This is a genomic window from Azospirillum sp. FG154 (assembly GCF_057809575.1).
The window spans coordinates 1-42181 of sequence record NZ_JBMDKF010000038.1; the positions used below are offsets into that span (position 1 = coordinate 1).

General features: G+C 65.7%; 28 protein-coding genes. 11 read left to right on the forward strand and 17 right to left on the reverse strand.

Going from position 1 to position 42181, the window contains the following annotated elements; all coding sequences use genetic code 11:
* Positions 1-173: 173 nt before the first annotated feature.
* Positions 174-449 (reverse strand): BufA1 family periplasmic bufferin-type metallophore, encoded by a 276-nt coding sequence (locus tag ACODS4_RS26395; RefSeq protein WP_488868645.1) that lies wholly within the window; start codon positions 447-449, stop codon positions 174-176.
* A 370-nt stretch (positions 450-819) separates the two neighbouring features.
* Between ACODS4_RS26395 and ACODS4_RS26400 the strand changes: the two genes are divergently transcribed.
* Genes ACODS4_RS26400 through ACODS4_RS26410 form a run of 3 tightly spaced genes read left to right on the forward strand, consistent with a single transcriptional unit; the run spans position 820 to position 5765 of the window.
* Complete coding sequence (locus ACODS4_RS26400; protein ID WP_488868646.1) at positions 820-1833, forward strand: HlyD family secretion protein; 1014 nt, start codon at positions 820-822, stop codon at positions 1831-1833.
* A complete protein-coding gene (gene rbbA / locus ACODS4_RS26405; RefSeq protein WP_488868647.1) occupies positions 1830-4607 on the forward strand; it encodes a ribosome-associated ATPase/putative transporter RbbA in 2778 nt (925 codons plus the stop codon). Before ACODS4_RS26400 ends, rbbA begins: the two co-directional genes overlap by 4 nt.
* A 3-nt stretch (positions 4608-4610) precedes the next feature.
* Positions 4611-5765, forward strand: coding sequence for an ABC transporter permease (locus ACODS4_RS26410; RefSeq protein WP_488868648.1), 1155 nt, complete (start codon positions 4611-4613; stop codon positions 5763-5765).
* Positions 5766-5786: 21 nt separating this feature from the next.
* Here the strand turns inward: ACODS4_RS26410 and ACODS4_RS26415 are convergent, their stop codons facing one another.
* Both ACODS4_RS26415 and ACODS4_RS26420 read right to left on the reverse strand, forming a co-directional pair.
* Positions 5787-6185, reverse strand: a complete 399-nt coding sequence (locus ACODS4_RS26415; protein WP_488868649.1) for a type II toxin-antitoxin system VapC family toxin — start codon at positions 6183-6185, stop codon at positions 5787-5789.
* On the reverse strand, positions 6185-6436 hold the full coding sequence (locus ACODS4_RS26420) for an antitoxin (protein ID WP_488868650.1): 252 nt from the start codon (positions 6434-6436) through the stop codon (positions 6185-6187). Before ACODS4_RS26420 ends, ACODS4_RS26415 begins: the two co-directional genes overlap by 1 nt.
* Positions 6437-6802: 366 nt before the next feature.
* Here ACODS4_RS26420 and ACODS4_RS26425 point away from each other — a divergent pair, with 366 nt between their 5' ends.
* The 4 genes from ACODS4_RS26425 to ACODS4_RS26440 all read left to right on the forward strand — a co-directional run bounded on the left by ACODS4_RS26425 (position 6803) and on the right by ACODS4_RS26440 (position 10702).
* The gene (locus tag ACODS4_RS26425; RefSeq protein ID WP_488868672.1) at positions 6803-7639 is read left to right on the forward strand and encodes an ABC transporter ATP-binding protein; all 837 of its coding nucleotides are present in this window, start codon (positions 6803-6805) and stop codon (positions 7637-7639) included.
* A complete protein-coding gene (locus tag ACODS4_RS26430; protein WP_488868651.1) occupies positions 7629-8516 on the forward strand; it encodes an ABC transporter permease in 888 nt (295 codons plus the stop codon). Before ACODS4_RS26425 ends, ACODS4_RS26430 begins: the two co-directional genes overlap by 11 nt.
* Positions 8513-9622: an ABC transporter permease gene (locus ACODS4_RS26435; protein ID WP_488868652.1), complete on the forward strand. Its 1110-nt coding sequence runs from the start codon at positions 8513-8515 to the stop codon at positions 9620-9622. The genes ACODS4_RS26430 and ACODS4_RS26435 overlap by 4 nt, the downstream gene beginning before the upstream one ends.
* Before the next feature lie 72 nt (positions 9623-9694).
* Entirely contained in the window at positions 9695-10702 is a 1008-nt protein-coding gene (locus ACODS4_RS26440) for an ABC transporter substrate-binding protein (protein WP_488868653.1), read from the forward strand.
* A 248-nt stretch (positions 10703-10950) separates the two neighbouring features.
* Here ACODS4_RS26440 and ACODS4_RS26445 read toward each other — a convergent pair whose 3' ends face one another.
* Positions 10951-12003, reverse strand: a complete 1053-nt coding sequence (locus tag ACODS4_RS26445; RefSeq protein ID WP_488868654.1) for a hypothetical protein — start codon at positions 12001-12003, stop codon at positions 10951-10953.
* Positions 12004-12173: 170 nt separating this feature from the next.
* Here ACODS4_RS26445 and ACODS4_RS26450 point away from each other — a divergent pair, with 170 nt between their 5' ends.
* A complete protein-coding gene (locus tag ACODS4_RS26450) occupies positions 12174-13064 on the forward strand; it encodes an AraC family transcriptional regulator (RefSeq protein WP_488868655.1) in 891 nt (296 codons plus the stop codon).
* 4 nt (positions 13065-13068) lie between these two features.
* Here ACODS4_RS26450 and ACODS4_RS26455 read toward each other — a convergent pair whose 3' ends face one another.
* The 8 genes from ACODS4_RS26455 to ACODS4_RS26490 all read right to left on the reverse strand — a co-directional run bounded on the left by ACODS4_RS26455 (position 13069) and on the right by ACODS4_RS26490 (position 26238).
* Positions 13069-14091 carry a hypothetical protein gene (locus ACODS4_RS26455; RefSeq protein WP_488868656.1) on the reverse strand — a complete coding sequence of 341 codons (1023 nt, stop codon included), beginning with the start codon at positions 14089-14091 and terminating at the stop codon, positions 13069-13071.
* A 266-nt stretch (positions 14092-14357) separates the two neighbouring features.
* Entirely contained in the window at positions 14358-14789 is a 432-nt protein-coding gene (locus tag ACODS4_RS26460) for a response regulator (protein WP_488868657.1), read from the reverse strand.
* 31 nt (positions 14790-14820) lie between these two features.
* Positions 14821-17637: a hybrid sensor histidine kinase/response regulator gene (locus ACODS4_RS26465; RefSeq protein WP_488868658.1), complete on the reverse strand. Its 2817-nt coding sequence runs from the start codon at positions 17635-17637 to the stop codon at positions 14821-14823.
* A 28-nt stretch (positions 17638-17665) separates the two neighbouring features.
* Complete coding sequence (locus tag ACODS4_RS26470) at positions 17666-18688, reverse strand: amino acid ABC transporter substrate-binding protein (protein ID WP_488868659.1); 1023 nt, start codon at positions 18686-18688, stop codon at positions 17666-17668.
* Between the two features lie 29 nt (positions 18689-18717).
* The gene (locus tag ACODS4_RS26475) at positions 18718-20235 is read right to left on the reverse strand and encodes a TolC family protein (protein WP_488868660.1); all 1518 of its coding nucleotides are present in this window, start codon (positions 20233-20235) and stop codon (positions 18718-18720) included.
* A 5-nt stretch (positions 20236-20240) separates the two neighbouring features.
* Positions 20241-21551, reverse strand: coding sequence for an HlyD family type I secretion periplasmic adaptor subunit (locus ACODS4_RS26480; RefSeq protein WP_488868661.1), 1311 nt, complete (start codon positions 21549-21551; stop codon positions 20241-20243).
* Positions 21548-23245, reverse strand: a complete 1698-nt coding sequence (locus ACODS4_RS26485) for an ATP-binding cassette domain-containing protein (RefSeq protein ID WP_488868662.1) — start codon at positions 23243-23245, stop codon at positions 21548-21550. Before ACODS4_RS26485 ends, ACODS4_RS26480 begins: the two co-directional genes overlap by 4 nt.
* Positions 23242-26238: an ABC transporter substrate-binding protein gene (locus ACODS4_RS26490; RefSeq protein WP_488868663.1), complete on the reverse strand. Its 2997-nt coding sequence runs from the start codon at positions 26236-26238 to the stop codon at positions 23242-23244. The genes ACODS4_RS26485 and ACODS4_RS26490 overlap by 4 nt, the downstream gene beginning before the upstream one ends.
* A 248-nt stretch (positions 26239-26486) precedes the next feature.
* On the opposite strand from ACODS4_RS26490, the gene ACODS4_RS26495 reads away from it, so the two are divergent.
* The gene (locus tag ACODS4_RS26495; RefSeq protein ID WP_488868664.1) at positions 26487-33704 is read left to right on the forward strand and encodes a cadherin-like domain-containing protein; all 7218 of its coding nucleotides are present in this window, start codon (positions 26487-26489) and stop codon (positions 33702-33704) included.
* Between the two features lie 76 nt (positions 33705-33780).
* Here ACODS4_RS26495 and ACODS4_RS26500 read toward each other — a convergent pair whose 3' ends face one another.
* From ACODS4_RS26500 to ACODS4_RS26515, 4 genes are all read right to left on the reverse strand, one after another.
* Positions 33781-34281, reverse strand: coding sequence for a hypothetical protein (locus ACODS4_RS26500; RefSeq protein WP_488868665.1), 501 nt, complete (start codon positions 34279-34281; stop codon positions 33781-33783).
* A gap of 53 nt (positions 34282-34334) precedes the next feature.
* On the reverse strand, positions 34335-35426 hold the full coding sequence (locus ACODS4_RS26505) for a tetratricopeptide repeat protein (RefSeq protein ID WP_488868666.1): 1092 nt from the start codon (positions 35424-35426) through the stop codon (positions 34335-34337).
* 16 nt (positions 35427-35442) lie between these two features.
* Entirely contained in the window at positions 35443-37089 is a 1647-nt protein-coding gene (locus ACODS4_RS26510; protein ID WP_488868667.1) for a peptide ABC transporter substrate-binding protein, read from the reverse strand.
* Positions 37090-37300: 211 nt separating this feature from the next.
* The gene (locus ACODS4_RS26515; protein WP_488868668.1) at positions 37301-38446 is read right to left on the reverse strand and encodes a tetratricopeptide repeat protein; all 1146 of its coding nucleotides are present in this window, start codon (positions 38444-38446) and stop codon (positions 37301-37303) included.
* Between the two features lie 738 nt (positions 38447-39184).
* Here ACODS4_RS26515 and ACODS4_RS26520 point away from each other — a divergent pair.
* Together ACODS4_RS26520 and ACODS4_RS26525 are read left to right on the forward strand one after the other, a co-directional pair.
* On the forward strand, positions 39185-40216 hold the full coding sequence (locus ACODS4_RS26520) for a transglycosylase SLT domain-containing protein (protein WP_488868669.1): 1032 nt from the start codon (positions 39185-39187) through the stop codon (positions 40214-40216).
* 41 nt (positions 40217-40257) lie between these two features.
* Positions 40258-40890, forward strand: coding sequence for a 3'-5' exonuclease (locus tag ACODS4_RS26525; RefSeq protein WP_488868670.1), 633 nt, complete (start codon positions 40258-40260; stop codon positions 40888-40890).
* Positions 40891-41105: 215 nt separating this feature from the next.
* Here ACODS4_RS26525 and ACODS4_RS26530 read toward each other — a convergent pair.
* Positions 41106-42181 (reverse strand): thioesterase domain-containing protein (locus ACODS4_RS26530; RefSeq protein WP_488868671.1); only part of this gene is annotated, 1076 nt, incomplete at its 5' end.

The following is a 42181-nucleotide window of genomic DNA, read 5'->3' on the forward strand; positions in this document are numbered from 1 at the left end:
TCCATTTCATTTCAATTGATTGCAGCAAGAAAAAGATGTGTGAATGCCGTAGCCCCCTGCGGGAGAGGGGTTGGGGTGAGGGGGAAAGCAAGCTTTCCGGTCTGTCCGACCGGACCGCACCCCTCATCCCAACCCTTCTCCCGCAAGGGGAGAAGGGCTTCTTCTTTGGGTGGTCAGCCCGCCTTCGGGGTCAGGCTGGCGCCGACCAGCTTGCCGCAGGTGCCCTTGGGAACGACGAGGAAGGCGTGGCCTTCGCCGTCCTTCTTCGAGGTGCCGGCGCAGGACGAGGTCGGGGTCTGGCAATCATTCATCCCGGCCTTCGAGATGCCGTAGCACTTTTCCTTTTCGTCGGCGGCCTGGGCCGTGCCCATGGTGACGCCCGCCAGAGCGGCGGTGATGGCGGTGGCGGCGATCAGGCTGGCGAGCTTGGTCTTGGTCTGGGTGGTCATGGTGGCGTTCCTCGGTGGGCTGTTTCGATGGACGGACTGTCGCAGCTTCCAGCGCTCTTGTGAAATGCAGGGGGGCTATGAATTTGATAGCCGCTGGGAATGGCGATCACGATTCGATCACGTGCGCGTGATCGGCGCATGACGGGTGTGCCGTCTCTTCCACGCTTCTCCCGGCAATGATACGGATCAATCGGGACGCGGGGTGGTTGTCATGGCAGCCGCGCGCCATCCGCGCCGCTGCGCGCCCGGCGTCGGCGTAGACTGGCGCGGTGAAGCGTCCGCGTCGCCGGGCCGGGTCGCGGTCCAAAACGCGTAAGAAAAGCGCCGACGTCGCGCGTTCGCAAGGCGTTGGGGGCAAGGAGTTTGGGGCATGAACCTGAAACGCGTCGTCCTTTTGGCGGGGGCGCTGGCGCTGCTCGCCGCCGCCGGTCTTTACGGCTATCGGGCCATGCAGGGGCAACGGCTGCCCGATGGTTTCGCCTCCGGCAATGGCCGGATCGAGGCGAGCGAGATTGACGTCGCCACCAAATACGCCGCCCGCGTCCTGACCATCCCGGTGGAGGAGGGCGACCTGATCGAGGCCGGGACCGTCGTCGCCACCCTCGACACCCGCGATTTGGAGGCGCAACTCCGCGCCGCCGAGGCGCTGAAACGCCAGTCGCAGCAGGCCCGCGACGAGGCTGTCGCGTTGATCGCCCAACGGACCAGCGAGGCCGATTTCGCCGCCAAGGAGATGGAACGCGCGCTGGTGCTGTTCGGCAAGGGCCATGTCTCCGAACAGCGGGTCGATCAAGCGCGCAACCAGCGCCGCACCGCCGAGGCGGCGTTGGCCGCCGCCACCAGCCACCGGGCCAGCGCGCAGGAGGCCATCGCGGCGGCGACCGCCGACGCCGACCGGCTGCGCGATCTGGTCGCCGACGGGGTGCTGAAGGCCCCGCGCAAAAGCCGTGTGCTCTACCGGCTGGCCGAACCGGGCGAGGTGTTGGCGGCGGGCGGCAAGGCGGTGACGTTGCTGGATCTGAGCAACGTCTACATGACCTTCTTCCTGCCGACCGACCGCGCCGGAACGCTGGCGCTGGGGGCCGACGCGCGGATCCTGCTGGACGCGCTGCCCGGTCTGGCGGTTCCCGCCAGCGTCACCTTCGTGGCCCCGCGCGCGCAATTCACCCCGAAGCAGGTGGAAACCCGCACCGAACGCGACCGCATGATGTTCCGCGTCAAGGCCCGCGTGCCCGACGCGCTGGTCGCCCAGCATGTCGAGCAGGTGAAGACTGGCCTGACCGGCGTGGCCTATGTCAAACTTGCCCCCGCCGCCGCTTGGCCGGATTGGTTGGAATCGCGCCTGACCAAAGCGGGGACGGGGGTGGCCGGAGCCGGATCGTGAGCGCGCCCAGCCCCGCGCCTGACAGCCTCGCGCTCAACAGCCCGGCGCCCGCCGTCCAGCTTTCGGGCGTCCGCCACCGCTATGGCGAAACTCAGGCGCTGGACGATGTGGGGCTGACGATTCCAGCGGGGGTGAGCGTCGCCCTGATTGGCCCGGACGGGGTGGGAAAATCGACCCTGCTCGGCTTGATCGCCACCGCCAAGCGGGCGCAGGAGGGCGATTTCGCGGTTCTCGGCGTCGATCTGCGCGACCGGCGCGGGCGCGCCGCCTTGCAACCGCGCATCGCCTACATGCCGCAGGGGCTGGGCCGCAACCTCTACGCCGATCTCAGCGTCGCCGAGAATTTGCAGTTTTTCGGGCGGCTGTTCGGGTTGAACGCGGCGCAGCGGCAGAAACGCATTCAGGATCTGCTCGACGCCACCGGGCTGGCCCCCTTTCCCGACCGTCCGGCGGGCAAGCTGTCGGGCGGCATGAAGCAAAAGCTCGGGCTGTGCTGCGCCCTGCTGCACGACCCCGACCTGTTGATTTTGGACGAGCCGACGACCGGCGTCGATCCGCTGTCGCGCCGCCAATTCTGGGATTTGATCGACCGCATCCGCGCCGGGCGCCCCGGCATGACCGTTCTGGTCGCCACCTCCTACATGGACGAGGCGGAGCGGTTCGACCGGGTGATGATGATGAACGCGGGCCGCCTGCTGGCCGACGACGCGCCCGCCGCCCTGAAAACCCGCCATAAGGCCGCCGAGTTGGAGGAGGTCTTCATCGCCCTGTTGCCGGAAGAGGCGCGGCGCGACCATGAAAAACTCATCGTGCCGCCCCGCCCGGCGGATGGGGACGGCGCCGAACCGGCCATCGAGGCGCGCGGCCTGACCCGGAGCTTTGGCGATTTCACGGCGGTGGACGGCGTCAGCTTCCGCATTGGGCGCGGCGAGATTTTCGGCTTTCTCGGCTCCAACGGCTGCGGCAAGACGACGACGATGAAGATGCTGACCGGGCTGCTTCCGGCCAGCGCGGGCGAGGCCAAGCTGTTCGGCGCGGCGGTGGACGCGGGCGATCTGGCGACCCGGCGGCGCGTCGGCTACATGGCGCAAGCCTTCTCGCTTTATGGCGAATTGACGGTTCAGCAGAATTTGGTTCTGCACGCCCGCCTGTTCAATTTGGCGGACTTCGCCCCGCGCATCGACGCCTTGGTCGAGCGTTTCGGGCTGCCCCCCTACCGCGACGCGGTGGCCGAGCAATTGCCGCTGGGCGTGCGGCAACGTCTGTCGCTGGCCGTCGCCATTCTGCACGAGCCGGAAATCCTGATTCTGGACGAGCCGACCTCGGGCGTCGATCCGGTGGCGCGCGATCAATTTTGGCGCGACTTGATCGCCCTGTCGCGCGACCAGGGGGTGACGATCTTCATCTCCACCCATTTCATGAACGAGGCGGCGCGCTGTGATCGCGTCGCCTTCATGAACGCCGGGCGCGTCATCGCCGCCGGACCGCCGGAGGAACTGCGCGCCCAGCAGGGGGCGGCGACGCTGGACGACGCCTTCATCGGCTTCATGCGGCAGGCCCAGAAAGACGCGGTGCAAGACGCGCCAACCGCCGCCGTTCTGGCCCCCAACGAAACCAGGGCCGAAGCCGCCGCGCCCCATCGACAGGGCGGGGCGGCGCGGCGGCGGTTGCTGGCCTATGCGTGGCGGGAAATGTTGGAGCTGCGGCGCGACCCGGTGCGGCTGACGGTGGCGCTGCTCGGCACCGTGCTGTTGATGCTGGTCTTTGGCTTCGGCATCACCATGGATGTGGAGAATCTGCGCTTCGCCGTGCTCGACGGCGACCGCACGCCGGAAAGCCGCGCCTACATCGAACAGTTTGAAGGCTCGCGCAGCTTCGTCGCCACGCCCCCGGCCAGCGATCCGACCGACCTCGCCTTGCGCTTGCAACGAGGCGAGGCGGCGTTGACCATCGAGATTCCCGCCGGGTTCGGGCGCGATCTGCGGCATGGAACGGCCCCGGAGCTGGCGATCCGCATCGACGGCGCCATGCCCTTCCGCGCCGAAACCATCCAGGGCTACATCGCCGGGCTGCACCAGCGCTTCATTGAGGACAAGGCGCGGGAGTCCGGCATCGCCTTGCCCGCCGCCACCGCCCAACTCGCCATGCGTTACCGCTACAACCAAGCCTTCCGCAGTTTGGACGCCATGGTTCCGGGCATCATCGGCCTGCTGCTGATTTTCATCCCGGCGATTCTGGCCGCGCTGGGCGTGGTGCGCGAGAAGGAGTTGGGATCCATCACCAACCTGTACGTCACCCCGGTGACGCGGCTGGAGTTTTTGGTCGGCAAACAGCTTCCCTACATCGGCTTGGCCGCCTTCAATCTGCTGGTGATGATCGTCATGGCGGTGGGTTTGTTCGGCGTGCCGGTGAAGGGCAGCCTTGCCGGGTTGATTCTGGGCGGGTTGGTGTATGTTTGCGCCACCACGGCGTTCGGGCTGCTGATTTCGGTCTTCACCTCGACCCAGACCGCCGCCGTGTTCGGCACCGCCATCGCGACGATGATGCCCGCCACCCAATTTTCCGGGCTGCTGCAACCCGTCTCAACCTTGCAGGGCGGGGCGTGGTTGATTGGCACGCTGTTTCCGACCACCCATTTCCTGAAACTGTCGGTCGGCGCCTTCACCAAGGGGTTGGGCTTTGTCGAACTGCTGCCCTTCGTCGCCGCCATCGCCGTGTTTGTCCCGGCGCTGCTGGCGCTGGGCGTCATCTTCCTTCCCAAGCAGGAGCGTTGAGCCATGGCCCTGCTCCCCGAATCCTCCTCCGCCTGGCGCTTTGTCCGCAACAGCCTGACCCTGGCGCGCAAGGAGTGGATCAGCCTGCTGCGCGACGGCTTCATGCTGGGGTTCGTCATCTATTCCTTCAGCCTGTCGGTCTACAGCCAAGCCACCGGCATTTCCCACGAGCTGCGCAACGCCGCCATCGCCATCGTGGACGAGGACCGCTCGGCCCTGTCGCAACGCTTGATCTCCAGCTTTCATGGGCCGGAGTTCCAGACCCCGACCTTGATCGGCCACGCCGAGGTTGATCCGGGCATGGCGGCGGCGCGCTTCACCTTCGTGCTCGACATTCCGCCGGACTTTCAGTCCGACGCGCTGGCCGGGCGCAGCCCGACGGCGCAATTGTTGATCGACGCCACCGCGATGATGCAGGCGGGCATTGGGGCCGGGACCATCCAGGGCATTCTGGACGACGAGGTCGGGCGCTTCGTCCGCCACGAGGCCCCCGCCGCCGCCGCGCCGATTTCCCTGCAAGTCCGCGTCGCCTACAACGAGGCGCTGGACACCGCGTGGTTCACCGGGACCATGTCGGTGGTCAGCAACATCACCATGCTGGCGGTTCTGCTGGCCGGGGCCGCCCTGATCCGCGAGCGCGAGCATGGCACGCTGGAACATCTGCTGGTCATGCCGGTGCGCCCGGCGGAAATCATGACGGCGAAGGTGCTGGCCAACGGCGCGGTCATTCTGGCGCTGACGATCTTCTCCCTGTTCGCCGTGTTGCGTGCTTTGCTGGGCGTGCCGCTGGCCGGATCGGTCCCGCTGTTTCTGGCGGGAACCGCGCTTTACCTGTTCTTCGCGACGGCGTTGGGGATCTTTCTGGGCACGGTGGCGCGGTCGATGCCGCAACTGGGGTTGCTGTTCATCCTGATCGTGCTGCCCATGAACATGCTGTCGGGCGGCTTCACCCCGTTGGAAAGCGAACCGGAGTGGCTGCAAACGGCGATGCAGCTCATCCCCTCCACCCATTTCGTCGCCTTCGCCCAAGCCATCCTGTTCCGTGGGGCCGGGTTCGACGTGGTGTGGCCGCGCTTCGCCGCCACGGCAGGGATCGGCGCGCTGTTCTTCATCTGGAGCCTCGCCCGCTTCCGCAGCCATCTGGCGAGTTTGCGGTAGCGTGGGGGCGCCGGATCGGCGTCACTCCAGCCAGTTTTCCACGACAAGCCCCTGGACGCGGCGAAACTCCCGCTCGTTCGCCGTCACCAGCGTGAGGCCAAGCGCGCGGGCGTGGGCGGCGATCAACAGGTCGTTGCCGCCAATCGGTTGGCCCGCCGCCTCCAGCGCGGCGCGGATGTCGCCGTAATCGACGTTGGTCGGCGCGTCGAGCGGCAACACGGCGACGTCGGCCAACAGATCCTCCACCCGCCGGGTCAGTTTGGCCGAGCCTTTTTTCGCGGCGCCGTAGCGCAACTCTCCCGCCACCACGATGCTGGTGCACACGGCGTCCTCGCCAACCCGGCGTATGTGGTCCGTCACCTTGCCCGCCGGATTTTTGACGAGGTCGCTCATGACGTTGGTGTCGAGCAGGTAGCGCATCAAAAAACATCCCTCGGCGGAATCGGCGGGTCGTCAATGGCCGGAAGCTCTTCGTCCAGCGGATCCCAGCCGTCCAGCAGCGCCAGAAGTCCTTTTTTGCGAATGGGTTCCAGAATCAGCCGATCACCGTCGCGGCTGATGAGCACCGACTCGCCCGGCAACTCGAACTCCACCGGGATGCGCACGGCTTGGCTGCGGTTGTTGCGGAACAGGCGGGCTTCTTTCGGGCGCGGCGCGGCGGGGTGCGGCATGGTTCGGCGCTCCTGTGCATATGCTTCCTGTATATGCCAAAGCGCGCCGCCGATCAACCAGACGCCTCTTTTCGCGCCGGGTCGTGAGCATGCTCAATTCATCGCCATTCGGTCATCTCCTGCCCACTCTTTAGCCATTCGCCTGTCTGCGCCGCCCATCGCCGACACCGCCGGAAAACGCTGTCCACACCGTCAAATTTTGTCTCTCTGGACAGGTTTTCCAACGTCTGAAAGAATGAGGGTATTCGGACTGTTCAGCCATCCCACCAATCTGGCCCGCCTTTTGCTGCTGGATCGGGTGAGAGACGCCAACGCGAGGACGCCACGCCCGTGCCAGCCGCCCACACAGCCACCCACACCGCTTCCATGGCCGCCGCTCCGCCGCCCGCGCCGCTTGTTGAACCAGGGGGAGAGCCGGGCCGGACCATCGTCGACATTCGCCATTTGACCCTGACCTATCAGGCCGCCGACCACCCGGTCTACGCGCTGAGCGACGTCAGCCTGTCCATCGCCCAGGGCGATTTCATCTCGCTGATCGGTCCCAGCGGTTGCGGCAAGACCACGTTGATGCGGGTCATCGCCGATCTGGAGCAGCCCAGCTCCGGCGACGTGCTGGTCAACGGGATGACGCCGGAACAGGCGCGGCTGAAGCGCGCCTACGGCTATGTGTTCCAGGCTCCGGCGCTTTACCCGTGGCGGACGGTGGAGCGCAACGTCACCCTGCCGCTGGAGATCATGGGAACGCCCCGCGCCGAACGGCAGATCCGCGCGCGGGAGCAGTTGGAGCGGGTCGGGCTGGCCGGGTTCGAGCGGAAATTTCCCTGGCAGCTTTCGGGCGGCATGCAGCAGCGGGTGTCCATCGCCCGCGCGCTGGCCTTCAACCCCGACCTGCTGCTGATGGACGAGCCGTTCGGCGCGCTGGACGAGATCACCCGCGACCATCTGAATCTGCAACTGACCCAATTGTGGCGGCGGACGCGCAAGACCTGCGTTTTCGTCACCCATTCCATCGCCGAAGCGGTGTTTCTGTCCACCCGCATCGTGGTGATGAGTCCGCGCCCAGGCCGCATCCTCGACGTCATCGACTGCGCCCGCGATCTGCCGCCGGAGCGCACGCTCGACATCCGCGAGTCGCCGGAATTCCAGCGCATCGCCCACCGGGTCCGCGAAGGGCTGATGGAGGGGCATTCCTATGACGATTGAGCGCATCCTCCCCGTCGCCGTGATGAGTCTGGCCATTGTCGTCCTGTGGTACGCCGGGGCGGTTTGGTTGAACAGCCCGCAGGCCGCCGAGGCGCTGACCCGCGCCGGGGCCGATTGGGGAACCGGCGATCTGATCCGGCAGACCTTCGCCATGAAGCGCCCGATCCTGCCCACCCCCGATCAAGTCGCCGTCGATCTGTTCCAATCCCTGACCGGAACCCCCGTCACCCACATCCGCAACCTGCTGTATCACACCGGCGTCACCGCCGGGTCGGCGCTGACCGGCTTCGCGTTGGGCGTCCTTTTGGGGGTGGGGTTGGCGGTCGGCATCGTCCAGGTGCGCACGCTGGAGGCCAGCCTGTTGCCCTGGGTCATCGCCTCGCAAACCATTCCGATTTTGGCCATCGCCCCGATGATCGTCGTCATTCTGGGCAATCTGGGCTTCACCGGCCTGCTGCCCAAGGCGATCATCAGCATGTATCTGTGCTTTTTCCCGATCACCATCGGCATGGTCAAGGGGCTGCGCTCCGCCGATCCGCTGACGCTGGATCTGATGCGCACCTACAGCGCGGGGAACGCCCAGACCTTCCGTCTGCTGCGCCTTCCGGCCTCGCTGCCCTTCCTGTTCACCAGCTTGAAGGTGGCGGTCGCCGCCAGCGTCGTCGGCGCCATCGTCGGCGAGTTGCCGACCGGCGGGCAGGCGGGGTTGGGCGCGCGGCTGCTGTCGGGATCCTATTACGGCCAGACCGTGCAAATCTGGAGCGCGCTGGTGATGGCGGCCCTGCTGGGCGTCACGCTGGTGGCGGTGGTCGGCTTGGCTGAACGGGCGCTGGTCCGTTCCGGGCCTGACGGCGGACGACGGGGAGGTGGTCGATGAGCCGTTTGCAAACCGAAAAGCTCCCGATGGCCCCTTGGCCGTTGGTCGCGCTGCTGGCCCCGCTGTTCCCCCTGGCGGTGCTGGACGGGCAAACGCTGTATCTGCCGCAAAGCCCGCTGGCTCTGGCCGCGTTCGTCCTCTTGGTAGGGAGCCTGCTGCTGCGCCGAGTCGTGGTGGGCGAGCGGTCGGAAGCGGCGCTGCTGCTGGTCGGCGTCGCCGCCGGATACGCCGCGCCCTTGCTGCTGCTGGCGCGCGGGCTGCGGCCCGACGTCGGGCTGTGGCTGCTGCTGCTCGGCGCGACCCTGCTGCTGGGCCGCGTGCTGCGCCTGTTGGCCGAGGCGACGGGACCGGCGCGCCACGCCTGCCCGGCGCTGTTCGGGCTGGCCATCCTGTTTTTGTGGGAGATTCTGACGCGCGGCTTTCAGGTTCCTGCCATTCTGCTGCCGCCGCCCAGCGCCATCGCCGCCGCCATCGCCGCCAACGCCGCCGATCTGTGGGACGATTTCGGTCAAACCGTGCTGACCTCCGTCCTGCGCGGCTATCTGTTGGGCTGCGGGGCCGGATTCGCCGTGGCGATTCTCGCCGACCGCGCGCCCTTTCTGGCGCGCGGCCTGCTGCCTTTGGGCAATCTGGCCAGCGCCATTCCGGTGGTGGGGATCGCGCCGATCATGGTGATGTGGTTCGGCTTCGATTGGCAATCGAAGGCGGCGGTCATCGTGGTCATGACCTTTTTCCCCATGCTCATCAACACGCTGGCCGGTTTGGGGAGCGCCGAGCGCATCCAGTTGGACCTGATGCGGTCCTATGGCGCGGGCTATTGGCGCAGCTTGCTGCTGCTGCGTTTGCCCTGCGCCTTGCCCTTCCTGTTCAACGGGTTGAAAATCAATTCGACCTTGGCCCTGATCGGGGCCATCGTCGCGGAATTCTTCGGAACGCCGGTGGTTGGGATGGGGTTTCGCATCTCGACCCAGGTGGCCCGGATGAATCTGGATGTGGTGTGGGCGTCGATCACCGTCGCCGCCCTCACCGGATCCGCCCTCTACGGCGCGCTCGCCCTGGCGGAGCGCCGCGTCACCGCCTGGCACCCGTCTTTCCGCAAGCGTTGATCCATCCCACGGACCACCGCCCGTCCAGCCACCCAATCAACAGCCCCCCCCAACAGCCGAGGACCATTCGCGATGAAGACCCTTGCATCCGCCCTGCTGCTCGCCGCCACCGCGCTGACCGGCTTCTCCGCCGCCGCCTCGGCCGCTGAAAAGCTGACCCTGCAACTGAAATGGGTCACGCAGGCCCAGTTCGCCGGATATTACGTCGCGGCGGAAAAGGGCTTCTACAAGGACGCCGGGCTGGACGTGACGATCAAGGCCGGCGGTCCCGACATCAACCCGACGCAGATCATCGCTGCTGGCGGGGCCGACGTGATCGTCGATTGGATGCCGTCGGCGCTGGCGACCCGTGAAAAGGGCGTGCCGCTGGTCAACATCGCCCAGTTCTACCAGACGTCGGGCATGATGCTGACCTGCCGCAAGGACGCCAAGATCAACGATCCGAAGGATTTCAAGGGCAACACGCTGGGCGTCTGGTTCTCAGGCAACGAGTATCCGTTCCTGTCCTGGATGAGCAAGCTTGGCCTGTCCACCTCCGGCTCTTCGCCGGACGTGAAGGTGCTGAAGCAGGGCTTCAACGTCGATCCTCTGCTGCAAAAGCAGGCGGCCTGCATCTCGACCATGACCTACAACGAATATTGGCAGTTGATCGAATCCGGGATGAAGCCGGAAGAGCTGGTGGTCTTCAAATATCAGGACCAGGGCGTGGCGACCCTGGAAGACGGGCTTTACACCACCGACAAGCAGCTTTCCGACCCGAAGATGGTGGAAAAGCTGGCGAAATTCGTCAAGGCGTCGGCCAAGGGCTGGGAATACGCCGCCAAGAATCAGGCCGAAGCCGTGGACATCGTGCTGAACGCCGACACCACCGGCGCCCAAACCAAGGAACATCAGGCGACGATGATGCAGGAAGTCGCCAAGCTGATCGCGGGCGGCAAGAAGGGAACGGGCTATCTTGACCCGGCGGATTTCGACCGCACCGTGTCGATCCTGATGTCCGGCGCCTCGGCCCCGGTCATCACCAAGAAGCCGGAAGGCGCCTACAGCCACGTCGTGTTCGACGCGGCGGCGAAGTTGTAAAAAGCGGAGCGCTCCGGCCCGTCCAACCTTGCGCGGGGGGACGGGCCGGAACGCCTTTTGAGGTCATGCCAGAGCCGTTCAGAGCGTCCATTATGGACAAGCGATTTTCGTCCCACTTTCGCCTGTGCGTAAGAGGGCGTTGTCGAAGACAACGAGTTTTCGCATGATGGCGGCTACGCTGGACTCTCAGGGGAGCCAACCTGCGGAGATCGAGGCTTCCCCAATCATCCGCAGGTTGCCTTCAGCGCTCAGCCGAAACGGCGGGACGTCACCGGCTCCAGATCGCCGCGCCAGTCGCGGATCTCCGTTTCGACCCGTTCGGCGGCGCGCTGGTCGCGGAAACGCTTGCGCACCCGGCCATTCGCCCCGCGCGCCTGCATGGCCAGCAGGCGGGTTTCCACCTCGGGATCGCTGGCGATGGCCTGACGCCACCGCTCCAACCGGATTTCGACCACCGCGTCGACGATGTTTTGCGTTCCGGGACGGCGGCCCAGCTTGGCGACGCTGGGGGCCAGACGGGCGGCGGCGGAGGCCGCGACCTCGGCGGGCATGCCGGGGAAGACGTTGCGCACCGCCGTGGCGATGGATTGCTTCAGATCCTCGCCGCGTTCGCGTTCCTCGGCGTGGCGGCCCTGACGGTTTTCCGCCCGCGCGTGCCGCTTGACCTGCCAAGACAGCACGTCGGAGGCGACGGCCCGGCCATCCTCGTCCAGCCACACCGCCGCGTCGGCGCCGCCGCGCAGGATGCGGCGGGCGGCGTCGGGGGTTTCGGCGTCCTCGGCCTCGACCACCAGGGCCAGACGCAGAGTCACCAGGGATTTCAGCGAGCGTTCCCGCCCCGGATCACCGGCCAGCAGCGCCGCGCGGGCCATCGCGTCGGTTCCCAGCAGCGCCTGGATCAATTCCAGATCGCTGCGGGTCCAACGGCGCGAGGCGACCAGACGTTCGGCCCGGTCCTTGCGCTGTTCGCGCACCAAGCGGGCTTCGACATGGCCGCTGGCCAGCAGGATCCACACACCCGCCGACCAACGGGCCACCGCCCAATTGTTGCGTGGCGGCAAGGGCAAATCGGTGGCGAAGCGCGGCGCGCTTTCCCCCTCGACCACCAAATTCCAGACGTCGGCGGCGCGCAGGCAGCCTTCGCCCGGCTCCCGCCACGGGTCGCCCGGATGCGAATAGAAACCGCCCCCGCTGGGGCTTCGCGTCACATTGGCCCATCCGGCAACCTCGGCGGCGAGATTGTCCGGCATATCCGCCGGGCGTGTCCACGCGCCCAGCGTCATCACTCGATCAGACGACATGCATGCTCCTTGTATGGCGCGGAGCTTAGCACGGCCACGCCGCTTCCCCCAACCGGCCAAACAGGCCCGCTTTGGCAACCCGGCGACGCGGCGGGCGAGGTCAGCATTTTCGGTCAGGCGCGGGGCGGCGGCGCCCGCTACTCTGCGCCAATCGTCAGGAGACAGCGCCCGTGCCAACCGCCGCCGCCCATCGTTACCGCGCCCGTTTTGACCGGGTGTTGCGCCACATTGAGCAAAATCTCGACGGCGATCTGAGCGTCGAGGCGTTGAGCGGCGTCGCCGCCTTTTCCAAGCATCATTTTCACCGGCAGTTCGCCGCGCTGTTCGGTCTTGGCGTCCACCGCTATGTCCAGCTCGTTCGCTTCAAACGCGCCTCGCAGCGGTTGGCCTTTCGCGACGATCCGATTCTGACCATCGCGCTCGACAGCGGTTATGACGGGCCGGAAGCCTTTTCCCGCGCCTTCAAAAGCCGTTTTGGCCAATCGCCCAGCGCCTTTCGCGCCCAACCCGATTGGCAGGCGTGGCACGCGGTCTACCGCCCCCTGTCCATGACCCTTTCCATGACAAGGAGGTTTTCGATGCCCGACGCCCCGCCGCCCATCGCCATCGTCACCATCCCGGACATTCCGGTGGCGATCCTGGAGCATCGGGGCGATCCCGCCCTGATCGGTGAATCGGTGCGCCGCTTCATCGCGTGGCGGAAGGCGATGGGGCTGCCGCCACGCCTGCACGCGACCTACAACATTCTGCACAACGACCCGGAGCAGACGCCGCACGAGGATTACCGCCTGGATTTGTGCGTCGCCACCGACCGCGCGGTGGAACCGAACGAGGCCGGGATTCGCGCCGGACGGATCCCCGGCGGGCGTTGCGCGGTTCTGCGCCATGTCGGATCCGACGATGGATTGCGCGACGCCCTGCTGCGCCTCTATCACGACTGGTTGCCGGACAGCGGCGAGGAGTTGCGGGATTTTCCGCCCTATCTCCAGCGCGTCGGCTTCTTCCCCGACATTCCCGAGCATGAGGCCGTGACGGACATCTTTCTGCCCCTGGCCGGGTGACGGATCAGCCGGTGATGACGCGGCGGCAGCGCCGCTTCAGCAGGGCCATGGCCGCCTCAACCGCCTCGCCGTCCAGCGAGAACAGCCGGTCGTCCAGCGTCCGTCCGTCCGAATCCATGGCGCGGACATGCAGCCCGGCCCCGGTGTCGGCGACCGAGGCGTCGACGACGCCGTCCGCCGTTTCGTTGCTGGCGACGTCGAGGAAGTCGGCGACCTCGTCCAGACCGGAATCGGCCTGCCATTCGGCGTCGGCGGTGAAGTCCAGCAGATCGTTCAAGCCGCCAATCGGCTCGCACCGGCGCACGCGCGGGTCGGCGGCCTTGACCTGTTCGGCGAAATGCTCCAGCGCCTCGCGCACCCGCGCCTCTTCCACCGGGTCGAGTTCGGGTTCGGGCACGCTGTCCAGACCGAAATTCAGCGGATCGGGCAGGGTCTCGCCGCCGGGCATGCCGTCGCCGCTTTCCTCGACCAGACCGACCACGGCGACGAAGCGCGGCGACGATCCGGCGACGGGGGCGATCAAATCCTGCTGGCGGGCGTAGGCGGTCGCCTCATCAACCGAGACCAACAGGCGGTTCAGCAGGGCGCGGCGGTCGGCGGCCTCCAGATAGGACAAGGGTTCGGGATCGAGCCACAGCGGCAACAGCTTGGTGTCGGCGGCGTTTTCCAGCAGGCCGGACGCGTCCAGGCCGCGTTCGATCACCTCGACGGCGGGCGGTTCGCTGAGATCGCCATCGACCTCGACCGCCAGCCAGAACAGGGTGACGGTGGACAGGTCGCCATAGCTGTCGGTGCGCTGGATCGATTCGGCGATGGCCTCGACCTCGTCGAGGAAATTGTATTGTTCATCCTCGCGCAGCTTGCCCAGCGCGGCCTCGATCACCGCCTGACGTCCGGCGTCGAGCACCTCGTCGAGCAGCAGGCCGAAACGCTGGTCGGCGGTCCGCCACAGCCGAACCAGACGATCCGCTGGCGTTCCGGCAAAAGAGCCGCCCGTCCCATTCGCTCCGTCTTTCCGCTTCGTCATCCCGTCCTCGCGCCTGAATGTCAGGCCGACCATAGGCGCCCGATGACGCGCTGTCGATCCTGTTTCAATGGGCTTTCCGTGACGCCGGGATGACGGCGGCGTCCTCGCGGCGGCTGGGCAGGGCGAGGACGGGGAACAGGCGGCGCATCTGACGCCGCACCTCGTCGGCCCAATCCTCCCTCTCCCCAGTCTCCTCCCATCCCAAGAGGGTGGATTTCGCTGGAACCAGAGCCGCCAGATTGCGTCAGCCAAAGAGATGCTCCGTCTCACAGCTCCATCAATTCCATCGCCAGAATCGGGGTGTTGGCGACGACGAAATCGATCCGGTCGCGCATCTGCTTCAGGCTGACCGGCTTGACCAAATACCCCGCGACTCCATGCTCCTTCGCGAAGACCACCGTGTCGGTGCTGGAATCGGCGGTCAGGAAGACGATGGCCGTGCGGTCCACCCCCTTCACTTTGATGTTGCGCACGCCCTTGAGGAATTGCAGGCCGTTCATCGGTTCCATATGCACGTCGCAAAAGACCAGATGGGGGCGTGCGCGCACCAGCTCCATCAACCCATCCTTACCATTGCCGCACTCGCCAATGAAACGGACGCCGACTTCGCGCAGCAGACGGCAAATCAGGTTGCGGGTGAACGCTTCGTCCTCGATGACGAGGACTTTCAACCGATCATAAAGAATCTTGGACATCATGGTCTCCTGGAGACGCAAAGGCTCATGCCGGTCACGCGGGCGTCGCGCGCAAGGGCGCGGTGGCGGCGACCAGTTCGTCCTGGGTGGGCGGCAGCAGGCCGCAAAGGAAAGCGGCGGTTTCCGGGTCGGATTCATCGAGCGCGTCCTGAAGGTCGCCCGCAAGCTGGCCCAAGCGAACGGCGCCGACCGACAGCGCCGCCCCCTTCAGGCTGTGCGCCGTGTCGCGCGCTCCGCGCAAATCCCCAGCCGTCAAAGCGGATTCCAACACGCCGATCATGCCCGGCACGGCGTCGAGAAAGTCGCTGAGGAAGGCCAAGGCTTCCGTCTCGGCGCGGCCAAAGCTCTCGATCAGGCGGGTTGGGTCGAACACCCATGGGTCGATTCCCGCCGCCCGCGTCGCCAGATCCGTTGTCTGCGCGGCGGCTGCCGCAACCGCTCGCCGCAACCCGGCGGCCTGCGGCAGAAAGCGCTGGAGCGTCGCGCTCAACGCCTTGGAATCGATTGGTTTGGTCAGATAGGCGTCCATCCCCGCCGCTTGACAGCGCTGACCGGTGCCAAGCAGCGCGTCGGCGGTCAGCGCGACGATGGGCAGGTGGCGGTCGGTTCCCGCCTCTTCGGCGCGGATGGCGGCGGTCAGCTCGAACCCATCCATTTCGGGCATATGGAAATCGGTCAACAGCAGGCCATAACGCCCGGCGCGCAGCAGCGCCAAGGCTTCCCGGCCATGGTTGGCGAGGTCGAAGGCGAAGCCGCGCTGGGCCAGCATGCGGCGGATGACCACCTGGTTGGTCTGGTTGTCCTCCGCCACCAAAATCAGGGCGTTGGCGGCTTCGGCCTCCGCCCGGCTTGGCGCTTCCCAGCCATCCAGATCGGACGTCTCACGGGGATCATGGGTGTCCAGCGGCGCGCGACCCAAAGCCGCCGCCAACGCCCGCCACACCCGGCGGCGGCGCAGCGGCAAAGGCAGCGTGGCGAAGACCCCCGGCGGCGAGATCGGGCGCGGCGTCGGCACGGCCAGAAGCACCGGGGGGGCCGGGATCGTTCCGGCCAGATGCGCGGCGACCAACTGCGCCGTTTCGGCCCCGTCGCCCCCGGCGTGCAGAATCAGCACGGTCGGCGCGTCGTCGGGGCTGTTTGCCGCCGCGCCCGCCCAATTTTCATCATAGGCGGCCATCGCCACCCGCTGGATTCCCGCCGCCGCCAGAAGATCGCGCAGGGCCGCGCGCTCCTCATCCACGAAGCCGACGGCGACGACGCGGGCGTCGGCGATGGCGACGCTGGGGCTGGCCGGTTCAGGCGCGGCCACCACAAAGGGCAACTCGAACCAGAAGGTCGATCCTTGGCCAAGTTCGGACGTCACGCCAATCCGCCCGTCCATCATGGCGCACAGCGCCGAACTGATCGACAAGCCCAGCCCGGAGCCGCCATAGCGGCGGGAGGTGGAGCCGTCAGCCTGCTCAAACGGACGGAACAGGCGCTGGATCTGCTCCTCGCTCAGCCCGATGCCGCTGTCGGCGACGGCGAAACGCAAAACGCGCCGGGTTTCGTCGCCGCCGTTGGGCGTGACGTCGCGGACGGTCAGCAGAACGACGCCGGATTGGGTGAATTTGACGGCGTTGCCCAGCAGGTTGATGAGGATCTGACGGATCCGCGTCGGGTCGCCCAGCAACCGTTCCGGCAGATCGGGGGCCAAATCGACGGCGTAGCGCAGGCCCTTTTCCGCCGCCCGGCTCGCCACCGATTCGGCGGCGCCCTCCACCATGTCGGTCAAGGTCAGCTCAATGGTTTCAATGTCCAGCTTGCCCGCTTCGATCTTCGAGAAATCAAGAATGTCGTTGATGATGACCAGCAGCGCGTCGCCCGACGAGCGGATGATGCCCAGCATGTCGCGCTGTTCCGCCCCCAAATCGGTTTGCTCCAGCATCTCGGCCATCGCCGTGACGCCGTTCATCGGCGTGCGGATCTCGTGGCTCATCATCGCCAGGAAGGTGGATTTGGCGCGGGTCGCCTCTTCCGCCTTGTCGCGGGCGACGCTCAACTCGTCGGCGAGGATGCGCAAGGTCCGCTGATCTTCCTTCAGACGGGCGGCGTTGTCCTTGAAACGGACCAGGGCGCGGGCCAGCGCGCCGATTTCATCGGCTCGCCCGGAGGAGGGAACCGGGCGATCCAATTCGCCCTCCGCCACCGCCGACATCGCCCCGGTCATCCGGTGCAGGGGCAGCGCGACGCGGTTGCGCACGGTGTAAAAGGCGGCGGCGAACATCGCCACGGCGACGGCCAGCAGCAGGGTTTGGTTGATCCAATAGCGCTTCACCTCGGCGATGGCGTCGTCGTAGGTGTCCTCGCCGATGCGGTCCTGGTGCGCGGTCAGACGATCAATGTCCATCAACAACGGGTTGACCGACGGGTACATGGCCCGCGCGATGAAGGCGGTCAGACCGGCGATGTCCTGGGCGGCCAGAATGTCGATCAATTCGTCGATGGCGGCGTTCGCCTCCACCATGTTTTCCTGCGCTGAGCGCATCAGGGCGCGTTCGGTTTCGCTGCGGGCGTTGGCCTTGTAGCGCTCCCAGGCCGGTTTGGCCTGTTCGGCGGCGCGGCGCACCGCCTCCTCTCCCTCTTCCCAACGCAGATCGCCGATGCGCACGCGAACCGCCGTGACCACCGCCGCCCCGGTGTAGGCGTCGGCCACCCGTTTGAGATCGAGGGAGGGCAGCAACGCGCCGCGATAGACACGCTCGACCAAAGATTGCGACAAGGACAGGGCCGACACGGCGCCGATCGCCAGCGCCATCATCAGCGCGGCGATGATGAGAAAGATGACGTGAAAACGTGTGCGGATGGTCATCCCGGCCCTCGCCCGTCAAAAAGACTGGTCAGCGCAACGGCAGGGCGAACAACAACCCGCCGCGCGTCCACAGCTCGTTCAACCCACGCTCCATGCGCAACGGGCTGGACAAACCGATGTTGGTCTCGAACACCTCGCCGTAATTGCCGACCTGGGCGATCACCCGCCGCGCCCATTGGTCGTCCAGCCCCAGCGGGCGGCCAATGCCGGGAATCTCCCCCAACAGCCGCCGGACGCGCGGGCTGTCGCCGTTGGCCCGACCGCTCAGGCTTTTGCTCGACACGCCCAGCTCTTCGGCCTCGATCATCGCGTTCAAGGTCCAGCGGGTGATCTCACGCCAGCCGTCGTCGCCCTTGCGCACCAACGGCCCCAACGGTTCCTTGGAAATATGCTGGCGCAGGATGACGTGATCCTCGGGCCGGGGCATGTACATGACGCGGATCGCCGCCAGAGCCGACGAGTCGGTGGTGATGACGTCGCATTCGCCGGTCAGATAGGCGTCGATCATGTCGCGCAACGGCCCTTTGGGAACGGGGCGCACGCTGATCTTCTGCATGGAGAAATACTCGGCGAGATTGTCTTCCGCCGTTGTGCCGGATTGGAAACACACGCCCAACCCGGCCATCTGGTGCAGGGTGCGGATGCGCAAGGACCGTTTGGTCATAAAGCTCTGACCATCAAACAGGCTGACGCCGACCGATTCCAACCCGCGCCCAGCCAAACGCGACAGCGTCACCGTCGCGCTGCGGCTCAGCACATCGACCGCCCCTTCGCTCAAGAGGCTCAGCGCTTCGTCGGTGGCGCCGGACACGAAGGCGACTTTTCCGGCGTCGCCCAGCACGGCGGCGGCCAAAGCCCGGCAGTAGTCAACGTCAAATCCGCGCCATCGCCCATCGGCGCCGCGCAAGGAAAAGCCCGCCACTCCGGTGGACACGACGCAGCGCACGGCCCCGCGTTCCCGGATCTCCTCCAGCCGCCCGGCCTGGGCGGACGGCGCGCCCGCCATCATCAGCAACAGCGCGACCAAAGCGGAGGCGAGAAGGGCGCCCATCCGGCGTGTCGAAGCTGCGCCCTTGCCCATCACTCCGCCACCGCGATGTCCAGCAATCCGGCGGTGCGCAACAGCGTCAGCGCGGCGATGGTCACATCGCCCTGAGCCGACGCGGCGTCAGCCTGGGCGTTGAACAGCGAGGTTTCGCCCGACAGCACGTCGATCAGCGACCGGCGGCCTTGTTGGCGTTCTTCGCGGGCCAACCGCAGGAACTCGGCCGAAATGCGCGCCTGATTTTCAAAGAAGATCGCCGTCTCGCGCGCGGTGTCGAGGGTTTGCCAGGCGTTGCCGACCTGTTCGTCCAGCGTCACCCGGCGTTCGTCCAGTTGCGATTGCGCGGCGCGGGCCGACGCCTGGGCGGCGTCGATGGAGTGCAGCGGCGCCAGCCCGAGATTGAACGGCATGGTGACGGCCACCTTGTAGGTCTGGTCGCCCTTGGTCCCCATCACGCCGCCGACGTTGCGGCGGTTGGACAGTTCGGCCACCGCCTCCACGCGCGGGGCCAGTTCGGTTCCGCGCACGCGCCGCACCTCGGCCTTGGCGATGTCGGCGCCCAGACCGGCGATCTCAACCTGGATGTTGCGGGCGCGCGCCTGGGCCATCGCCTCGTCCAAATTGGCGGGCAAGACCGACGGGCGCGGGCCGAAGGGGCCGATGCGGGCGGGCGGTTCGTTGTGGAACACCGCGCGATAGCGGTTGATGGCGGCGACGTTGGCCCCACGGGCGCGGACCAGCCGGGCGCGGGCGCCGGCGAGCTGGCTTTTCGATTGAAGAACGTCGGTGGCGTAGCCGCCGCCCAACTCGACCCGGCTTTCCTCCAACCCGGTCTGCCGTTCGATGTTGCGCAGCGATTGTTCGGAAAACTCGACGACCTGCCGCGTTCGCCCAACATTGACCAACGCGGTCAAGCCATCGAGCAGAACCTCCTGCGTGACGTCGCGCAGGGTGGCTTCGGCCTGTTGTTGGGCCAAGGTCGCCTTTTCAATCTCCCCGCCGATGCGGCCAAAATCGAGCAACGGCTGACGCAACGACACTTGCGCGTCGCGCGTGGTTCCGCTGGTCGGCGGGGTCGGCGACGGGTTGCGTTGGCTTTCATGCCCCATCGCGGCGGTGACGGTGACGTCGCCGTACCAGCCCGCCTTGGCCTTGCGCAGGCTGGCCTCGGCGGCTTCCTTGCTGGCCTGGGCGGCGGCGATGCGGTGATTTTCGGCCACAAGCCGCTCCAGAATGGGGCGCAGAACCATGACGTGGGCCTTTGCCGTCCCCGTTTTTTCAACGGGGTCGTCCGTCGCCTTGGTCACGGGAGCTTTCTTGGCGGGGGCCTTTTTGATGGGCGGCTTCTTGTCCGTCGCTGGCGACGGCGACGCGGCTTCCCCGGCGGCAAGCGGCGCGATGGCGGGCGGCGCAGCCTTGGCCGGGGAAGCGACGGGCGCGGACGTCTCCGCCGCCAGGGTTGGGGCGGCCAGCAACAGCGCGGGCGCAAGCGACAGCAAGACCGCCGCGCGGACGACTGGGCTGACGTGACGCGGCGCGACGGAGTTCGGCACGGCGGTTATCTTTCCTGAAAGGCGAAACGCATGGCGTTGGTCCAGGGACTCAGCAGATATTCCAACACAGTCCGGCGTCCGATCAGGACGCTGCACGTCACCTGCATGCCTGGATAAAGTTGATAGCGTCGGCCCGCAACGTCAAAGGCGTTCTCATTGGTGACAACCCTGACTCGGTAATAGGAATGGCCGTCGTTCGTCACCGTGGCGTCGGGGCTGACCCGTTCCACCCGACCATCGAGCGGCGGGAAGGACGACGCGTCGCCGGAGTTTAGAACCACCCGCACCGGCAAACCGGGGTGAACATAGCCGATGTCCTGAATCGGCAGGCGGGCTTCGATCACCAGCCGGTCTTCGCCGGGAACAATTTCGGCCAGGGTTTGCCCCGGTTGGATCACCCCGCCTTCGGTGCTGACGCTGACGCTTTTGACGATGCCGTCCACCGGGGCGCGCAGGACCGTTCGCTCCTCGACGTTGCGCAGGGTCTGCATCCGTTGCGAGAGTTCGTCATACTGCTGACGGGCGGTGGCGAGTTCGCGCCGCGCCTGTTCCGCCGCGCTGCCTTCGACCCAAGCCAGCCGCTCCCGCGCCTCCTCCAACGCCGCCTCCAGGCGGGGAATCCCCGCTTGATCGGAATCCACCAGGGTGCGCAGCGCCTGCTGTTGGCGCAACTGCTCCAGATGGCTCATCCGGTTGGAGAGGTCCTTGCTCAGCATGTTCTCGCTGATCGTCACCTGACTGGTGACGATGTCCAGCGCGCGGCGGTTGTTGCGCATCCGCACGCGGGCCTCTTCCAACTCCCCGGTCTTTCCCGCCACCAGTTGGGCCTGGATGCGGAACTCATGCAGCAGCCGGTCGCGGCGGCTGTTGAACAGGTCGAGCGCCGCCGCCACGACGTCGGGAACCATCGCCACCGCCTCGGGGTCGAACACCGGCGCGGCGCTGTTGGCGATTTCCGCCGTCAAACGGGCGGTGTCCACCCGCAGGCTGGTCAGACGCCGCCCCAATTCCGCCGCCTCGGCCTGAGCGCGGGTCGGGTCCAAACGGAACAACGGTTGCCCCTTGGCCACCCGGTCGCCTTCCGACACCAGGATTTCGGTGACGATGCCGCCCTCCAGATGCTGGATGGCTTTGACCCGGCTGGCCGGTCCGACTTCCCCCATCGCGGTGGTCGCCACGTCGAGCGGACCGAACGCCGCCCACCCCACCAACGCCGCCAGCACGACGGCGATCTCCACCGCCAGACGGCGGCGGATCGGATGCGGACGAACCGCCGAAGCGGCGACGCCAGGCAGGTTGGCGGTCTGCAAGGTCATAGCGCGGCCCTCAAGGTCGGGGCCTCTGGTGGGCGCAGGCCGGAGCGGGGACCGTCGAGATGGACGACGCAATGGGTGCCGTTCAAAATCACCGGGTCATGGGTGGCGATGATGAGCGTGCGGCCACGCTGGGCCAGATCGATCAGCCGTTGATAGACGACGCGCGCGCCCTCGCGGTCCAACCCCTCCGACGGTTCGTCGAGCAGATAGAGCGGCCCATCGGTGACAAGGGCGCGGGCCAGCCCCAAACGGCGGCGGATGCCCGGCGCCAAGGTGCGCCCGCCATTGTCCAACATCATGTCGAGATGCTGCGGGTGACGGTCGACAAAGCCGCTCAGATCGGCGTCGGCCAAGCAACGCAGCAGGTCATCGTCGCTGGCGTCGGGCCGGGCCAGTCGCAAATTGTCGCGCAGGGAACCGGGTAAAAACAGAGGCTCTTGCGGCAGATAGGACACCCGGCTGCGCCACCAATCCAACGCCAGCAAACGGCGATCAACCCCATCGGCCAGAATCTGCCCCTGGCTTGGCTCCATCAGTCCGGCGACGGCCTTCAGCAGAACCGATTTTCCCGCCCCGTTCCGCCCGGTCAGCGCGACGACTCCGCCCGCCGCCACCGTCACGGTCAGGTTGGAAAAGAGCGGCCCGTCCTGTCCGGGAAAGGCGATGGCCAGATCCTGCAAGGTCAACGCGCCGTTCCAGGACGGCAGGGCGCGACCGCCGGACCGCTCCACCGCGACCTCGGCGAAGCGTCGGGCCTCGGCCACCGCCGTCGCCGCCGCACGCAGGGTTCGGCCATATTGCACGATCCGGCCAAAGGGCGTCAGCGCCCGCCCGGCGATCAGATTGGCCCCGACCAGCGTGCCGACGTCCAGCGTGCCCGCCACCACCTGCACGGCGCCGACGCCGACGATGGCGACGCCCAACAACGCCTGCGTCACCTGGGTGAGCGACGCCCCGCCGATCTGAACCCAGCCCGTCCGGTCGCCAATCGCCCAAACCTGTTCGGTCAGGCGTTGCCAACGCCCCATCAGTGCGGTTTGGGCGCGGAAGTGGCGCACGGTTTCCGCCGCGTGAACGGCGCTGGACACCAGCGCGTTGACCTCGCCCGACGCGCGGGCAAGGGTGGCCGAGGGGGGCGTCAGACGGCGCTGGTCAAGCCACGCTTGCAGCGCCAGCAGCGCGCAAAACGCCGCCGTGATCCCGGCCAGGGTCGGCGACAGCAGGGCCAGAACGGTCAGAACCAGCAGGGAAAAGGGCAGATCGGCCACCACCGTCAAACCCGCCGGGCCAAAGGCCACGCGCGCGCGTTCAACCCCGCGCATCAACTCCTCGCGCGCCGCCGCGCTCCACGGGGTTTGCGCCCGCAAATCGGCGGTCAGCAGCAGGCCGAAGACTCCCGTCGCCAGACGGCGGTCCTGGTCCCCGGCGATGCTCTCGGCGATGACCCAACGCAGCTTGCGCAACTGGTGCTCCGCCGTCACCGCCAACAGCGCCCCCACCGTCAGCGTCAGCAAGGTGCTGGACACGCCATGGGTGACGTAGCGGTTCAGCACCTGCATGACGAACAGCGACACCGTCAACCCCAACACCGCCAGCAGAGCGGTGATGGCGAGCAGACGCGCCGTCTCCCCCGGCGCGCGGGCCAGACGGGCGATGATCTCGCCAATGCCGGAGGGCGCGCGGGTGGATGTCACGCCAGGCGCTCCTCAGGGGGGGAGGGCGGCGGCAGCAGCAACGGCGATGGGGCGGCGGTTTCATCCGCCGCGCCCGGAACCGGGGGCGACCAATGGACGCCGTTGGCCTGGAAGCGTTCCCACACCCGCGCCCACACTTCGTGGAGAATCTTGTGCTCGTCGTTGCCCTTGGCCAGATAGAATTTGACCCGGTAACGCGCCGCCCAGACGCCGTTGGCGCACTCCACGCCCTTGTATTGGCAATCCGGGCCGAAATAATTGCTGGCGAGGTTGAGGAAGCAATCGAAGCTGTCCAACGCCTCCTTGACCAGCCGTGAAATCAGGCGCGGGTCGTAGGTCGGGTCGATGAACAGTTGGGTGCGAACGAAATTGGCGTCGGTGTCGCTGAAATTGTGGATTTCCGCTTCGGAAATCTTGGCGTTGGCCAGACAGACGATCTGGCCGTCCAAGTGCCGGATGCGCACGGTGCGCCATGTGATGTCCACCACCTGACCCATCACCGTCTGGCTGGCCTTGATGTAGTCGCCGACCTTGAAGGGCCGTTCGATGTTCAGGACGATGCCGGAAAAGATGTTGGCGATGTTGGCCTGCACCGCCAAACCGATAATCATCGCCATGAGACCTGAGGTGGCCAACAGGCTGGTGACGGGTTTGGCGAAGACATAGGCGATGACGCCAAAGAAGGCGAACAGATAGATCACCAGAGCCGCGAACATGCGGATGACGTTGGGAACCTTGCGGGCGGCGCGGATTTCCAGCGGCACCCAGATGAAGCGTTCCAACGAAATCGTGGCGAGACGGGCGGGAATCGCCCACCACAGCATGCTGTAAGCCCCAACCACCATGTCGATGGCCCCGGTCGGCGCGTTCGCCAAGGCGTAATCCAGCGCCATGTTGCCCGCCGCCAGCAGCAGAAACGGCCAGCAGATCAAGCGCAGTCCCAGGGTTTGCATCCGCCAGAACTGCCCGCGATCCTTGCCGTCGAGCACGCGCGCCAGAATCGAGCCGACCAGGGCGATGATGGCGATGTAGATCAGCGACTCGCTGGGCAGATAGTCGCGCACGTCGATGGTGTCGAGCTTCAGCAGCGCGCCCATGTCGAGCTGTGAGAAGTTGGGTTGCGGTTTGCCGAAGCCGACAAAGGCCGGATCGCCTTCGGAAATCCGTTCGACCACATCCTGGGATATCCAGGCGCGGCCCACCGTCCAGCCTGGGGCGCCCGCCAACGCGCGCAGGCGCAGCAGCATTTGGGTCAGCGTGTCCTGCGGCTGCTCGCCAGGCTCATGGCCAAGCCAGCGCATCGCCCGGTTCAACATCGACCCTTCGGCGTCGGCGGTTTCCACCCCGCCGGACAGCGACCCGTTGATGCTCTCGGCCAGCGACGTGGCGCTGTTCAGATTCATGCCCAGCACGTCGCTGACATACATCAGGTTGTTGCGGGCCAAGGTGCGGTGCCGGAAACCGATGCCGACGATGTGGGTGCCATAGGCCCGCTCCACCGACGAATAGTTGGTGTAGAAGGTCCCCTTGATCCGGTAGGCGTGATAGAGCATGTCGCCGACCTGGACCTGCCGTTCGGGCTTGTCCAGCTTGATCGGCTGCACCGCGTTGGTGAACACGATGTCTTGCGGCGCGAAGTCTCCGCGCCAGCGGAACCACAGATTCAGCGCCAGCTCCGCCGTGCCCGCGTTGGGGTCGAATCCGGTGATTTTGTCGATGGTGACGCCCGCATAGACGACGTTCGTCTTGTACATGAAACGATCGTTGACGTAGAGCGCGCGGCCCGCCACCAACTCGTCCAGGTAATTGCCGACGCTCTCTTCGCGAATCGGCGACAATTGAGTGAGCGCGGCGATCAGGGCCGCGCCGTCATACGTGCCGACATAGGCGGTGGGAGCCGCCACCCCCTTCGCGTCGAAGGTCAGCGGACCAAGCAGTCCCGTCATCACCCGGCCCGGTTTGGCCAAGGCGGCGTGGATGCGTTCGCGCCAACCCGTCACGTCCTCTGCGGGCAGGCGCCGCGCGCCGCGCGGGGTCATGTCCAGCACCAGACGCCGCGCGCCTTCGTAGGCGATGGCCGACACCCAGTCGGGGGGCGTGCGGTGAGCCTTGACGTAGTCGGTGCGGAAATTCTGCGCCATCTCGCCGGCGGTGTCGTACATCAGCGGCGTGGACGCGAAGCTGCCGTGCAAGCCCGACGCTGGCGATCCCGGCGCGTTCCAGGCGTCGCGGTAGGAATCCAGGAAGGCTTGCGTCGCCATGCTGCGCAACCCGGCCACCCGATTGCGGATTCCGCCCTTGCGCAAGGCCGCCAACACCGTGCCCGCTGGATGGGGATCGGCCAGAACGACGATGCTGCCGCTGACCCGCCCCTCGCGCAGCTCCGTCACGATGCGGGCCAGACGGTCGCCGACGTCGGGCGCCGCCGGATCGAACTCCCAGCGGTTGAGCGCCCGCGTGCCAAAGCGCTGCATCACCTCGTCGAAAGACTGGCTGAGCGCTTCTTCCTCGGCGCCACGTTGGTGGATGATCGAGACAACTTTTTCACCCAGGACGTTCCGCACGTAGTTGGCGAGAAACCGCGTCTCAAAGACCCGGTCGAACGTCATATGAAACAACCAAGGGTCGCCGCCACGCACACCTGAAACGGGTGCGGGCGCGGGCGTCAAGGCGGGCACGCGCGCCGCGCGGTAGACGTCGGCCGCCGCCTCCGCCGCCTCGCCCGACCAATGTCCAACGACGCCGACGACGCCCGCCGCGACGGCCTTTTCAGCGGCGGCGCGGGCGGTCGCTGGGTCGTCTGAATCGTCAATCACCAGGGATTTCAATGGGACGCCATCAATGCCGCCCGCCCGGTTGACATGATCGATGTAGAGTTCCACACCCTCACGGATGGCGCGGCCAAGCTCTTTGGCCTCGCCGGACTGCGGCGCCAGAACGCCAATTTGAATCACTTGGTCGGCGGGGCGGTCAAACAAAGCCAGTCGGGCCACGAACGACAGACTCAGCGCAATCGCGCCCGCGACTCCTAAAATAACCAAAAAGAGCGAGCGCTTCGATAGGGAGCCGAACCATTCTTTTGCTCGCTTCATCGAATCTTTCGCCTCTATCGAACAAAAGCGAACGCAACTCAGAATATTGAGTCTTTTCGCTTCAAATTGCGCCCAAGCCTAGCATAGCCCATTTGGAAATACTATAGTATGACCTCTATTACCAACAGCGAGGAGGTGGCGCAAGCGGCATGGGCGTGGAAATTGATCTGGATGGATGGACCCCTCCTGATGGTTTCATGGAGGCTCTGGCCGCTGGCGATGGCGTGTCCGGCGCGCGGTCGGCTGTCCTCACGGATCTCGCCGCCCGGTTGGAGAAATACGGCGTCGACGCGAGCGCGTCGCCGAAGATGGCTGACGAGATCATTCACCGCTATGTCGAATTTCTCGGCAAAGGGGTTTCGCCGCAACAGGCCGCCGAAGAGGTGCGCCGGGTCTGGGTTGACGACGCCAATCTGACCGGCCAACCGGTGGACGAGGCCCAGGCGTTGCAGATCGCCCTGGCCAACGGCGCCAATGTCCAAGAACTTTTGCAGAAGGCCCTTGGCGGGCCGGTCATGCTGGATGGCGAGGCTCTGGCCAACGCGCTGGCCAGCGGCAAGCCGCTGATCGCGGAATTGAAGGCCGCCAACGCGGCGGCCGTCGCAAGACTGGAATCCAGCGCGGTTGACACGTCTGCGGCGGAAAAGTTGGCGGGCGCCCTGGCGACCGGTGGCGGAGCCGCCGCGCAGGCTTTGGCCACAGCAACATCCGGCATGTCGCCGGAACACACCAACGCCTTCCTGTCGAATCTGCAAACCGCCTTGGCGAACGGCGCCTCGCCTGACGTCGCCTTGACCTCGGCCCACGCGGCGGCGGCGGCGGCGACGCCGCCGTCGGCGCCGGTGGACGCGGCGGGGCAACTGGCGGCGGCGTTGGCGGCGGGCGGTCTGGCGGCGGACCAGGCGATTGCCGGGTTGACCGCCGGAATGTCCGCCGCCGCCGCAGGCGCTTTTGCCGACAGCCTTGCCGCCGCCCTGGCGTCCGGCGAAAAGGCTGGAACAGCCCTGGCGGCGGCGGCCCAGGCGGCCACCAGCGCCACCAGCGCCTTGGCCGCCAGCGGCGTTCCAATGTCCGACGCGGACCGACTCGTCGCCTCTCTGGCGCAAGGCTTGGCGGCCGGCGGCTCCCTGAGCGACGCCGCTTTGACGTCGATGGTGGATGCGCTGGCCGCTGGACGTGGTTCGCAAGCGGCTATGGCCGAAGGTCAGGCCCAGGCCCAAGCCGACGCGGCGCAACAAAATTCGATCAGCGTTCCGTCGGATCCCCTGTTGGCGGCTTTGGCGTCGGGCGTCGGCGCCCAGACGGCCTTGGCCAGCGCGGCGGGGGGCAGCGACTCGCAAAGCTTCAGCAACGCCTTGTCAACGGCGCTTGAGTCGGGAAACTCGGTCTCCGAAGCGCGCCAAACCGCGTCGGAAACCGCCCAAGCCACGGACTCTCAAGCGTCGCAAACCACAACCGAGACTCAGCCGTCGCCCACACCCGATGCCGCGCAGGTTGCTCAAACGCCATCTCCATCCACGAGCGAACAGACACCCGCGTCATCGCAACCATCCACGACCGACACGCCATCGCCTCCTCCACCGCCGCCTCCCGCTCCACCACCACCGCCACCACCACCTCCTCCAGCGCCTCCTCCTCCACCGCCACCGCCGCCAATTGTTGAGGAACAGCCTCTTTCCCCACCCCCTCCGCCGCCGCCCCCACCCGTGGCGCCGCCGCCCTCTCCACCACCTCCCCCTCCACCGCCGCCGCTTCCTCCTCCACCGCCGCCGCCAATTCCCCATGCGCCGGTCGCCGTGGCTGATGTCGGGTCGGCCAGCGAAGCCGGGGGGAGCGACAACGGCGCCGGGGGCGGCGACGCCACGGGCAATGTGTTGGCCAACGACACCGACGTGGACAGCGGCGACACCAAAACCGTGTCCGGGATCAGCGGCGGCGGCGTTGGGCAAAGCGTGGCTGGCCGCTATGGCGCTTTCACGCTGAACGCCGATGGGGCCTATCGTTATGCCGTGGACAACGCCAACAGCGCCGTTCAGGGGCTGCGAACCAGCGCCAACACGCTGACCGACAGCATCACGTACACGATGCAAGACCACACGGGTCTCACCTCGTCGGCGACTCTGACGATCACCATTCAGGGCGCCGACGACGCGCCCGCCGCCGCCGCCGACACGGCCACGGCGGTTGGAACGAACGGCGCCGCGTCGGGCAACCTGTTGACCAACGACACCGATGTGGACAGCGGCGACACAAAGACCGTCTCGGCCATCACCGGCGGCGCGGTCGGGCAGGCGCTGACCAGCGCCTATGGCGCGCTGACGCTCAACACCGACGGCGGCTACAGCTATGTGGTGAACAGCGCCAACAGCACGGTGCTGGCTTTGCGCACCAGCGCCGACACGCTGACGGAGACCTTCACCTACACGGTGCGCGACACCGCCGGTTTGACCTCGTCAGCCACCTTGACCATCACCATTGAGGGCGGCAACGACGCGCCCGTCGCGGTGGCCGATGTTGGATCCGCCACCGAAGCCGGTGGGTTCGCCAACAGCACGGCGGGCGGCGGCGCGACGGGAAATGTGCTGACCAACGACACCGATGTGGACAGCGGCGACACCAAAACTGTGTCCGCCGTCACCGGCGGCGCGGTGGGGGGCGGCGCAACCGGCCTTTACGGCACGCTGACTCTCAGCGCCAATGGCGGCTACAGCTACGCGGTCAACGACGCCAACAGCTCCGTGCAGGGCTTGCGCGCCAGCAGCGACACGCTGACCGACAGCTTCACCTACACGGTGCGCGACACCGCCGGTTTGACCGCCAGCGGCACCCTGACCATCACCATCCATGGCGCCAACGACGCGCCGATCGCCGTGGCCGACGCCGCGACGGCGGTTGAGGCGGGCGGAACCAACAACGGCATGGCTGGCATTGACCCGACGGGCAATGTGTTGACCAACGACGCCGATGTGGACGGCGGCGACGCCAAAACCGTTACGGCGCTCACCGGCGGCACGGTCGGGCAGGAACTGGTCAGCCTGTATGGCGCGCTGACGCTCAACGCCGACGGCAGCTACAGCTATGTGGTGGACAACGCCAACGCGGCGGTTCAGGCGCTGCGCACCACGTCGGAGACCTTGACCGAAACCTTCACCTACACCATGCAGGACACTGCCGGACTGACCTCGACGGCCACCCTGACCATCACCATTCAGGGCGCCGATGACGCGCCCGTCGCGTCACCCAACAGTGAAACGGCGATTGAGGCGGGTGGAGTCAACAACGGAACGGCGGGCGCCAACGCCACGGGCAATGCGCTGGCCAACGACACCGACGTGGACAGCGGCGACACCAAAACCGTGTCCGCCGTCACCGGCGGCACGGTGGGGGGGGGCGCAATTGGCCTCTATGGCACGCTGACGATCAACGCCGACGGCAGTTACACCTATGTGGTCAACGACGCCAACAGCGCCGTGCAGGCCCTGCGAACCAGCGACGACACGCTGACCGACAGCTTCACCTACACGGTCAGCGACACCGTCGGATTGACCGCGTCCCGCACCTTGACCATCACCATACAGGGCGCCGACGACGCGCCCGTCGCCGTGGCCGACGCCGCGACGGCGGTTGAGGCGGGTGGAACCAACAACGGCACGGCGGGCGTCGATCCGACCGGCGACGTGTTGGCCAACGACACCGATGTGGACAGCGACGACACCAAGACCGTCGTGGCGATCACCGGCGGCACGGTCGGACAGGGGCTGGTCGGCGCCTATGGCACGCTGACGCTCAACGCGGACGGCAGTTACAGCTATGTGGTGGACAACAGCAACGCCACCGTTCAGGCGTTGCACAGCAGCACGGACACGCTGACCGACAGCTTCACCTACACGGTGCGCGACACCGCCGGGCTGATGTCGTCCACCACCCTGACCATCACCATCGAGGGGGCCGACGACGCGCCGACCCTGCCGACCACCCAGGCGATTTCCCTGCTGGCCAGCGGCACGATGGTGCTGACCAACACAAATCTGCAAGCCGCCGATCTTGACGACCCGACCGCCTCCTTGATTTACCGCGTCACCGCCCTGCCGACCAAAGGAACGATAAAGCTGAACGGCACGACGCTGTCGGTGGGCGACACCTTCACCCAGGCCGACCTCGACAGCCGAAGCAACGTCACCTACGTCAACTCGGGCGGCGTCGGATCGGACAGCCTGACCTTCTCGCTGGAAGACGGCGCGGGTGGCGTGCTGAGCAGCCAGACCCTCAGCATCACCGTCGAAGCTGGTCTTGGCACCGGCCCGACCAACATCGTGCTGTCGCCCACCGCCGCCAGCTTCAGCGGCAATTACACCATCACCGCTGGTCATGCCGCCGTGGCTGGATTGGGTGGAACCGCAGGGTACGGCGAGACCACGTTGAACAAGGCGGACGACGCCTATCAACAGATAAACGTGTCCGCCGCCTTTTCCGATGGTTTCAAGCTGGGTGGAACCACCTATTCCGCCGGGACGCAATTTTTTGTTGGCAGCAACGGCTACATCACGTTCGGCCAGGGCCTGACCTCCTACAGCTCACAGGGAATCCCTTCGGTGTCGGCGCCGATGATCGCCATTCATTACGCCGACATCGACACGCGCAAAGGCGGCGACATCTACGTCGATGTGGACAGCGTGAACCACATCGTCAGCGTCACCTACAAGGACGTTCACGCCTACAGCGGGTCATCGACCGGCAACACCTATCAGATCCGTCTCTACAGTCTGGGAAATGGTGATTTCGCCATCGAGGAACGCTATGAATCGATCACTTGGGGCAGCGGCGGCACCGCCGGTTGGACCACAGGCGGGACGGCGCCGCGCACCTATGGCGAGGTGCAGGGATCGGGAACGTCCAACTTCGTCAACAACACCGGTTACAGCAACGTGGGGCAACCCGGCGTCTATGTCTGGGAGGTTCGCGACGGCACAGTGGGCAACGCGGTTTCGGTGTCGGAAACGGTCGCGGTTGGAACCGCCATCGCCCAATTGTCCGCCACCGATCCCACCCCCGGCGACACCAGCAGCTTCAGCATTGTCGGCGGCGGCGGAGAATTCACCGTGGTCAACAACGCGGGCGTCTGGGAACTGCGCACCGCCACCGCGCTGAATTACGAGACGACGGCGGGACACGCCTACACCGTCACCATCCAGACCACCGACGGAACCAGCCAAACCTACACCAAGAACCTGACCGTTTACGTCGGCAACGTCGCTCCGGTGGTGGACACGGCGGCGACCGGAAGCCTGTCTACTGTGGTGATGTCCGACGCATCGCCCAGCGGAACCGCCATTTCGACCCTGGTGGCCAGCAGCGGCGTGACCGACGCCGGAGTCGCTCTGACCTCCGTGGCCATCACCGCGCTGGATGGGTCGAATGGAACGTGGCAATACCAACTGAACGGCGCCGGAGCTTGGACCAGCGTGACCGCCGCGTCGATCAGCGCCAGCAACGCGTTGCTGTTGCACGACAGCGACCGGCTGCGCTTTGTTCCGACCACGGGGTGGAGCGGGGCCACCAACATCACCTATCGCGCGTGGGATGGTTCCACCGGCACGGCGGGCGGCTTTGGCGACACCAGCGTCAACGGCGGTTCGACCGCCTTCAGCACCGGCACGCAATCGGCCAGCCAACTGGTCATCCAGACCCCCGCCGGATTCCCTGTGCAGGAATCGGCCAGCTCCTCCTGGTCAGGCTGGTCGATCAGCGGCAGTCCTTCCCCCACCGTGTCATCCGGGGTTCTCCATCTGACCACGGCGGGAACCAGCGAATCCGGCAGCGCCGTATACAACAGCGCCATTGATCTGCGTTATGGAATGCATGTGCAGTTTGATTATCGATCCTACGGCGGTGGCGGCAACGCCGGAGATGGATTTTCTTTCTACATGATCGACGGATCGGTGACGACGCCGACCGTGGGCGGGGTGGGCGGCGCGCTGGGGTATGGCTATGTCGGCGCCACGCCGGGCGTGACCAAGGGCTATATGGCCATTGGTTTCGACACTTACGGGAATTTCTTGAATCAGGCCTTTTGGGGCGGTGACGGGTCGGCCTCGGGCGTTCAAACCAACAGCATCGGCATGCGCGGCTCTTCGACAGGGGCGACCGACAGCAGCGCCCACGAATACCGCTACATCCAGGGCAGCGCGGTTCCGGTGACAAGCTATGGCGGCATTGATTCCAACAGCTACATTAAGGTCGATCTCACCCTGACCGCCAACCAGCATGTGACGATGCAAATGAGTTGGGATGATGGCGTCACCTGGCGGACCATCTACAACGACTTTGATTTCGGCAGCGCCAACGTCAACGCGTCAAGCGTCGCTTACACCCGTCCAGACACGGTGAAGTTGGGCTTTTCGGCCTCGACCGGCGGTGCGATCGACGCTCACGACATCGCCAACTTGTCGGTGTCGATCCCGTCGGATTCGGCTTATCCGATCGGCTCGGGCGAGCATGCGTTGACCTTCAGCAGCGGCAGCGTCACCGCCGCCCACACCGCCGCGTTGGCCCCCACCAGCGCGCTGACGGTGGAGGCCTGGATCCAGGTGACGGGCGGCGCCGCTGGGGAGACCATCCTCAGCAAAATGAGCGGCGGCGGCAGCGCGCTGACCGGCTATCGGCTGACGCTCGACGCCAGTGGAAAGGTCGTGTTCGATCTTGGCAACGGCGCCGCCACCACCTCGCTGACCGGCGCGACCGCCGTGAACGACGGCAAATGGCATCATGTCGTCGGCGTCTTTGACAACGGCGCCACGTCCATGGCGCTGTATGTCGACAACAGCCAGGACGCCAGCCGCAGCACCAGCGCCGGCGCGCTCGGCGCGTCGACCAACAACCTGACCATCGGCAACGACGGGGCCAGCGCCCATCCCTTCGTCGGGTCGATCAACGATGTTCAGATTTGGTCCGGCGCACGGACCTCGGGTCAAGTGGCCGCCGACGGCTCCCACCGTCTGCTTGGCAACGAAAGCGGGTTGGTCGGTTATTGGAAATTTGATGAGACCAGCGGCGGGACGGCGTTGGGGTCAGCGCCGGGAACGCCCAGCGGAACCATCAGCAACGCGACCTCGACCAACCTCGACAGCATCACCGTGGCCAGCGGGCAGATCTACAAGGGGATGGTGTTGGGCTATTCGCCGACCGATGATTCGCTGACCTACGCGTTGCACACGGCCAACAGCGCCGTCACCAGCGACGCCAGCGGCTCCGCCTTCGTCTACGAGTATCAAGCGGGAGCCGTCGCTGGCGACGACGCCATCCTGGTGGACATCACCGACGCGCACAGCCACACCATCACCCACACGGTGAACGTCCACATCACATGAGGATCGTTTGCCGCGCGTTGGCGATGATGTGGCTGCCGCGTTTGAAAACAAATTTGGCAAACAACCCTGCGGACGGTCAGTGGGCCGAGCCACCCACCGGAGCGACCGGCGCGGCGCCATGATCGGCCGCCGGAGCCGCGTGCGGATCCGCCGCCGCTCCATGCGCGTCAGCAGGACCATGGCCTGCGCCGTGGTCGGCTCCATGGCCTGCGCCATGCCCACCGCCATGGCCCCCGCCAAACAAGCCGCCGCCGTGACCGCCGCCATGGCCGCCCCCGTGGCCGCCGCCCAAAAAGCCAAGACCAAGCAGAGTTAGAATCGTGCTGCTGTGACCACCGCCATGGCCCCCGGCGTCTTCGCCGTGGCCGCCATGGCTGCCGCGCTTGCGCGCGGCCAGCACCTGGGGAATGCCATGGTCGCTGCGTCGAACATGGCCGTCGCTGCTCTCCTTGCCGCCGCCGCCGCCACTGGCGAACGCCTGGGACGGAGACCCGATCAGCACGGCCAAACCAACCCCGACCGCCACCGCCGCGCACAACGGCATCAGGCGATTGTGTGTGAATGTTGGCTTCAGCATGATGCGTGTCTCCGTCGTCATCCGGGCTTGTTGTGTCACCGAACGGCCACAGATCAATCCGTGGTCGCCGCAGCGGGCAGGCTTTGAACCGCGCCGATGAGGTTTTCGGTGTAGACCACTTCGGTTGGGGCCAGCGCCAAAGCGCGGGCGGTCATGCGGGACGCGTCTTCCTTGCGGCCAAGAGCGCTCAGCACCTCAGCCCAGCTCGAATAGACGTCGGCGAAGCTGGCGTCCGTCGTCGTCGCCGTCTCGAATTTGGCGAACGCGTCGTCATACTTGCCGATCAGGGCCAGCGAGAACCCCCATTCGCTGTAAGCCGCCGCCGCCGCCGCCGTGTTCTTGGCCGCCGCCGCTTTGTTGCTCGTCACCGCCTTGAACAGCTCAATGGCGTGGGCGTGATTGCCCTCGCGGGCTTCAACCACGCCCCAGTTCAGCAGGGGCGAGAGGAAGTCCTTGTCGATGGCGTAGGCCTCGCGGAATTTCTCGATGGCGCCGTGCCGATCCGACTGCTGATACAACACCATGCCCCAGAGATTGAGCATCCACTTGGAGTATTCGGTGTCGTGATGGTCCAATTCGCGCTGAATGATTTCCAGCGTCGGGGTGAAATCGCGGGTCAGGCGATCCCGCTTGAACTGGTACGCGGCCAGCACATACGGGTTGACGACGCGCATCGCCTCATAGGCGGCGCCGCGCACCAGCTCCGGCACTTGATCGTGGTGCGCGGTCTTGACGATCTGGAACTGGCGATGGTGGCTGTCATAGCCGCGCAGCTTCATTTCCAGATCATCGCCGTGAATCACGATCTCGCCCGAGAAGGTGAAGGGCGTCAGCGACACCGATTCCTGCACCACGCGAACGAGCGGAGTGAGGCCGACGAACTCGCTGAGCACCGCGACCGGTTTCTTTTCTTCGTGCAGCTCGACTTGCCGCACCTCGGCCTTGGTGCTGGCCTTTTTGGCGATGGCCTGCATTTCGTCGGCCAGCCGCGTGACCAGCACCGGCGAGGTGTAGCCGGTTTCCGCCGCAATGCTCTCCGGCACGTCAACATATTCGATGTTGACGGTCTGGGTGTCGGTGAACACGGCAAAGCCAAACGCGATCAGCGCCATGTAGATGGGAACAGCCAGAAATCCGAAATCCATGGTTGTGCTCCTGCGCTCAGTTTGCGGCTGAGGTTTTGTTGCCGCCGGCGGGCACCTTGGCCTCGACGATGGACACGAAACGGCTGGGGTGGACGTCGCGGATGTTGAACTTCCAGCCCTTGACCTTGGGGCTGACCAAGGACTTCGTCGCCCAATGGTAGATCGGAATCACCGGATATTCTTCGGTCATGGTCCGTTCCGCGTCCGCCAGCAGGGCCGACCGTTCGGACACCTCGGTCATGGTCGCGGCCTTGGCCAGCAACTCGTCATATTTGGCGCTGTGATAGCCCGGATCGTTGCGCGGCGGCAGCGCGGTCGACAGCATCAGGTTGAGGAAGACCGTCGGATCGGCGAAATCGCCGATCCACGCGGCGCGAACCACCTGGAAATCCCGCCGCGCCCGGCGCTTCAAATACTCGCCCCGGTCCGTGCTGACCGAGGTGACGGCCAGCCCCTTGCCGAACGCGCGGTTCCATTGGGCCATCACGGCCTCGGCGATCACCCGGTTGTTTTCCGAGGTGTTGTAGAGAATTTCCAACTTCAAGGGCTGCGACGGGCCGTAACCGGCGTCGGCGAACAAGCGGCGCGCCTCTTCCAAACGCTGCTCCATCGGTTCAGCGGCGAAGGCGGGCAACGGGCGGCGGTAGTTGGGAACGATGGGCGGCACCAGCCCATAGGCGGGCATTTCACCGGCGCGCGTCACTTTTTCAACGATCTGTTCGCGGTTGATCGCCAGAGACAGCGCCTTGCGCAGGCTGCGGTTGCCCTTGAACGGTTCCGCCGTCAGGTTCAGCGCGTAGTAATAGGTGGCCAGGAACGGCTTGTTCCAGAATTCCTTGGGTTGGCTCAGCGAGATCCACTTCACCTGATCCTGCGGCACCTCGTTGGTGATGTCCAATTTGCCCGCGCGGTACAGATTCAGTTCTTCGCCAGGATCAGCCACCGGATGGAAGATCACGCGGTCGATGGACACCGAATCCTTCGCGTAGTAATTCGCGTTGCGAACCACCACCAAAGGCTTGCCGCGCTGCCAGTCGGCCAGCGTGTAGGCGCCGTTCGACACCATCTTGCCGGCGTCGGTCCACTTGTCGCCGTTCTTTTCGAGGGTTGCGCGATGCACCGGCAACGCCATGTTGTCAGAGCTGAGCACGCCCAGGAAGAAGGGGGTCGGCGTCACCAGCGTGATGCGCACGGTCGCCGGATCAACCGCCTTGACGCCCAGCTTGTCGGGAGATCCGCCGCCCATCACGGCCTCGGCGCCCTCGATCATCCGCAGGTTGGCCGCCGACGCTCCAGGATGCGGGGCGACCGCGCGGCGGAAGCTGTAGACGAAATCCTCGGCGGTCAGCGGATCCCCGTTCGACCATTTGGCGTTCGGGCGCAAATGGAAGGTGTAGGTCAACCCATCATGAGAGATTTCCCATGATTCGGCGACGCCCGGCATGAATCGTCCATCAGGCCCGTAAACCACCAGACCTTCAAACAGATCACGAAAAATATTCGATTCGATCCGCCCGTCCGTGTTGTGAGGATCAAGCGTGGAGGGTTCCCCGCCATTGCCCCGGTTGAACACAGTTTCGGCCAGAGCCATCGATGACGTTCCCACAGCGGCGCCAAGGCAAATCGCGGCCACCGTGCCGGCGCAGCGGACGATCGATTTCATCGTCTCTCCTCCGATAATAATATGACGGTTTCTAGGCGGATTTTCAGTCGAACATTTCTGAGTATGCACCAGCCACCCCACTGAAACAACGGCGCCGTAGAGCCGGAGAGGTCAACAATCAAAAAGACTTAGCCCATCGCCATCATCGCGGCGACGGGCCTTCGAGCCGACGCGCGTGACGTCCCCTGCTCCACGCGCGCGGACTCTGTCTTTACTTGGCTTTGCTGGTCTCGGCGGCGGGCTTGCCGCCCAACGACGAGGCGGTCAGAACGGCGCGCGCCGAATCCTGCTTCAACTCATTGCGACGCAGGGGTTCGCCCTTGCGCCATGAAACGTGGTAATACAGGCTGGCCAATTCGGGGAAGGTTTCAAAATTGTCCAGATTGACGTTGGCCTTGGCCTTGTACTTCATCGCGCCAACGACGTCGCCACGCTCTTGCTTCACGTCCGCGCGCAGAGCCGGGACGATTGAGCTGGTCGGATCCCAATATTCGGCGTCGTCCAACGCGGCTTCCGCCTGATCGAACTTGCGGGCGCTCATGTGCGCGCCAGCCCGAATGACGTCGCCCGCCGCCAACAGCATGTAGGCGCGTTGATAACGCGCCGCTTCCAGCGTCGGCTTCAGGTAGGATTCAACCTCCGACTCGTGATCGGTGGCGAGCATGACGAAGGCCCGATTCAAACGCGGAATCAGCAGATCGGGATCCGCCTTGTCCGCCTCTTCAAACAGACGGGCGGCTTCCGGAAAATTGTTTTTGTGAAGCGCCACGATGCCCGCGACATTGAGGACCGAGGCCCGCTCCTTGTTGTGCGACTTGGCGGCGTAAGCCACCAGTTCACGGGCGATCAGGTCGTCAACCTGGGTGTAATCATGGCGCTCATCGCCCTGTTGCAACAGGTACAGGGTGGTGATGTACGGAGCCAAATGCTCCATGACCTGCTGGGCGGCGCGGCCCACCATGTCCGTGATCGGTTCGTATTCGTTGCGCTTGACGATCAGCGGAAAGGGCGGTTCGTCCGGATCGCGCACCATCGCGACCAATTGGATTTTGCCTTCCTTGTCGTCCTTGGAGAAGCTGCCGAGCACCGAGGCCGTCTTCATGCCGAAGGTGTGCTGAACGGCGGCGGCGAAATCTTCGACCTTCAGCGCGCGGGACAGCACCACGCCCAGCGTCCGGGCGCGGTTGGATTGCACGTTCGGACGCCCGAAATAGGATTTGACGTCGCCGATCTCCTGCATCTTGGATATGAACATATCCTCAATGACGTCGCCCCGCGCCGTTGTCTTGGCGATGTCGTCCGGCACATACAAGCTGACATTGACGCTGTCCGCATGCATCACCGCGTCGGCGGACATGATGCCAAACGCCGTGGCAAGGGCCGCGAGAAGCGAAATCGGATCCATAGGTGTACCTCTTGATGGGATCGGGGCGAGGCCAGCGGAGCTAGGCTATGTCGGATAGGCGCTATGGTCTGTCATACAATCATATTAAATTTTAGGGGTCTATACCCCATGAAGGACTTGAGGAAATATTAACCGTTTGGTCATATTTTTGCATAAATACAAACACAACCTCATAACTATAAACAATGACGTCCATGTGTATTGATTGTAACCAATTGCAACAAAGCTGAGGCAGTCTTGGAAGTTTTTAGTAAAAATTTTAGCGTCACGGCTTTATTAAACGCGCTTTAATTTGCTGGCGCGCAATTAAATTCATGAATCCTCATTTCGTTTACCGAAAAATTTTCTTGTCGCGCTCAATTCTGATAAACCCCAAAAATATCCCTGGACTTCTTTTCCGATAGAGGATTCCCCTGAATGGCGCTCACGGAGCAATCCCTTGATCGCCCTGCGGCTTTCCAACGAAAAATCAGAATCGTCAATTCGGCATACCCCTCACTCGGTCTGGCGAATCCGGCTTTTCTCAGTCGAGAGCCATCGGCCATATGGCCCCACGCCGCAACCTCGAGTTTGAACGCGCAAACCCGAAAAGGGTGGGTGTGGAGTTTACGGGCCGCTCCGAATGTGCAATCGTCGATCCCCAAAATCGGGCCGTCATCGGGGGGCGTCGATCAGCGAAATGAGGGGTCCGTGCGCCGCGTAAAATCGCTTCTGGTCTGCGTTTTCCTGTCCGTTCTGCTCGCCGCCTGCGCGGGCGGCGGGCCACGCAGCGTGTCGCAGGCCGACCTTGACGCGCACATCGCCGAAGCCGCCGGTCGCTTCGACATGCCTGAATTGTGGATCCGCGAAGTGATTCGTCAGGAAAGCGGCGGGCGCACCATGGTGAACGGGCGCCCCATCGTCAGCAAGGCGGGCGCCATGGGGCTGATGCAGGTCATGCCTGGCACGTATGAAGAGATGCGGCGCAAGCATGGCCTTGGCTCCGACCCATACGATCCGCACGACAACATCATCGCAGGCACCGCTTATCTTCGCGAGATGTACAATCTGTTTGGAGCGCCGGGATTTTTGGGCGCTTACAACTGCGGCCCCGGCTGTTACGGCGATTATCTGGCCGGAAAGCGGTCGCTGCCCGGCGAAACCAGACGTTACATGGCGTCGGTCAGCCCACGCCTGAACCGCACCACCGCCCCCAACGGCGCCGACATCGTGGTGGCGAGCGCCGCCGACAACGCGCCCTTCGCCGCCGCCTCTCCGCTGCCGCCGCCTCCGGCGGCGCCCGCCCCGCTCACCTCCAGTTCCAACTCCACCGCGCGCGCGCCGGTGGCCGTCGCCGTCCTGCCGCCTCCGCCGTCGGCGCCTCGCCCCAGCTACGCCCCGGCGCCGCCGACCACGCAGGTGGTCGCGCCGGACACGACCGCTCCCATCGCTCCGGCCACCGTGTCCACCGCCGCCTTGCGCGGCGGGGCGACCGGCGCCTGGACCGTTCAATTGGGCGCCTTCCGTTCCGCCGACGACAGCACGCGGGTGATCGACCGCGCTCGCAAATCGCTGCCCGGAATGCTGACGCACACGCAAAAGATCGTGCAGGCGGTCGACACCCAAACCGGCCCGCTCTACCGCGCCCGCCTGTCGGGGTTGTCGCAACGGGACGCGGCCGCCACCTGCTCCGGGTTGGTCGATCTCGGCATGGCCTGCTTCGTCGTCGCTCCTGGCGCCTGAGCCAAGCCGACACACCAACGAACATATAAGGAAACACGCCAATGGCCGCGCAACCGTGGGACGATCGCACCCGTCTCGTCGCCATCGACATCGAAACGACCGGACGCCGCACCCCCCGTCTTGAGGACATCCGCAAGGCGCCCAAGGGGTTGCGGCAACCCGGCGTCGTCATTGAAATCGGCTGCGTCGAAATCCTGCGGGACGAGACGGGGTGGACCAAGGGCCGGACCTGGGAAACCCGCGTCAACCCCGACGCGCCGATCCACCCGGACTCGATCAAGGTCCACAACATCCGCCCCAACGATCTGAAGACGGCGCCGCGCTTCCCCCAGATCGTCGAAACGATGTTGGAGTTCATGGGCGAGGATCTGTTGATCGCCCACGCCTATGAAAACGAAATGGATTTCCTGAATTACGAGTTCGCCCGTTGCGGTCGGATCGGCTGGGGGGAGGAGTTTTTCGCCAGCGGTCGCTTCATCTGCACCAAGGAAATGTCGCACATTCATTTCCCCGGCGCGTCCGGTTCGCTCGACGCCCTGTCCGACCGGCTGTGGCTGGACCGCAGCGACCGCTTTTCCCACCATGGCGCCTTGCTGGACGCCGATCTGACCGTCGACGCCTTTCTGAAAATGGCCTATGGCGACATCGGCCCGCGTGACGCGGTGTTTGAATAAACCAACCATAGAATCGGCAAGGTTTCTGCAAAAACCGACCTCATTCTTCCCGAATTGTGTCCACTTGGCGGAAGAGAGCCGCCTGACGACCGTCAGGCGGCTCAAACATCGCCGTTTCCGACTCAAACACCCCCAAGTCGGCGGTCGTTCACGGATTCATGCGCTCAAATCAGCCGGAATAGCAGATTTTTCAAGGCGCTTTCTCGTTCTGGTCGTCATTCCAGAGGCGATTCCCTATCACACAATCCTTGCGGCAAGCTCAGAAGCTTCCGGACATCGCGCGCGAGTTTGGGAGACTGCGAAATGGATTGGTGATCGCCGTCCAAGACGCGGAGCGTGACCGCGCCGCAAGCACGCCAACCTTGTGGATCGGCGCCGCGACGGTAGGGGGTGTCGCTCAACGTGTCGCGCGCCCACCAGACATGCAGGGGCGCCGTCACGGGCGGCAAGCTGAAATTCCGCATCAGGCGATGGGCGCTCATGAAGAATCGCATCTGCAAGGCTTGAAGGTCGCGGGGGCGATCACGCGCGTCCGGCAAGGTGGCGCGGAACCAGTCAAGCACGCGGTCCGCGCGCCGCTCAGCGGGCAGCGCCGCAAGCTCCCGTTCCAGCTCTTGGCAGGATTCCCGGTGTCGGTCGAGCAAGACGCGTTGAATCCGACCGTCGAGGCAAGCGATGTAGGGGGTGGACAGCGGCAGATCCGGCAGGTTGAGCGCGCCCGCCTGAACATCGGTTCGGGAATCCACCAAGCCAACCCATGACACGGTTGCGCCCGCCGCCTCCAACCGGGCCGCCACCGCCACCGCCAACCAGGCGCCGAAGGACCAGCCGAGCAATCGGTAGGGGCCGTTGGGTTGCCGCTCCCGGATCAGGTCGGCGTACAGCGTGGCCAGCGCGTCGATGGACTCCGGTTCGGCGTCCGGGTCGGACAGTTGGGGCGATTGCAGGGCGAGAATGGCGATGTCCGGGGGCAGCGACTGGGCCAGCGTCGTGTAGGCGCGCGCATGGCCGCCCGCCGGATGGAACAGGAACAGGGGCGGAATCGACGGATCGGCCTCGGCGCGCGCGGCGCGCAGCGTGACCAGCGTGGCGCTGTCCCGCCGCTCCGCCGCGCGCAATTCCGCCGCCAACCCCGCCAGGGTTGGGTGCTGGAAGGGCAGGGTGAAGGGAATTGGCAGCTCCAACCGCTCGCGCACGGCGGCGACGAGGCGCGTGGCGGTGAGGGAGTTTCCGCCCAGCGCGAAGAAATCATCGTCGCGGGCGACGTCCTGAACGCCGAGAAGGTCTTGCC

Bases quoted from the DNA above. Each gene is read 5' to 3' on its own strand.
- ACODS4_RS26510 (WP_488868667.1), bottom strand. From the start codon at position 37,089: ATGAAATCGATCGTCCGCTGCGCCGGCACGGTGGCCGCGATTTGCCTT.
- ACODS4_RS26525 (WP_488868670.1), top strand. From the start codon at position 40,258: ATGGCCGCGCAACCGTGGGACGATCGCACCCGTCTCGTCGCCATCGAC.
- ACODS4_RS26500 (WP_488868665.1), bottom strand. From the start codon at position 34,281: ATGCTGAAGCCAACATTCACACACAATCGCCTGATGCCGTTGTGCGCG.
- ACODS4_RS26400 (WP_488868646.1), top strand. From the start codon at position 820: ATGAACCTGAAACGCGTCGTCCTTTTGGCGGGGGCGCTGGCGCTGCTC.
- ACODS4_RS26395 (WP_488868645.1), bottom strand. From the start codon at position 449: ATGACCACCCAGACCAAGACCAAGCTCGCCAGCCTGATCGCCGCCACC.
- ACODS4_RS26455 (WP_488868656.1), bottom strand. From the start codon at position 14,091: ATGACGAAGCGGAAAGACGGAGCGAATGGGACGGGCGGCTCTTTTGCC.
- ACODS4_RS26480 (WP_488868661.1), bottom strand. From the start codon at position 21,551: ATGACCTTGCAGACCGCCAACCTGCCTGGCGTCGCCGCTTCGGCGGTT.
- ACODS4_RS26440 (WP_488868653.1), top strand. From the start codon at position 9,695: ATGAAGACCCTTGCATCCGCCCTGCTGCTCGCCGCCACCGCGCTGACC.
- ACODS4_RS26470 (WP_488868659.1), bottom strand. From the start codon at position 18,688: ATGGGCGCCCTTCTCGCCTCCGCTTTGGTCGCGCTGTTGCTGATGATG.
- ACODS4_RS26465 (WP_488868658.1), bottom strand. From the start codon at position 17,637: ATGACCATCCGCACACGTTTTCACGTCATCTTTCTCATCATCGCCGCG.
- ACODS4_RS26505 (WP_488868666.1), bottom strand. From the start codon at position 35,426: ATGGATTTCGGATTTCTGGCTGTTCCCATCTACATGGCGCTGATCGCG.
- ACODS4_RS26445 (WP_488868654.1), bottom strand. From the start codon at position 12,003: ATGTCGTCTGATCGAGTGATGACGCTGGGCGCGTGGACACGCCCGGCG.
- ACODS4_RS26435 (WP_488868652.1), top strand. From the start codon at position 8,513: ATGAGCCGTTTGCAAACCGAAAAGCTCCCGATGGCCCCTTGGCCGTTG.
- ACODS4_RS26410 (WP_488868648.1), top strand. From the start codon at position 4,611: ATGGCCCTGCTCCCCGAATCCTCCTCCGCCTGGCGCTTTGTCCGCAAC.
- ACODS4_RS26425 (WP_488868672.1), top strand. From the start codon at position 6,803: ATGGCCGCCGCTCCGCCGCCCGCGCCGCTTGTTGAACCAGGGGGAGAG.
- ACODS4_RS26420 (WP_488868650.1), bottom strand. From the start codon at position 6,436: ATGCCGCACCCCGCCGCGCCGCGCCCGAAAGAAGCCCGCCTGTTCCGC.
- ACODS4_RS26415 (WP_488868649.1), bottom strand. From the start codon at position 6,185: ATGCGCTACCTGCTCGACACCAACGTCATGAGCGACCTCGTCAAAAAT.
- ACODS4_RS26430 (WP_488868651.1), top strand. From the start codon at position 7,629: ATGACGATTGAGCGCATCCTCCCCGTCGCCGTGATGAGTCTGGCCATT.
- ACODS4_RS26460 (WP_488868657.1), bottom strand. From the start codon at position 14,789: ATGATGTCCAAGATTCTTTATGATCGGTTGAAAGTCCTCGTCATCGAG.
- ACODS4_RS26495 (WP_488868664.1), top strand. From the start codon at position 26,487: ATGGGCGTGGAAATTGATCTGGATGGATGGACCCCTCCTGATGGTTTC.
- ACODS4_RS26515 (WP_488868668.1), bottom strand. From the start codon at position 38,446: ATGTCCGCCGACGCGGTGATGCATGCGGACAGCGTCAATGTCAGCTTG.